43 protein-coding genes are annotated in these 51,024 nt (G+C 43.7%); 16 read left to right on the top strand and 27 right to left on the bottom strand.

Annotated features, from left to right (window positions below; all coding sequences use genetic code 11):
• Nucleotides 1–70: 70 nt before the first annotated feature.
• Both QZW82_RS25385 and QZW82_RS25380 read right to left on the bottom strand, forming a co-directional pair.
• Nucleotides 71–631: a hypothetical protein gene (locus QZW82_RS25385; protein WP_293154643.1), complete on the bottom strand. Its 561-nt coding sequence runs from the start codon at nucleotides 629–631 to the stop codon at nucleotides 71–73.
• Nucleotides 632–699: 68 nt separating this feature from the next.
• Nucleotides 700–1,326 (bottom strand): hypothetical protein, encoded by a 627-nt coding sequence (locus QZW82_RS25380; protein ID WP_293154640.1) that lies wholly within the window; start codon nucleotides 1,324–1,326, stop codon nucleotides 700–702.
• 170 nt (nucleotides 1,327–1,496) lie between these two features.
• Here QZW82_RS25380 and QZW82_RS25375 point away from each other — a divergent pair, with 170 nt between their 5' ends.
• A complete protein-coding gene (locus QZW82_RS25375) occupies nucleotides 1,497–1,979 on the top strand; it encodes a hypothetical protein (RefSeq protein ID WP_293154637.1) in 483 nt (160 codons plus the stop codon).
• A 46-nt stretch (nucleotides 1,980–2,025) separates the two neighbouring features.
• Here QZW82_RS25375 and QZW82_RS25370 read toward each other — a convergent pair whose 3' ends face one another.
• The 9 genes from QZW82_RS25370 to QZW82_RS25330 are packed head-to-tail and all read right to left on the bottom strand — an operon-like array spanning nucleotide 2,026 to nucleotide 12,383.
• A complete protein-coding gene (locus QZW82_RS25370) occupies nucleotides 2,026–2,613 on the bottom strand; it encodes a Uma2 family endonuclease (protein WP_293154634.1) in 588 nt (195 codons plus the stop codon).
• 31 nt (nucleotides 2,614–2,644) lie between these two features.
• Entirely contained in the window at nucleotides 2,645–2,785 is a 141-nt protein-coding gene (locus QZW82_RS25365; protein WP_293154631.1) for a hypothetical protein, read from the bottom strand.
• The gene (locus QZW82_RS25360; protein WP_293154628.1) at nucleotides 2,782–5,163 is read right to left on the bottom strand and encodes a TIGR03986 family CRISPR-associated RAMP protein; all 2,382 of its coding nucleotides are present in this window, start codon (nucleotides 5,161–5,163) and stop codon (nucleotides 2,782–2,784) included. The genes QZW82_RS25365 and QZW82_RS25360 overlap by 4 nt, the downstream gene beginning before the upstream one ends.
• On the bottom strand, nucleotides 5,160–5,747 hold the full coding sequence (gene csx19 / locus QZW82_RS25355; protein ID WP_293154625.1) for a CRISPR-associated protein Csx19: 588 nt from the start codon (nucleotides 5,745–5,747) through the stop codon (nucleotides 5,160–5,162). Before csx19 ends, QZW82_RS25360 begins: the two co-directional genes overlap by 4 nt.
• 2 nt (nucleotides 5,748–5,749) lie before the next feature.
• Nucleotides 5,750–7,222: an RAMP superfamily CRISPR-associated protein gene (locus tag QZW82_RS25350; RefSeq protein ID WP_293154622.1), complete on the bottom strand. Its 1,473-nt coding sequence runs from the start codon at nucleotides 7,220–7,222 to the stop codon at nucleotides 5,750–5,752.
• Nucleotides 7,222–8,781, bottom strand: a complete 1,560-nt coding sequence (locus tag QZW82_RS25345) for a CRISPR-associated protein Csx10 (RefSeq protein ID WP_293154619.1) — start codon at nucleotides 8,779–8,781, stop codon at nucleotides 7,222–7,224. Before QZW82_RS25345 ends, QZW82_RS25350 begins: the two co-directional genes overlap by 1 nt.
• Nucleotides 8,778–9,446, bottom strand: a complete 669-nt coding sequence (locus QZW82_RS25340; RefSeq protein ID WP_293154616.1) for an RAMP superfamily CRISPR-associated protein — start codon at nucleotides 9,444–9,446, stop codon at nucleotides 8,778–8,780. Before QZW82_RS25340 ends, QZW82_RS25345 begins: the two co-directional genes overlap by 4 nt.
• Complete coding sequence (locus tag QZW82_RS25335) at nucleotides 9,409–11,085, bottom strand: hypothetical protein (protein WP_293154613.1); 1,677 nt, start codon at nucleotides 11,083–11,085, stop codon at nucleotides 9,409–9,411. The genes QZW82_RS25340 and QZW82_RS25335 overlap by 38 nt, the downstream gene beginning before the upstream one ends.
• Nucleotides 11,082–12,383 (bottom strand): DUF1887 domain-containing protein, encoded by a 1,302-nt coding sequence (locus QZW82_RS25330; RefSeq protein WP_293154610.1) that lies wholly within the window; start codon nucleotides 12,381–12,383, stop codon nucleotides 11,082–11,084. The genes QZW82_RS25335 and QZW82_RS25330 overlap by 4 nt, the downstream gene beginning before the upstream one ends.
• Nucleotides 12,384–12,466: 83 nt before the next feature.
• Here QZW82_RS25330 and QZW82_RS25325 point away from each other — a divergent pair, with 83 nt between their 5' ends.
• The 3 genes from QZW82_RS25325 (at nucleotide 12,467) to QZW82_RS25315 (ending at nucleotide 15,413) form a co-directional block, all read left to right on the top strand.
• Nucleotides 12,467–13,873, top strand: a complete 1,407-nt coding sequence (locus QZW82_RS25325) for a TIGR03985 family CRISPR-associated protein (RefSeq protein ID WP_293154607.1) — start codon at nucleotides 12,467–12,469, stop codon at nucleotides 13,871–13,873.
• Between the two features lie 476 nt (nucleotides 13,874–14,349).
• The gene (locus QZW82_RS25320) at nucleotides 14,350–14,676 is read left to right on the top strand and encodes an MgPME-cyclase complex family protein (RefSeq protein ID WP_293154604.1); all 327 of its coding nucleotides are present in this window, start codon (nucleotides 14,350–14,352) and stop codon (nucleotides 14,674–14,676) included.
• Nucleotides 14,673–15,413 (top strand): hypothetical protein, encoded by a 741-nt coding sequence (locus tag QZW82_RS25315; protein ID WP_293154601.1) that lies wholly within the window; start codon nucleotides 14,673–14,675, stop codon nucleotides 15,411–15,413. Before QZW82_RS25320 ends, QZW82_RS25315 begins: the two co-directional genes overlap by 4 nt.
• A 428-nt stretch (nucleotides 15,414–15,841) precedes the next feature.
• Here QZW82_RS25315 and QZW82_RS25310 read toward each other — a convergent pair whose 3' ends face one another.
• From QZW82_RS25310 to QZW82_RS25300, 3 genes are all read right to left on the bottom strand, one after another.
• Nucleotides 15,842–18,103 carry a tetratricopeptide repeat protein gene (locus QZW82_RS25310; protein WP_293154599.1) on the bottom strand — a complete coding sequence of 754 codons (2,262 nt, stop codon included), beginning with the start codon at nucleotides 18,101–18,103 and terminating at the stop codon, nucleotides 15,842–15,844.
• A 316-nt stretch (nucleotides 18,104–18,419) separates the two neighbouring features.
• Nucleotides 18,420–19,382 carry an Rpn family recombination-promoting nuclease/putative transposase gene (locus tag QZW82_RS25305; RefSeq protein WP_293154596.1) on the bottom strand — a complete coding sequence of 321 codons (963 nt, stop codon included), beginning with the start codon at nucleotides 19,380–19,382 and terminating at the stop codon, nucleotides 18,420–18,422.
• Between the two features lie 171 nt (nucleotides 19,383–19,553).
• Nucleotides 19,554–20,489 carry an NAD-dependent epimerase/dehydratase family protein gene (locus QZW82_RS25300; RefSeq protein WP_293154593.1) on the bottom strand — a complete coding sequence of 312 codons (936 nt, stop codon included), beginning with the start codon at nucleotides 20,487–20,489 and terminating at the stop codon, nucleotides 19,554–19,556.
• Nucleotides 20,490–20,718: 229 nt separating this feature from the next.
• On the opposite strand from QZW82_RS25300, the gene dnaG reads away from it, so the two are divergent.
• The gene (gene dnaG, locus QZW82_RS25295) at nucleotides 20,719–22,719 is read left to right on the top strand and encodes a DNA primase (RefSeq protein ID WP_293154590.1); all 2,001 of its coding nucleotides are present in this window, start codon (nucleotides 20,719–20,721) and stop codon (nucleotides 22,717–22,719) included.
• Between the two features lie 440 nt (nucleotides 22,720–23,159).
• Here the strand turns inward: dnaG and QZW82_RS25290 are convergent, their stop codons facing one another.
• Nucleotides 23,160–23,681, bottom strand: coding sequence for a pentapeptide repeat-containing protein (locus QZW82_RS25290; RefSeq protein ID WP_293154587.1), 522 nt, complete (start codon nucleotides 23,679–23,681; stop codon nucleotides 23,160–23,162).
• A 12-nt stretch (nucleotides 23,682–23,693) separates the two neighbouring features.
• Here QZW82_RS25290 and QZW82_RS25285 point away from each other — a divergent pair, with 12 nt between their 5' ends.
• Nucleotides 23,694–24,260, top strand: a complete 567-nt coding sequence (locus QZW82_RS25285) for a YraN family protein (RefSeq protein ID WP_293154584.1) — start codon at nucleotides 23,694–23,696, stop codon at nucleotides 24,258–24,260.
• Nucleotides 24,261–24,456: 196 nt separating this feature from the next.
• Here the strand turns inward: QZW82_RS25285 and QZW82_RS25280 are convergent, their stop codons facing one another.
• Nucleotides 24,457–24,846, bottom strand: a complete 390-nt coding sequence (locus QZW82_RS25280; RefSeq protein ID WP_293154581.1) for a hypothetical protein — start codon at nucleotides 24,844–24,846, stop codon at nucleotides 24,457–24,459.
• Between the two features lie 145 nt (nucleotides 24,847–24,991).
• On the opposite strand from QZW82_RS25280, the gene queA reads away from it, so the two are divergent.
• Nucleotides 24,992–26,122, top strand: coding sequence for a tRNA preQ1(34) S-adenosylmethionine ribosyltransferase-isomerase QueA (gene queA, locus QZW82_RS25275; RefSeq protein ID WP_293154649.1), 1,131 nt, complete (start codon nucleotides 24,992–24,994; stop codon nucleotides 26,120–26,122).
• A gap of 152 nt (nucleotides 26,123–26,274) precedes the next feature.
• Here queA and rpmF read toward each other — a convergent pair whose 3' ends face one another.
• The 3 genes from rpmF to QZW82_RS25260 all read right to left on the bottom strand — a co-directional run bounded on the left by rpmF (nucleotide 26,275) and on the right by QZW82_RS25260 (nucleotide 27,440).
• Nucleotides 26,275–26,448 carry a 50S ribosomal protein L32 gene (rpmF, locus tag QZW82_RS25270; protein WP_293132726.1) on the bottom strand — a complete coding sequence of 58 codons (174 nt, stop codon included), beginning with the start codon at nucleotides 26,446–26,448 and terminating at the stop codon, nucleotides 26,275–26,277.
• Nucleotides 26,449–26,685: 237 nt separating this feature from the next.
• A complete protein-coding gene (locus tag QZW82_RS25265) occupies nucleotides 26,686–27,162 on the bottom strand; it encodes a TM2 domain-containing protein (RefSeq protein ID WP_293154576.1) in 477 nt (158 codons plus the stop codon).
• A 113-nt stretch (nucleotides 27,163–27,275) separates the two neighbouring features.
• Nucleotides 27,276–27,440, bottom strand: coding sequence for a hypothetical protein (locus tag QZW82_RS25260; RefSeq protein ID WP_293154573.1), 165 nt, complete (start codon nucleotides 27,438–27,440; stop codon nucleotides 27,276–27,278).
• A 113-nt stretch (nucleotides 27,441–27,553) separates the two neighbouring features.
• Between QZW82_RS25260 and acsF the strand changes: the two genes are divergently transcribed.
• Nucleotides 27,554–28,627, top strand: a complete 1,074-nt coding sequence (acsF, locus tag QZW82_RS25255) for a magnesium-protoporphyrin IX monomethyl ester (oxidative) cyclase (protein ID WP_293154646.1) — start codon at nucleotides 27,554–27,556, stop codon at nucleotides 28,625–28,627.
• Nucleotides 28,628–28,795: 168 nt separating this feature from the next.
• Here acsF and QZW82_RS25250 read toward each other — a convergent pair whose 3' ends face one another.
• Genes QZW82_RS25250 through QZW82_RS25235 form a run of 4 tightly spaced genes read right to left on the bottom strand, consistent with a single transcriptional unit; the run spans nucleotide 28,796 to nucleotide 35,745 of the window.
• On the bottom strand, nucleotides 28,796–32,185 hold the full coding sequence (locus QZW82_RS25250; protein WP_293154570.1) for a tetratricopeptide repeat protein: 3,390 nt from the start codon (nucleotides 32,183–32,185) through the stop codon (nucleotides 28,796–28,798).
• The gene (locus QZW82_RS25245) at nucleotides 32,173–33,276 is read right to left on the bottom strand and encodes a hypothetical protein (protein WP_293154567.1); all 1,104 of its coding nucleotides are present in this window, start codon (nucleotides 33,274–33,276) and stop codon (nucleotides 32,173–32,175) included. The genes QZW82_RS25250 and QZW82_RS25245 overlap by 13 nt, the downstream gene beginning before the upstream one ends.
• Entirely contained in the window at nucleotides 33,266–34,174 is a 909-nt protein-coding gene (locus QZW82_RS25240; RefSeq protein WP_293154564.1) for a MoxR family ATPase, read from the bottom strand. The genes QZW82_RS25245 and QZW82_RS25240 overlap by 11 nt, the downstream gene beginning before the upstream one ends.
• Nucleotides 34,162–35,745, bottom strand: coding sequence for a caspase family protein (locus QZW82_RS25235; RefSeq protein WP_293154561.1), 1,584 nt, complete (start codon nucleotides 35,743–35,745; stop codon nucleotides 34,162–34,164). Before QZW82_RS25235 ends, QZW82_RS25240 begins: the two co-directional genes overlap by 13 nt.
• Before the next feature lie 152 nt (nucleotides 35,746–35,897).
• Here QZW82_RS25235 and QZW82_RS25230 point away from each other — a divergent pair, with 152 nt between their 5' ends.
• Nucleotides 35,898–36,362, top strand: coding sequence for a hypothetical protein (locus QZW82_RS25230; protein WP_293154558.1), 465 nt, complete (start codon nucleotides 35,898–35,900; stop codon nucleotides 36,360–36,362).
• A 9-nt stretch (nucleotides 36,363–36,371) separates the two neighbouring features.
• Complete coding sequence (locus tag QZW82_RS25225) at nucleotides 36,372–37,856, top strand: hypothetical protein (protein WP_293154555.1); 1,485 nt, start codon at nucleotides 36,372–36,374, stop codon at nucleotides 37,854–37,856.
• A gap of 78 nt (nucleotides 37,857–37,934) precedes the next feature.
• Here the strand turns inward: QZW82_RS25225 and QZW82_RS25220 are convergent, their stop codons facing one another.
• Entirely contained in the window at nucleotides 37,935–41,381 is a 3,447-nt protein-coding gene (locus QZW82_RS25220) for a CHAT domain-containing protein (RefSeq protein WP_293154552.1), read from the bottom strand.
• Nucleotides 41,382–41,714: 333 nt separating this feature from the next.
• On the opposite strand from QZW82_RS25220, the gene QZW82_RS25215 reads away from it, so the two are divergent.
• From QZW82_RS25215 to QZW82_RS25200, 4 genes are all read left to right on the top strand, one after another.
• Nucleotides 41,715–43,229 carry a phospholipid carrier-dependent glycosyltransferase gene (locus QZW82_RS25215; protein WP_293154549.1) on the top strand — a complete coding sequence of 505 codons (1,515 nt, stop codon included), beginning with the start codon at nucleotides 41,715–41,717 and terminating at the stop codon, nucleotides 43,227–43,229.
• Between the two features lie 204 nt (nucleotides 43,230–43,433).
• The gene (locus QZW82_RS25210) at nucleotides 43,434–44,063 is read left to right on the top strand and encodes a hypothetical protein (RefSeq protein ID WP_293154546.1); all 630 of its coding nucleotides are present in this window, start codon (nucleotides 43,434–43,436) and stop codon (nucleotides 44,061–44,063) included.
• Nucleotides 44,064–44,085: 22 nt separating this feature from the next.
• A complete protein-coding gene (locus QZW82_RS25205; RefSeq protein WP_293154543.1) occupies nucleotides 44,086–44,919 on the top strand; it encodes a Uma2 family endonuclease in 834 nt (277 codons plus the stop codon).
• Between the two features lie 265 nt (nucleotides 44,920–45,184).
• Nucleotides 45,185–46,375, top strand: coding sequence for a lipase family protein (locus tag QZW82_RS25200; RefSeq protein ID WP_293154540.1), 1,191 nt, complete (start codon nucleotides 45,185–45,187; stop codon nucleotides 46,373–46,375).
• Nucleotides 46,376–46,968: 593 nt separating this feature from the next.
• Here the strand turns inward: QZW82_RS25200 and trmB are convergent.
• The 3 genes from trmB to csaB all read right to left on the bottom strand — a co-directional run bounded on the left by trmB (nucleotide 46,969) and on the right by csaB (nucleotide 49,536).
• Complete coding sequence (trmB, locus tag QZW82_RS25195) at nucleotides 46,969–47,601, bottom strand: tRNA (guanosine(46)-N7)-methyltransferase TrmB (RefSeq protein WP_293154537.1); 633 nt, start codon at nucleotides 47,599–47,601, stop codon at nucleotides 46,969–46,971.
• A gap of 122 nt (nucleotides 47,602–47,723) precedes the next feature.
• Nucleotides 47,724–48,476 carry a Uma2 family endonuclease gene (locus QZW82_RS25190; protein WP_293154534.1) on the bottom strand — a complete coding sequence of 251 codons (753 nt, stop codon included), beginning with the start codon at nucleotides 48,474–48,476 and terminating at the stop codon, nucleotides 47,724–47,726.
• A gap of 13 nt (nucleotides 48,477–48,489) precedes the next feature.
• A complete protein-coding gene (csaB, locus tag QZW82_RS25185) occupies nucleotides 48,490–49,536 on the bottom strand; it encodes a polysaccharide pyruvyl transferase CsaB (protein WP_293154531.1) in 1,047 nt (348 codons plus the stop codon).
• A gap of 114 nt (nucleotides 49,537–49,650) precedes the next feature.
• Here csaB and QZW82_RS25180 point away from each other — a divergent pair, with 114 nt between their 5' ends.
• Both QZW82_RS25180 and QZW82_RS25175 read left to right on the top strand, forming a co-directional pair.
• The gene (locus QZW82_RS25180; RefSeq protein WP_293154528.1) at nucleotides 49,651–49,959 is read left to right on the top strand and encodes a DUF2499 domain-containing protein; all 309 of its coding nucleotides are present in this window, start codon (nucleotides 49,651–49,653) and stop codon (nucleotides 49,957–49,959) included.
• A gap of 264 nt (nucleotides 49,960–50,223) precedes the next feature.
• The gene (locus QZW82_RS25175) at nucleotides 50,224–50,529 is read left to right on the top strand and encodes a DUF3593 domain-containing protein (RefSeq protein ID WP_293154525.1); all 306 of its coding nucleotides are present in this window, start codon (nucleotides 50,224–50,226) and stop codon (nucleotides 50,527–50,529) included.
• Nucleotides 50,530–51,024 lie beyond the last annotated feature (495 nt).

Below are 51,024 nucleotides of genomic sequence, written 5' to 3'. Positions count from 1 at the left end.
CAGGGAAACCAGGGTTTTGTAGGGGTAGTGCCCCCGTGCCTACCCTCCTTATCGATGATTTGCAAGCATTTCAGGAATTGGGGCAACCTGGCGTGGGATTGCCCCTACAAAGAATGAAATAGCCCTGATTGGATTTGAGTTTGCCTAACTGCCAGCGATCGCCATTTGATACAATTCCAAATACTTCTTGTTCAGGATTTTCATTCAGTCGCTGTGCGGCAATCATTTCAGCCATACACTGCGCCCATCCTGCCTCAAAATTATCCTGTTTTGCTTCAATTAACAAAAAGTAAGGTTTGTCAAACACAACATTTCCCAACGAAGACTTTTTCGCTAATATATACTCAGGAAATCCTGAAAGCTTTTCGTCATAGGTTAAGGATTTGTGACTCCACAAGATGAATTTTTGGCGATATTGCTTCCAAACTTCCTTTAAAACAGGATAAATCAGATTTTCGCAAATGGCATATTCCGAACAGTCGGCTGCACCATCTTGCATGACGATTTCCAAGTCTTCTCGGAAGTGATCGGGGATGTTGAATTCAGTTTCAATAATAAAGTTAGATTGGGTGTAGGTAATCTGAAACTCTTTGACAACTGCACCGATGGTGTTGTAAGCACTGAATGGCATAATCACTTGCCGGATTGAGGTTGCGTATTTTATTGATCTGATTTTAGCATGGGAAAGGGCGATCGGCTTTAAGTGCGATCGCTCATTTCAGCATCCAGCAGCAATTCACACTGTTGAAACACGTAATTGATCGCAGCAAAAAGTTTATCTAATTCTTGAATCGTATAAAACGTTTGATTGCGAGTAAAAATGTTGGATTTGAGTTTGCCTAACTGCCAGCGATCGCCATTTGATACAATCCCAAAAACATCTTGCTCAGGATTTTCATTTAGTCGCTGTGCGGCAATCATTTCAGCTAAACACTGAGCCCATCCATTTTCAAAGTTATCTTGTTTCGCTTCAACTAACAGAAAGTAAGGTTGTTCAAAAACAACTTTTCCTAATGAAGAACGCTTAGCCAAAATATATTCAGGAAATCCCGAAAGATATTGATCGTAGGTAAGAGATTGATGACTCCACAAAACAAATCCGCTATAATAGCGCTTCCAAACTTCTTTGATAACTGGATAAATCAAATTTTCACAAACTGCAAATTCAGAATTGTCAACCACTCCCTCTCGCATTGTAAATTCTAAATCTTCTCGAAAATAGTCAGAGACATGAAACTCTGTTTCTACTATGAAATTAGATTCGGTGTAGGTAACTTGAAATTCTTTGAGAACTGAACTGACGGTTTTGTCAGCGCTGAAGGGCATAATAACCTCCCAAATTGAGGTGAGCTAATGTACTTAGACTATTTTAGCATGGGAAAGGGCGATCGCCTTTGATAAGATAGGGCTGTATTAAATTGTGCAACAATCTGCACGGTTTTGAGGAGTTGCAGTTAAGCTCGTTGGAATAAACACCAATAACTGAGGTGAAATTAATGATAAAAGTTCGAGCGATCGCCTTGGCAACAGTTTGCACTTTACCGCTTGCTTTATCTCTATCATTTGCAGCAAGGGCAGACAAACCAAACCAGCCGTGTCAAGCTAGTTTAAATACCAGCAAGGGCACTGACGACGAGGTAAACAACTGTCCGATAACCGTGGGGCCGTTTTCGATTCGGGGAACATTTTCTAACTCGAAATGGCAAGCTTCTTTTTGGGCGTGGGAACCGGCTTATTACATCCTTTACGTTAAAAACCAGCGAGATGGTAGTAAGATTAACCTAACAGGTTTTGATGTTAAGGGTACGACAAGCAGACCGCAATATCGTTTCACCGATCGCGATCGAGGTATTACGTATATTGTAACTTTTCAATATTCAGACCGGAACGCGATCCGATTGGAAATTTATAGAAATAATCAGGCGATCGCCAATGAATTGCTGGTACGGGAATCAGATAAAGTGCTCGGTGGGCCTTGAGGAAGATTTGAGCGATGTCTTCTGTTTCGGTTGTGGCTGAGGCGAATTAGCCAGCCTCTAACTCTTGTTCAAAGGTAACGCCTTCATACACAAGGTCGATCGCACATTCAAACTCAATACTTGCTAGGGCGATCGCCTCACCAGCTTCATACTGACAGTAAAACCACATTTTACCTTCTCCTCGACGATAAACTTCAACGGTTATTTCTTCTGAATCAACTAAGACATATTCTTGCAAACTCGGAATCTGGCGATAATATTTAAACTTTTTTGTGCGATCGTAACTTGCTGTACTTGGAGAAAGAACCTCAACAATAACTTTCGGGTGTTGAATAAAGTCGCGGGCTTTCAAGTCATCAGGATTGCAAGTGACAACTAGATCGGGATAGAAATAGCGACTGTTTTTACGAGCCTGAACTTTGGCATCTGACACATAAGCTTCGCAACCCTTTTGACGTAGATGGGGGTACAAAGCCCTGTAAAAGTTGAGGTAAATCTTGGCGTGAGGAAGAGAGCCTCCTGTCATAGCCAGAATTTCACCATCAATATATTCATGGCGAATTTCTTGATGTTGTTCCCATTCTAGGTATTCTTCAGCCGTCATTTTTTGATAGTCTTCACGATTAGCAATCATAATTTGCTCCTTGATGGAATCTATTCCTATTTTAACTGACTATTAATTTTTTGTGATAATGGCAGTTTTTTGCAAGTGTGTGGGATGTGCGATCGCCCTTGGTGGGGTGAGGAGGGGTAGCGGGAGGGCGATCGCTTTCAATATTTTCGACTTGGGATTTAATTAACTTCATTCAATCAACTTCACTGTTCTAATACTTTCTCCTCTAGTTTTAATAATACTGACTTTGACAATATCGTTAATAGCCAGGGAAATAGTACGCTTATAAATCTCCTCTTTTGCCAGACAATCTGAGCCTTCAATCTCATAGGTAATGGTTGTTTTAAGTTTCTGACCTTCTTGTACTTTAATATCAACGACCTTAGCTTCAATCTCTTGTCCCTCAGAAAATAGTTGTGTTTCTTGGCTAATTGAATCTTGATGAGAAGGAGGAGATGGGCGATCGCAATCTAATTCCATTCCCATTACATCTAGAGGATTTGGTAGCACTCGACGTTCAAAATATTCATTTATTTTTCCTTTCTTGGGTATTCCAATACATTGTTTTTTGCTCGGATCGCATTCAATCTCCATATACCGTCTTTGCTCAAGATAATTTTGGCAAGGGTTGGCTTTCCAACTCAGCATAGCCAAAAGCATTTGAATTCTGCAAATGTCCTCAAACTTACCTGTTTGCTGAAGTTTTTCCAGCATATAGTTTTCAAAGCATTGCTTATAGTTTGGATTGTCCTTTAAAGTTTTTGTGGTGGGTTCCCAGTCGTTACTGTTGTCACTGAATAACTTGGTGTAGCGTTTTTGGCGATCGCTCTCATACAGCTTATGTTCAATTTTAACAGATCCTAATCCCAAAGGCTTACCCATGCCAATTTTAAGCCGATAGCGATCGTCTTGAGCAATTTCAAGTATCCACATCAATGCACCCAGTTCAACTTTGCTCAGATTTTCAAAGTGAATATCGAACTTAAAAGTAACCCCTTTATTAACGGGGTGAATCAAAGTTGTTTGAGTATCAGGGACTTGTTTGGGGGAACCAATAACTTTTTTGGGCGGTAGAAGTTTGAAATTTCGGTCACTCCCTTTATGCCAATACAGCTTGTGTCCACGAATCACTGTTTCTATAACAGGTTGACTCGCATAATGCTTTAATTTTGACGGGTGGGCATCTGAATTATTTTCTTCAGGCTGAACTAGATAGTGTGGAAAGCAAGTCGGCTTTGGCCCAGATAAGATTTGAGGGGTTAGCGGGGCATTTTCATACCAGATGCTATTTTGAACGCAGTGGTATAAAGCATCAGTTACAAATACTCTACCTGCTCTTTGTTTCTCAAATTGTTGAGGTATCTTATCGTCTTTAGATTCTTTTTTTACCCAACCAAAAATTGCATCAGCTAGATCGATCGAATCTAATTTTCTCAAATCTTTAGGAATAAAATCTACAACAGTAGTTGCATGACCATTACCTTCTGGAGAGTAGGGAATACGAAAATTAGGACTTTGACCGAAAAAGCCTACTATATTTTTTCCCTTTTCAGGAGGGCAGTAAAACACGGGACGATTTTCTTCTAACACTCCCCAATCCTTATCAAAGGGAGATTGTTTCTGAAAATCAGTTAGAGCATTACGATAATGTTCAATTGCTTTAGCATCTAGTCTTATTTTAGGAGAGGTTGAATTTGCTTCCAATACTGAACACTCAAAAACTACACAGTGATTGCGACGCGGCGAAGGTTCATTTCCTTGTTTCATTTTTCCACTGGTAACAAGCACACCTCTTTTATTTTTTAGATGACCTTTTTTTGGATGAGTGTCTGGCAATTCAATATTATGAGCAAATAAGCGTTTAGCTCTATCTGTATTATCTATAGCTACCCTTTCATAGCTAACAGGAATATACTGAGGCTCATATAGAGCGTTATTAAATTGTTCTAAATTTGGTAAGCTGAGAGAGTTTTCCTGCACCCAAGCAAATGTTGAACCGTTGTCAGTATTAGCAGGTTGGATATACCAGCCTTCATTATCTTTTTTGAGATAACCAGCTTTAATTATTTTAGGTTCAACATACTTTTTATATTCCTCACCTAAAGAATCTTTCTTAGGATTTGCCGCTACTGCACGGAAAAATAGTCGATGCTCGTCAGATACTCTATCAATTTTACTAAAACTCACAATTTCAATCAAAGTACGCAACATTCCTCGTATGCTACTACCTGGTATTGTCGGTTGCTGAGTTTTTGGGTTGACGAAAAAACTAGCTCTTTTATTTTTTATTTCATCTGGTAATTCTTGAAAAGATTTTTCACCATATTCTGCAAAATCATCGGGATGCCAACCACAGCGAGTATACAAGGGCGACTCAGTTGTTAAAGTGCATTCAATCCTACCAGTGTGACACTCTGAGTGATAGCGATCGCCACTTGGTAAATCTTCTGCGTTGACAACTGTATCGGGAAGTTCGACAAAGTTGTAAGGTGCGATCGCTCTACGTGGAATATCTTTTCCTTCACCGTCTTTGATAAATTCTGGAACATCACCAATATGTTTTGGATTCATGACTTAATCTCCTGTTTAGTAGTTAGATCGACAAGACGGCTGCGATAGATTCGAGCTAAGCCCGTTTCTTCCTCATATTTGATGTAGTGATGTACGAGCAAACGTACTGGTTTGACTAAATGATCGCCATTTAACTCGATTTCAGTAAATGGTACAGCGTGCTTAAGTCCCTGAGAGCCATCCGAAAGTAGGGTAAAATTATCTCGCTTGATGCCATTTGTCCCCCAAAGAATCTGACTTTCTGGAATTTTATCTTCATTTGGATTCCCAATGAAACGCCATTTAAACTTTGTCTCGCTAATCCGCCAAAATAGAATTTCACCATTTAAGCCAAATATGCGACATTGTTGCAGTGTGAGTAACCGTAATTTAGGTAAATCAACAAAATCATGCTTCTTGTGAAATATCTTTTCAGCAGTTGTTAACTTTTGATTATCAAACCTGCCCCAAATTATCCCATCTTCAGCATGAGCTAATAGGTAAGGTGTTTGTGAGGATACAGATAATGCTTGAGATTCTAACCAACTGTATAACTCATCATCATCTTTAAAATTTATTATTTGCGCCTGTCTATCTTCACTCATATTCACACCTCCTTACCTAATTCTTTTAACAAAGCCTTGACAAATTGTTCTAAGTCATCTTTAACTAAAGTTTCTGACTTGCTTAAATCCAATCCATCTTCAATTTGCAAATTTCCATTACTTTGTGTAATTTTCCATTGTTTCGGATGTTGTGGACGATTCCAAATTAAGTCTGCTTTGATTCCTTTCAAACGTCCTCGTCCAATGCTGCTTTCACCTCCCACAGGTAAATCGCTTGTCCACAAATCTTTCAGCAAGAGTAACAACAATCCAATTTGATGATCTTGGGGATTCCGCAACTCTAGCTCGATACAGACACTTCCTCCAAATATAGGTTGTTCGTCAAATAATGCGCCATGATATGCACCTCCGGTAAAACGGTCGATCGCAATTCTGTTTTGTACTAATTCAGTTGCGTTTTCAATCACTTTCTCGTGAACAACTAAACTGCTTGATTTTGCTTCCTTCCCTTCAACAAAACCAAATAGCTCTTTCACAAGTGTGGAACTACCGCCCAATGTGTTAACAATGCGCTCGGCTCGATGGCGTAATACTCCAGCTAAACTCGTACCGGATAATACTGGTAATGAATCTGATTTATCTGGTAGATGAGATTTCAAGTGTACAACATCGGGAGCGCGTCCCGTTGAGTCTTGACCGGAACGGATGAGGAGTGAACCTACTAAGTTGAATGTGGCGTGGATGAGGAAGCGATCGCGCTCATCCTTCTCATTCTCTAATGATACTCCCAGAGCAGTAGCAATTGATGAATAAGTTTCGCGATCGGGTAATAAACCTGTGCGCCAATGTTCAAAATTTAACCATGCCATTCGATCATCATGATTTTCCAGGTGAAAGTTCCAAACCTGCCAGTTTTTGACATGACAGCGACCAAAACCGCGCCGCTTTTTCATACCAATACTGATGTCGCCCTGCTCTAAACCTCGTAAAGCCAATGCCAACAAATTAATTAATGCTTGCTGTTTACTTTGACTGAGATTTTTTTCTACAGACAACTCAAAGCCGAGCTGAAATTCTGTTTCTGCTGCTAACAGTTCTAAATCGTATTTTTGACCCTTCTTTGCAGTACCTGTTATCGATTCAATTGCCACACCATCTCTTAATTCTATAACAGGAATCTTGCTGCTAATAGCATCATTGATAATTAATGGACTTTTTTCGCCGTCAGGATCGCGACGAGTTCCACCGAATAGGGTAGTAGCCCGATCGCAATTTTGTTCGCCTGCACCATACCCGTGTTCGCACTCGCGCAAGTAGTTACGCAAAGCACCTGTAATCGATGCACCAGTTAAAAGGGCACAGTCACTAACACTATCTCGTAACAATGCTAAATCCGTGGGACTATCTGCATCACCGCTTCCCAAGCAAGTCGGCGTATCTAAAATTAAGATGCCGCGTACAATGATGCGTTTGGCGATCGGATGCTGATTGCGGTTTAGGCGTTCTTGATTCATTATTTTTTCTCCTTAGTTGCCTTCTTCGCTACCGCCATAATCAGCCGCAGCGTATACTTTTGGGCTAGCTTATCTTGTCTAGCGCGATCGTCATCAAACCTTCGATCTACATCAGCAATTTTTACTTCGATTCCATTAATCCAATCTCCCGGATTAGCTAACCACTCGTCTAGTTGTTGTCTGAATGATTTATTGCCGATTTTTGTGCGATCGAATTGATTGCGAGCATTAGATGGCAAGTTATTTAGAAGAGATAAAAGCAAGTTGCAGTCACCTGTTGGAAGTGCCTGTTGTGCGACAGACTGAAGTCGAGAAAGTTGACTATTGCTAATACCATCTTGCAAACTTAAATATCCAACTTGTTTCTGAAGTTCCTGTTCTAGTTTTTGCTCCAACAATCTTTGTGCCATCTGTTCAGCTAAAAGGCGGGATACTTCATCTTTCAAAGGTGGCAAACTAGATGTATTAGATGAACTTGGGAAAATAGCTAAAAAATGTTCTTTTTTCAGCCCATTTATAGCAATTCGACCAAAACCATCTTCTCTTCTCTCTCCAATTCCATAAGCTTCAAGTTGTTTAATTTGTGATTCATTAATCTCAATACCTTCAAAAACGATCGCAGTTCCTGCTGCTAATGCTGGCACTTGAGGTAAAGGCAATCCCCATTTACGGTTAAATCCACCAATTAAAGTGCTACCAGCAAAAATATTGCTAGTTTCAGGTAATGAGATTTTTAACACTTCCTCGACAGCTTGTTTAATTAACATTGGATCGGCTACAGGCTGACCGCATTCATTCCTTAAAAGTGTATCGCTCAAAAGTGTAATGCTTAAATTTTCATCATTTTCACGCTCTTCTGCTGGAATTCCAATTTCATCCCAATGATTAATAATTTTTAAGTCGATAATCTTGGTATGTCCGTATCCGGCACTTTGGGAACCTCCTAACCAGATGTTTGGTTCGGTGACTAATAACATCTGAAGTGTGATTGCGTCTCTATCTTCGCAGAGGATTACTGATTGAAACTTTTGTCCCGCATCTAGGGCGTCGTAGCGGAAGAGTTCACCTTGATTGTCTGTAGAACGTCCTTTTTGGCGATCGCGAAAATTATGAATATTAATCCGCCGCTTGTCTTTGTATAATTTGACAACTCCTCGTTCTTTCGTCCAAAAGTATTCACCCACAGATTTAGGAGTTTCTGGATTGTCTCCTCTATCAATACTGAAATCATATACAGTTATAGATGAATTATCCTTAAGTTCATCATCCTTATCCTTGAACCAACATAAAGGTAGGGGAAGAGTGCGTTTCTTTTCCTGACTCAAAAGGTAAGCATTTAAGTAGCGCGTACTGTTGGCATCGAAGAACAATCGCTTCACTTCTTCGTTGGTTAAATCAAGTTCTGACAAGTGATTCTGCCTCATGTAACGCCCAATAATTGCACCGCGAATCATGCTACCTGGAATGTAAGAGTATGATACATCGCTGTTGGGATCGCCTTGAAATGAAGTAGCGAGGATTGGTTGCTGAGTATGTAATGTTAAAGTAATTGCTTTCATGCAACTTTCTCCTTAATTTCTTGTCCAAAATAGTTGGCGTAGCGATGCGTAATGTCATCACCGTTTACATCATGCAACGTACATTGCACATGACCGCGACCTCGATTGCGTCCGCTACCCAAGCGCCGAAGTGCTAGGGAACCTACGGCTATAAGTGACAACATCTCATCACTTGGCATCTTCTCAAAAATCAAGTCAGAAGTGAAACAAAGGTCGCGCAAAACTACACGAAATGAACGCAAACTACCTTCATCGGGTGTACCGGAATGTGGGTCTATAGAAGTTTGACGACGGATAGTTGTTAGGGAATCAAGTACCTCTGTTTTTGTTAAAGTTTCATCCTTAATCTGGAAAGCAACTGCTTGACGTAAATCCTCTGGCAAACAAGCATCACCTACATGAACTGCGCCCGTTGTCCCTATGGTACTGCCCAATGTACCGAACAAATCGCAAGCAACTCTTTCCCAAGATGGGCGATGATTAGTCAACATTGCAATTAAGTTATCGCCTTCTTCACTCAGCAATCCCTTGAGAGTACGTCCCCGCAAGTACGGAAAACCAAAAGGATCGTGTTCCACTTCTTGGTCAATTAAACCTGCGACTCCATCTCCCCGTCCAAAAGTTGTATCACTCAGCAGTTTTATTTTCAGTCGGTAAATCGGCATTTGATTCTTCCCTCAATGAGATATAAAAATCCATGGCTTCAATGGCATCAAAATAACCACAAACTCCATTCAGCCAACCTTTCTCAGCTAAACTTTTATTTTGACCGCCAAATTCTGGAAAAAGAGGTAGTTGCTCATCCTTGATTCTGTAGTTTTTGAGAAACTTCTGCGTTCCTTCAATTCCTTGACGCAGTACATCTCTTAAGGCAATCACCTTATTTCGACGATTTTTCCAATCTTCATCTTCATTTAAGTGTTTGACTACTTTGCTGAAACCTTGCCAAGTACGCCAATCGCTATCGATTTCTTTTTTCAAACTAATAGGTCGCATTGACAAACTACCTGCTGGTACTTGAAATTCGCGATCGCGAATCTCAGAAATTGACCCAATTAAGCCACTGGCTGCCAAATGCCAATCCAAAGCTGAGAAATCTTCTTTACCATAGTCTTTCCTTTCATCTTTAACAAAGCTTTTAGCTTTTCGGCACAAATCTTCGCTTAGTTGATAAGCTCGTGCAAAGGGATAGTGAGTTTTAACAACACAAATTCCAGCACAAGCCTTGATAGGCAGACCATCGGCAATGGGCTGGTTTTCAAGTGCTTCAAGATAAATTGCAGCCAATTCTAGCCCTAAGCGTCCATCACAAACAAATGTGACATCATCACCACCATAAACTAGAGGACGAAATGGTAAGTAATTATCTCTTATTTCAAACTGTCCCTTTACCTTTCTCTTCCCATCTGTATCTACATCAATGGAATTAACCAGTACCTCTACCACTTTTTTGAGTGCATTGATGCCAGCCTGATTAACACTGTAGGAAAGTTTACGCATGGCGATGATGTAGTTGCGATTAGACAGCTTTTCGCCAAATTTTTGAAAGCGTTTTCCCATGCTATTGCCATCAGCATGAATCACAGCAACATAGCTGGAATCCCCTTCCGAACGACCCATGTAGTCAGTTTTAAAGGGAAATTCGTAAATTCCTGAAGTAGTGTTGAGTAATTTTTCTCGAAGTTGACGGTTTGCTAAAGGAACAGCGTCCAGTTTTTTCTGGATTTCTCTAGAAATAAGATAGGGTTCATCATCTTCAAATTTTGCACTTTCACCTACAGCAACTAACTGAGTCGATCGACAAGTTGCAGTCACGCCCAAACCCAGCAATGGTGCAGAGGGTATCCGGCTGCGCTTTTTGGAATCCAAGTCATTTTTCATCAAATTCTGAACGATATCATATAGAGATTGACTATCCCAATCAAATTCTTGATGAACAGCTACAAGATTAATTCCTGGTGCTTCTTCTAAGATTCGCTTGCTCAAAATTTGAGTAAATTGCACGGCATATTCCTTGTCTGAAAACAACAATACTGTATTGCCACCACCTGCATAAACTAATTCAGCAGCTAATTCATCATCTTCAATGTAAGGTTTTGCCTCTGGTTGATGTTTCTCAGGATCGAAAGCGTAAATTTTTTGCTTTATTTTTTCTTTCAATGTATCTAAAGCATTTCTCCCCCAGTTGTCCGTTGCTTGAGAGACTAGGTAGGATGCACCGATATTTTCGCGCAAGCGGTTACTCCCAAAAATGTACGGTTGAATTCCAGTGGTGTCTAGTACAGTGACAGTAAATTTTCTCATTTTGCACTTGCATCCTTATCGTTTTGCTGAATCCATGCTTCAATTTTGCTCGATAAATCCATTAAATAGTCCCGCCCAAATACAGCTATCTTTTTGTCATCTAGTACCGCTAGTTCAGCTTTGAGTCCATCAGGTTCGTTAGTACAGCAAATTAAAGCTACTCTTGCCTCATCTCCACCCATTTGCCGCGCCCGTAAGTAGGCTTCAAACAGCTTTACTTTACATAAGTCTCTTTTGCTAGTTGTTGAAACAGAAATTGCGAAAAGCTGATAACCTCGTGTAAACGCCACATCGAATTCAAATCCGTCTCTAGTTCCAGTAAGAGGAACTTTAAAATTAACTCCATAGTCCTTGATGGAATGTCGATCGGCAATATTTTTGACTTGTTGCAAAACATGATGCTCTAGCCAGAAACCATCGAGCCAATCACAAAAATGCTCTAATTTACTGAACATATTTTTATTTTGCACTTCTTTTAACGACAGCTTATTATCAGATATAATATTTTTTGAACGAAATGCTGTCAATATTTCTTGAGGTAATTTTTCCAGAGGTATTGCTAACTCTAGCAAAGCTGTTTGGCTCTTCCAATCACCGCAATCACCATTTTTTTTCTTCTTACGTGCCTCTTCACGGAAGATGCCATAGTACCAATCAAACCATTGCTTTGCTTTATGTTCATCCTTAAAGACTTCGGCGAGTGCTGCGGCTAAATCTGGTAAATGGGCTTCTTGTGTAGGATCTGCTTTCAACTCTAAACCGTGAATTTGAAAAAGTTCTGCAAGTTTGACTTGCAGCAATTCTGGTTTAACTTTAAGAGTAATGCGAGCGCCATTTTCTCGATCGATACACATCTCCAATCTACGGGGGTCAAGATAGCTAAACACAGTCTGGGGAAGCTCTTTGCTCAAAACTGCTCTGTAAGCGTGTACAGCCATCGCCTTCGTACCGCCCGTATAATTCAATCCAATTTTTCCATCCTTGATAGTTTCTAACTTAGAGCGAATTGCCTTTTGAATCTGATAGGCATCGGCTTCGCCATCGTTGAGCGGCACAAGTTGAGCTGTCTTTAAACCAATTGGTTCGCTACTCAATATTGTTTGCAGACGCTTGGCTGGCTTATCTGTAGCAGTCGTATACACAAGGTAGGGTGTACCTCCTGGATTTAACAAAAGTCTCGCCGCCACATAATTTGGCAAAGGGTTCTCGCCAATCAGCAAAAACAGGTGGTCAACTTTGTACTTGTCGAACTCAGATGTACTCATAAAGCCTGTCTCTCCGTCTTGCTCAACTTTCACGCCGATTATGGCATTCTATCGGAAGGGGGTGCTTCCGATCGCCCTTAGGCTATAAAAACACAACACCAATTCCTCAAACCACCGTGCACCCAACCTTTCCCAATCCCCCCAACCCCCAAATTTTACAACAGTTAGCCAACGGCTCGATCGACCAAATGCAAAATCTGACCCGCGCCATCAGGTTATGGGTTTTGTTAAGTTGGCTGTACAGCGACGAGGGATATAATGCCCTTGCAAATTCCTTTACCTATGCTGATTGGCGCGCCGCTTTCTTTGGCGAGAATTACAAAGATGAAAAGCAAGAAGATATTGCCAACTATCCAGATCCAAATTGTGCTTGCAACAAAACAACGCAACAGTGGTTGATCGAATGGAACGTGTCTGTAAATGAGTGGCGGCAATCTTTACAAAAACACATCGCAATTTGCGATCGCGATTTAGACGAACTCTTGGCAGAAAAGTTATTCGCTCAAGTTCGCAAATCTCTGCAAAATGATTTCGATTTGCTGGTGACTCGGGATTTGCTGAAACTAATCGCTGATGCTCCTGGCAGAAGCAAGAATTATCGCCTATTAGAAACAATCCCGTCAATATTTAATGAATCGGAGATCTCGAATTATGAGAGCAATTTGAATTCTAAAGCACAGATTTATCTAGATATGTTTAGTTTTCTCGATCCGAGTTTGCCTTTGTTGGCAGAACAAGTTGTAGCAGAAACAGATGAAGATAATCATCGGGTATTTTTGTACGTTGACTATCTAGTACCAGAATCCAGTCTCCTGGAAGATGCTGTCGATCAATTTCAAAGTGAATTGCAGGAAATTTGGGATTCCGGGCAAATTCATCCTTTAATAATTACTTATTACAGCGCTCACCAAAATAGCAATAAGGAGTGCGTTGTTTATCCTGTTTGCATTTACTTTATGGAACGAGCTAAATATTTGTGCGGCTATGGTAGCACTCCGAAAGGTGATATCAATTGGTACAAATATCGGCTCGATCGCATTATTTGTAAACGCATAGAACGGCTAGATTGGCAAGATACCCGCGTACCGCAATTGTTAAGGGAAAAATATCGGGAAAATAACCTGCCAACTCCCAAAACAGTTAATGATTTGTTAAAAGAAGCTTGGGGCTGCGATTTTTATAAAGAAACAGCGCTGATGGTATTGCGGTTCGATCGCACTTTTGCTCAATCCTACCTGCAAGGAATCGCCATCCACAATACTTTTACCGCCATAGACTGCGATCGCGCCGCCACATTAATCAAACAATATACTCCCAACCCAGACAATCGACAGATTCTTTTAGATATACTTCAGTCTCGTCCTAGCACCGATATTTACTACCAAGTCAAGTACCGACTTACAGACTACTATGTCGTCAGATGGTTGCGAGCCTTGGGTTCACAAGTTGAAGTTTTACTACCTTGGGATTTGCGGCAAGAAATGGTTATAGAAAGTCAAAATACTTGGAATTTGTATAAATAATACAATACCACAAGTTGAGCATAAGGGGCGATCGCCCTTGACGGAAGGGAGCTCCGTAGCGCGATCGCCGATCGCCCCAAGCGACACACCAAGCAATACACCAAGCAATACCGATCGCAATACTGTCCATATGCAAACCACTCCTCATCCGGTATGACAGCCCAAGATTGCCTTAATAATTTGTAATTTTTTAACGTGCAACTATATCTAATTTACTATTATCACCTGAATTTTCCACAAAAATCAACCCCCAGAAAAATAATCTCCAACTCCCCCAACTTCCCTCAAACCAATCATTTTTCAGACATAACTGGCGCTGCACCTACCCAAAATGACAACAAATAAGGTAAAGTAAACGGCACAATAGTCTAAGGTTCTCGAACTGCCACAACTCGGCAAATTCACCCTTAATCGACAAAACTCACAGATACAGGCGACATTCACCGCCAACTACCAACCCTTAACAACCGACAAAAATGCAAACCTACTACTACGTTTTAGCCAGCCAACGCTTTTTGCTAGAAGAAGAAGCCCTTGATGAAGTGTTTAAAGAAAGAACTCGCAACTACCACGAACAAGAAAAACAAATAGACTTTTGGTTGATCAAACAACCCGCTTTCCTAGAAACACCGGCAATGGCAGCAATTAAAGCAAAATGCCCTCAGCCAGCAGCAGCTATTGTTTCCACAGATCCAGTGTTCATTACCTGGTTGAAACTGCGATTAGAATATGTCCTGACTGGTGAATTTCAAGCACCGTCAGCAACTATTCCCGATGCCCTCGCATCGCTACAGACAGCATGAGTAATAAACAATCACAAAAATCTACAGCGAAGTTAGGAATATTTAGGGGAAAATTGTACAATTTTATTGTGTCTATCCCCCTATTTTCTGCTACTTCGATCGCAATTTTGACATTGACAATTTTAGCGAGTTCTGCTAAAGCTCAGTCAAGCTGCGAACCACCGAAGTCCGACGAATATCTACTGTTGATTGTCACCCGAACACCCGAACAGCAAGAAAAAGCAAAACGCTCTTTTCCCGGAAATAATGACAATACAGTTTGTCGGTACATTAACGATACTGTGACGCGGGTTGGTGGGTTTCGTAACTCGCAAATTGCGATCGATTGGGTTAAATACATCAAAGATGTTGTCGGATTGCAAGCTTACGTAGTTCGATCGCCCGCAGCAGCACTTCCCCAAAACCTGCCAGTCTACAACCCCCAGCCAGCAACAGGTTCAGAACCAATCGCCAATCCCCAGACTGGGAATAGTGGGTTCAATCCCCAAGCCCTCGGCCCCGGTTATGCCGTGTTAGTAGATTACTTCAATCAACCGGAATTAGCCGGCCAAGTCAAGCAAGCATTGGGTACCCAAGTAGGCTTAGCTTCCTACGGCCAACGTCCCTTTTTATTCGTTGCTTATACAACGGATCAAAACGCTGCTACTGCGGCGGTAAAAGCATTGAGCGATCGCGGTTTTTGGCCGATGTTGGTAGACAGCCGCCGTGTTACGGTAATTAGTCCTGCTGTTAGGTAAAACTATGTTTGTAGATAAGACGGCGAATAGAATTCGCGCCTATACAAACGATGTCCGCCTCTGCTGATTAAAGAAAATAACGTAATTCTACTCGCCCGGTTTCTTCAACCCGCGCAGGCGGGTTTTGTTTGTATAGACGCGAATGACCTTCGCCCGGTTTCTTCAACCCGCGTCGGCGGGTTTTGTTTGTATAGACGCGAATGACCTTCGCCCGGTAACGTAATTCTATTCGCCCGGTTTATTCAACCCGCGCAGGCGGGTTTTGTTTGTATAGACGCGAATGACCTTCGCCCAGTTTCTTCAACCCGCGCAGGCGGGTTTTGTTTGTGTAGACGCGAATTATATTCGCCCAGTTTCTTCAACCCGCGCAGGCGGGTTTTGTTTGTATAGACGCGAATGACCTTCGCCCGGTTTTGCTAATTAACAATTTATGGTTTTTGGGGCGGCTGTGGGCTGATTCCGGGCTGACTTTCGGCTCGCTTTTTTGCTTCCATTGCGGCTCCATAATCCGGCTTGTAGCGGATTGCTTTGTCATAGGAGGCGATCGCATCTCCGAATCTTTTTACCGCTACAAGGGCGTTACCGCGGCTGTACCAGGCTTCCGAATAGTCGGGTTTGACATAGACAGCTTCGTTGTAAGAGGCGATCGCATCTTCGTACCGCTTCAAATTGTACTGAGCATTACCTCTATTGTACCAGCCTTGAGATTCTTTTGGATTTAAATCCAAGGCTTTACTGTAACACTCAATAGCTGATTCGTACTTGCGTAACTCGTGGTAAGACCAACCTAAGTTATACCAGGCTTGATGATAATCCGGTTTTAATTTAACAGCTTTTTCGTAAGCTTCTACCGCTTCTTCATGGCGGCGCATCTTCAGCAAAGCGATACCTTTACTGTACCAAGCTTGATAAAAATTAGGCTGAAACCGCACGGCTTTTTCGTAAGCTTCAAAAGCTTCTTGGTTTTTATTCAATTCTAAGAAAACATTGCCTAAATTGTACCAAGCGTCAGAATTGTCGAATTTGATTTCAACGGCTTTTTGATAGGATTCTACAGCGCGATCGTACTGTTTCAAATTTTGGTGAGCTTGGCCCCGATTGTACCACGCACGGTACAAATTAGGCTGAAAATGCACGGCTTTTTCGTAGGATGCGATCGCCTCTTCGTACCGCTGCGAGTCTAATAAAGCATCGCCTCTACCTTCCCAGGCTGCGGGATAATCCGGCTGGATTTTCAAAGCATTGTCAAAAGATGCGATCGCCTCCTTGGACTGCTGCAACTTATCCAAAGCATAACCGCGTCCCGTCCAAGCTTCTAAATATTCCGGCTTTAATTCTATTGCCTTATCGTAAGCTGACTGTGATTCCTTGTATTTTTTCAACTCATATAAAGTTTTAGCTTTTTCCTGCCAAACTTCCGCATAATCCGGGCGGAGAGTTATGGCTCGCTCGTAAGCTGCGAGAGCTTCTTCAAATCGGCTTAAATTGTAGAGAGTAATTCCTCGATTGTGCAAGTCAGTTGCATTTGCCGAATTAAAAGTATTGACACCATAAATTGATGCTATAATGCTGATGCCAATAAAAGCGGCGATTGCCCCTATTTTAAAATATAGTTTTTGCTGCGGTTTAGGCAGCTTTTTTGCAGCAACAACCGGAGGTAATATTGGAACAGTACCGCTGAAAGATTTTTTCAATTCTTTAATAGCTTCCAGTGTTTCGCCGGCACTGGAATAACGCTGCCGAAAATCGTACTTTACCATCCGATCTAAAATCTTGGCAAATTCAGGACTCACCGATGCTTTGTCGTGCCAAATAATTTCCTCTGTATCGGGATTTTTCGGCATTTGGTGGGGATTGATGCCCGTGAGAAACTGAATTGCGATCGCACCTGCTGCATAAATATCGCTGCTGAGTTTCGGATTACCGTGAGATTGTTCGCTGGGCATATAACCGGGAGTACCAATGCTCACACTTAAGCTATTCTTGGGCTGAGGATTAGTAATTTGAGTAGTAATTTCCTTGACTGCGCCGAAGTCAATTAACACTAATTTACCATCTCGATCTCGGCGTAGGATATTGCGCGGATTGACATCGCGGTGAATCACATTTTGCTGGTGTACAAAATCTAAAATTTCCAGAAGTTCCTGCAAAATTCCAATCACTTCATCTTCTTTCATACCTCCAGCATTTCTAGAAGAACCCCCCCCAGCCCCCCCTTGGTAAGGGGGGGAGCCAACTCCAGCCACCCCTTGGTGAGGGGGGGAACCAACTCCAGCCCCCCCTTGGTGAGGGGGGGAGCCAACTCCAGCCACCCCTTGGTGAGGGGGGGAACCAACTCCAGCCCCCCCTTGGTAAGGGGGGGTTTGGGGGGGTATAATTTCTTGACTTAAATCGTGGCCTTCGATAAATTCTTGAACTAGATAAAACTCTTGATTTTCTTCAAAGTAAGCAAAAAGTTGTGGAATGCGATCGTGATTTCCCAACTTATATAATACTTGTGCTTCCGTATCAAACAAACGTCTTGCTATCTGTAAAGTTTCGGGATCCGTTGCTTGAGGTTTAAGCTGCTTGACGACGCACAGGTGATTACCTGGTAGCTGCTTATCTTCAGCTAAATAAGTTTGAGCAAATCCGCCGCCTCCCAAATGACGGATAATGCTGTAGCGCGTGCCGAGTGTGATTCCAAGCATGAAGTTTACCTGATATTTCCGAGTTTTTCTCCCCTTTCGGAATAAAACATGGGTTGGGGGAGAGGTTTTGTATCTGATTCAGTTTAACTAATTTGCGATCGGCTTTACAGCAGAAAGTCTATCAAAATACCAGTAGATTCTGCCGACAAGTGGTAAAATCGTCAGTGCATCATGTTGGTAGTGACAGTTGCAGTTTAAAAAATCATCTGTTCACCATTTGAATTGTATGTCAAAAAACAATCCAACTCTTGTGGGGTGGGCTTCTAGCCCGCCCCTAATAGGCAATGTTTATTTACACAACAACTTAGCAGTCAGTTTATTGAGAATTAGCCTGCAACCAAGCTGTTAAATCTTCCGCGCTTGAGAAATCTAACAGGGCTTCAGCTAAATTCTCTAATTTGTCGATCGACAATTCCCCGATTCGGGTTTGAGTATCCGGGTTTAGTTGACCTAAACGGCGATTCAGCAAACGCATAGTGAACTCTATTTGTCCTTGTTTCTTGCCTTCTTCCCTGCCTTCTTCCCTGCCTTCTTCCCTGCCTTCTTCCCTGCCTTCTTCCCTGCCTTCTTCCCTACCTAAAGCCACAGAACCCTGCTGATCTTGAATCAAAAACTCTTGACTCTGCAAGGTGTTAAATTCCTCTAGTGTTAAACCAACTTGATTGGCAATTTCAAAAGCTTTTTGAATTTCGGGGACTGTAGCCATTATTTGAGGTACTTCATTCAAGGTGCTAGTGGTTTTAATAAAGTAAACCCACTTATCCGCGATTGTTTCTAATTCCTCTAATCCTTTCTGGAATTTGGGCAACTCTACAAATACTAACTCCATCTGATTTTGGGGATAATCAGACAGGCGTCTTTTTTCTTTGAAAACAAAACGCGAAATCACGTCTTGAGAATCGTTAAACATTTCAAAATCTGTGATAGTCAAAGCAATCACAGGCCGCAATTGCCGATAAAATTCTCCCATTGTTAGTTGCAGTGCATAAGTTTTGGCAGCATTGTACAAAACCCGCTTGCTAAATGCCTGCACGTTCAAAACTTGCATTTCGATAATTACGAATGTGCCGTCGTTTAGTCTGGCTTTGACATCTAAATAGCTATTTTTAAGTTCGACTATCGGGGGGAGTAGAGAAGGATCGATAATTTCTAAGCTTTCAATAATGGCTTCCCCATCATTGAGCAGGGCATTCAAAAAACTAATCAGAATATCTGTGTTTTGATTCGAGCCAAATATTTTCTTGAAGGCAAAGTCTATTTTGGGATTGATGAATCTCATATTATTTTTTACCTCAGATATTTAGAGTGCAGGCTGTACGCTTTACTTTGATTTAACATGGTTGAGACGCATGGGCTAGAAACCCGGTTTCTATGATTTTTGGCAACAATAACGATAAATCCACGAAGAAACCGGGTTTCTGATGCGATCGCGAGTCAGTCCTATTTTAGTTTAAACGGATTTCAAAATCTCGTCATCGACGGAAAAATCTATCTCAGCTTTGTCCCTTCCCGAAATTAGATAATCATTCTGAAATGAATCTTTCAATCCCGAAACTAAGTCAAACTCCGGTTTCCAGTTAAGTTCGGTGACAGCTTTGTTAACTGAGGCGAAAAAGTGCTGCAATCTCATGGGGAAAGCTTTCTTTTTGCCGAAGTCAAATTGTTTCGGATCGTAGTGTACAATCTTAATAGCATCGGGTGATTTGCCTGCGGCTTGAATGCAGGCGCGGGCTAAACCGTCAAAGGTGACAAATCGATCGCCCGAAACGTTGTAAATTTGCCCGATCGCCCTTTCGTTACCCAAAACCGCCGCCATCGCACTCGCCAAATCCTGACAGTGCCCCAACTGCGTGAAGTGCATCCCGTTACCAGGAATCGGAATCGGGCGATCGCGCGCAATGCGATCGAAAAACCAAGCCTCTAAATCGTTATAATTTTGAGGGCCGTAGATGTAAGTCGGGCGGATCGAAGTCCAAGGCAAACCGGACTCTGCTAAATAATTTTCCGTGTCGCACTTACCCAAATGTCGGCTTTTGGGATCGGTAGCGTCTCCTTCGATATGAGGCATTTGGTCGGATTTCAAATAAACCCCCGCAGAACTCATATAAACAAAGTGCTGCACCCGCCCCTTAAATATCTCAGCTAAGGGCTTTGTATCGCTCAGTTCCCGACCGTTGTTGTCAAAAACCGCGTCAAACTCAACCGCCGATAACTGTTCTTGCAATTGTGCAACATTTGTGCGATCGCCCAAAATCTGTTTCACCCCCGCAACCGGCACAGGCTTGTTGCCGCGGTTAAACAACACCACTTCATGACCTTGTGCTGCTAAAATCTTAGTAAGATAAACTCCAATAAACCGAGTACCGCCCATCATTAAAATTCGCATTATTTCCGATGCTCCTTACAGTTAGTCTCAATATCTTACAATAAAGCGAGTATCTTGCTTTGCAAGCACTTGGCGATCGCATCAAGCTTAAAGAAACCGGGTTTTTAAACCGAATATCCGGGCGGAAACCTGTGTATTTTCGTAAAAAACCCGGTTTCTACGTACCGAAAAAGTCAAATTGTGCGATCGATCAAAATAAACATAATTTAAACTGATCTAACATAGTCCTATGCAAGTACCCCGGCTGCACCCAGAAACCATCGAAGAAGTCAAACAAAGAGCCGACATAGTAGACGTTATTTCTGGTAGAGTCATCTTAAAAAAACGCGGCAAAGAATTCGTCGGCTTGTGTCCGTTTCACGACGAAAAATCTCCCAGTTTCACCGTCAACCAAGCCAAACAAATGTACTATTGTTTCGGCTGCGGTGCAGGTGGAAACGCCTTTAAATTCCTCATGGAATTAGAAAAACGCTCCTTCAGCGAAGTAGTATTAGAACTAGCAAAAAATTACCAAGTCCCCATCAAAACAGTCGAACCAGAACACCGACAAGAATTGCAGCGCCAAATTTCTTTGCGGGAACAACTCTATGAAATCTCAGCACTAACCGCCAAATTCTACGAACACGCTTTACGGCAATCTCAAGGAGAAGAACCCTTAGCATATCTCAAATCAGAACGCAAGCTCAGCGAAGAAACTATCCAACAATTTCAACTAGGTTATGCACCCCAAGGTTGGGAAGCACTTTACAGTTATTTAGTAGAACAAAAAAACTATCCGGCGCAATTAGTAGAACAAGCCGGATTAATTGTACCGCGCAAATCAGGAGGAAGCGGCTATTACGATCGCTTCCGCAACCGCATCATGATTCCCATTCGCGATACCCAAGGTAGAGTCATCGGTTTCGGCGGGCGAGCTCTCGGCGACGAACAACCGAAATACCTCAATTCTCCCGAAACAGAACTATTCGACAAAGGCAAGACTTTATATGGCTTAGATACAGCCAAAACAGCTATTAGCAAAGCCGATCGCGCGATCGTCGTAGAGGGCTACTTTGACGCGATCGCACTTCAGGCAGCCGGCATCTCCAACGCCGTAGCATCACTCGGCACAGCCCTGAGTTTAAACCAAGTGCGGCAGTTATTGCGGTACACTGATTCTAAACAAATTATCCTCAACTTCGACGCCGACAAAGCAGGAACCAAAGCAGCAGAGCGTGCCATTGGAGAAATAGAACAACTCGCCTATCAAGGAGAAGTACAACTGCGGGTACTCAACATTCCCGACGGCAAAGATGCCGACGAATACCTCAAAACCTACTCCCCAGAACAATATCGAGAATTGCTAGACAATTGCCCTTTGTGGCTCGATTGGCAAATCCAAAAAATGCTCGTCAATCAAGATTTGAAGCAAGCGGATACTTCCCAGCAAATCACCAAAAAAATTATTAAATTATTAACCAATATTAGTGACGACAATCAGTTATCACATTATCTGCAAAAAAGCGCCGAAATCCTCAGCAAAGGAGATTTTCGACTCACAAAAATGATAGCAGAAAACTTGCTAAATCAAGTAGTCAGCGATTGGGGACAGCGGCTGAGTCAAGACGAAGCTTTGACAATGCCACTGTTGATTAGAAACAAACTAAAGCCGAATAAACAATATAAAAAACAGCGTGCAAGCAGCGACAGCAAAAGCTCAAAAACAGGCTTTTCAGTAGCAGCCCGCAGTTTGTTAGAAGAAGCAGAAGCGCAATTATTGCAGATTTATTTGCACTGTCCCGAATACCGTCAAGAAGTCAGAGAAGCCATAGAAGCTAGAGACGTACAGTTTAGTTTGTCCCATCACAGATTTTTGTGGCATCTGATTGTGAATGCAGAAATATTGCACAATATCTATTTACAAGCAGCGCCTTCTGAGTTAATATTAAAATTACAAGATAGCTTTATTGAATATCCGACCCAACTCAATCAAATCTCGCATTTATTTCATTTAAACGAGTTTTCGGAAAAAAATGTATATCGCGCGCCTTTAGTTATTCGATCGGCGATCGCCTGTATCGAGCAAATCATCAGCATCAAGCGTCGCCGGATTGCGATCGATATGTGGCAGAAAACCGATGCTGCTATAGAACATTACCAACAAATGTGCGCCGAACAAGAATGGATAGAGGAATTAGAGCGGCTGCGTCAAGTTAATTTTTACGATTTAACCTCCCTACCTTGGGCTTGAGTGGAAGGACTAAAGTCCTCACTACAAACCAGGTTCGTAGTGAGGACTTCAGTCCTTCCGGGTTCGTAGTATTCGTAGGGTGTGTCGCCATGCTCAATCCCTGCATTAAATCGACAATTCAGATAGCGACGCACCTGACACACGGGGTAGAGAAAAAAATAATTCTTGTCTTTCTTGTCTAACCAGGTTTTTTGTAAATGGTATCAGGTGCGTCGCTATGAGATTATTCATTGAATTCAGAAATTTTCGATGTATAGCGGTTCTCAGAAAGATTCGCGGACGTTGTTGGGAAGAGAGCCCTATACGTCTAAGCGGTTATACTGATGCCAGTCATACCTCATCTTTTTGAGAAAGGCTATATCCGCACCCTACAAATTACCTTCAGTCCGCGGAGGCGGACATCGTTTGTATAGACGCGGTTTCAACCGCCGTCTTATCTTTTAATAATCACAAAACAGAGTTTCGCGAGTCTCTCTACCAGTCACCGGATTAGTACCTTTTGCAACCTTACAAAGCTTTTCGATCATATCGTCTCGGAGCAGAGTCTCAGTAAAATCAGCACCGTCAATCACAGCTCCTTCCAGTCTGGTATTGTAAGCAAAAGCACCCTCAAGGATAGCATTAGTTAGATTTGTTTTCATCATCCGAGCCAAATCCAAAGTCGCACCCGTTAAATTAGCGCCTTCAAAATTTGCCTCTTCCATATTGGCACCAAACAAGCTCACGCCACGCAAATCTGCATTGGTAAAATTGCTGTTGCGAAGATTAGCTTTATTAAAACTGTCGTTAGTCAAAACTTTTCCACTAAAATCAGCACCAACTAGGATTTCTTTGTCGCGATCCAAGGCGAAAGCAGGTGCGGGATTGATGGCGATCGCCCCAACGGCAATTACTGCTAAAATAACAAAACTCAGCAAGAAAGTATAAATATTTTTGCGATGTTGGCGAATTCCAGAATTCATAAGTTAAAGCTAATGGGCAGCAATGACAGTTCAGAATTGAATTCTACCAGAAAGCGCTCCTCTTCGGTGGTTCCCGCCGCCTCCCACTCTCCCCAACCGGCAAACTCTCGGGATATCGGCACGTTGGGAGAAAACTTAGTCGCCGAGTGGTTGCAGCAGCAAGGTTGGGAAATCCTGCACCGCCAGTACCGCTGTCGCTGGGGAGAGATTGACATCATCGCCCTCGGAAGAGATGAATCAAGCGAAAACAACCCAGGAATTCGCGATCGCCAATTCCCAACATTAGCCTTTGTAGAGGTCAAAACTCGCCGTCGTGGAAATTGGGATGCTGGCGGAATCTTGGCTGTTAGTGCAGCAAAACAAGCCAAACTTTGGCAAACCGCCGAAATATTTTTAAGCACTCGTCCAGATTTAGCAAATAATTCTTGTCGGTTCGATGTCGCCTTAGTCAGGTGCGAGCCTTCATCGCAAAAGACCAAGCAAATATTACCACCAACGACAGCGAACTCTCAATCCGCCCTTGCCGGAAACTACCGGCTTACCCTGCAAGAATACATTCGATCGGCTTTTAGTGATTAGAAATGTCAAATTAAAAATTACAGGCTAAAATTAAAAAGTAATACCGCTTGGTAATTTTTAATTGTTAACTTGCCTTGACAGTAGCCCATTGGTTTCTTCATCTTTAACAGACGTGGAAAAAGCGTTAACTCCTCTGCCCCTCTTGCCTTCTCCCGATCGGACTGTGCGATCGCAGGCAATTGATCTGCTCCGCAGTCTAGGCCAGAGTTTCCGGGCAATATCCAAGACCCTTGACAAACTGCTGGCGAAACGCTTCAATTTCTTTGCGGTCTGGGCTTCCGTGACAAACCACGGCCACCTGGTAGCGGCGCATCACGCTCAGCGGCGACTGTCCCGTTTCCAAGCTCCACAGTGCCATTTGCAAGCGAATTTCAGGATCGTAAGGAATCCCGACTTCGTTCATAAAAGCCCGAAAATCCCCGTGCATTTCTGGAGTCAAATATTGGCTCATTTTCACCTTCACTACCCAGCCGTCAATTTGGTGAATAACAGTGATAAATTGCAAAGGAAGATGACTAGCCGTGCGTAGGTAATCCACGACTCTCAGAGTGAGGCTAGTATTGGCGATGTAGTAGAGGTATTCCATAACTATCCTTCGAGCAAAGCTGATGCTACACCTCTATAGTCGCGGGCTATACCCGCCACCACAAGGGGAAAAGCACCCGACTTGGGATGGGGGTTTTTACCCAATTTGTTACCGAGCTGACAGATTTTTGACAGGAATTCACCCGATGACAGAGATTGACTGGTCTTTGGACGCTTATGATTACGAACTTCCGCCCTCGTGCATTGCCCAAAATCCCGTAGTGCCGAGGGACAGTTCTCGGTTGTTGGTGGTAGATTCTCCGAGCAGCCACCAACACCGGATTTTCCACGATTTGCCGGATTTGCTCGAACCCGGAGACTTGCTGGTACTGAACAACACCCGTGTTCTGCCAGCGAGGCTCTACGGGCATAAACCCAACGGCCCGGCTGTGGAGATATTGTTGATGGAAGAACGCCAGCACAACTGCTGGCTGGCTTTGGTTAAACCCGGGAAACGCTTAAAGTTGGGAGCCAAAATTGAGTTTGAGCCCGCCTCCTGTGATGACTCTGCGGAAGGGCCTTGCTGTTGCCTTCCCCAGGCTGTGGGAGTCGATCGTCGATTGACTGCTACAGTAATTGCTAGAGACGAGCCAACAGGAGGACGGCTGTTAGAGTTTGACATCCCCACAGATTCGACTCTGACGAAGTTTTTGGATGAATACGGCCACGTACCCCTGCCTCCGTACATCGAAAATTCCCAAGCTGCGCCGGAACAGTACCAGACTGTTTATGCCGAAAAGCCTGGGGCGGTGGCAGCTCCGACAGCAGGCTTGCACTTCACCGAAGAATTGTTCAGCCGCTTGGAAGAGCGGGGAATCGAAAAAACTTTTGTCACCCTCCATGTGGGAGTCGGAACGTTTCGCCCGGTGGAGGTGACAGACGTGACGGCTCACAAAATGCACGGCGAATGGGTGGAAGTACCCGCCAGCACCGTCGAGAAAATCCGGGAAACTCAAGCCCGAGGCGGGCGGATCTTTGCCGTGGGTACGACAGCAGTGCGAGCTTTAGAGGGAGCGGCGGCGGCGAGCGAAGATTTTTCGTTGCAGCCTTTTTGCGGCCAGACAAATTTGTTTATTTATCCCGGTTACAAGTGGCGGGTTGTAGACGGGATGATTACCAATTTTCACTTGCCGCGCTCTACTTTGATGATGATGGTAAGCGCGATGATTGGAAGGCCTCGGCTGTTGGATTTGTACCGAGAGGCGATCGAGAATCAGTACCGATTTTATTCTTTTGGCGATGCCACGATTATTTTACCGATGGCAAGGAACGATTAACTCATATCTGGCACCATTCTCAAGGTTTCCTTTAGGGCGGCCAGAAGTGGCCACCCACAAGAAAATATATGTGTTGCCCAACAGCCGGCAAAGCCTGTTAACCGAGAATGGTGCAAAATATCAGAAATGCCAATTGTTAATTTTTAATCTATTTATTCTTCCTCCTCTTCTTCATTGCCGGGATACACGAAGCTGTTGGAACGCCCAGTCAGAACAGATTTGCCGAGAGACAAAGCTTTCTGAGCTGCCACTACAGCTTTGCGCTTCCATGTGGCTTTACGCATATTCTTTCTGGATTTGGAGGTTTTCTTCTTAGGGACTGCCATGACGCTAAATACTTTCTGGTTGTATAGACAAACAAACATTCTAGCCGATTTTGCCTCGCTGGCTCGACAAACCACAACAAGCAATATCCATTAGTAGGGTGCGTCAGCGACTAGCTTCTCGAACAACACGCTCAATCCCCAGACTGACGCACCCTACATTTATAGTACGTAGGGTGCGTCAGCCATTAGCCTCTGTAACCACACATCAAATCCCTCGGCTGAGCCACCCACTCCAGCTTAAAGTTCGTGAAAATAGTACATCACGACGCCAGTTACTGGGTCATTCTCGATGCTGACATAACCCGTTTTCAGCATTGCCGTGAAAGCCTCTTCCACTTCAGCAAAAGTAGCGCCGGTTGCCATCACCCCTTGAGTGACAGATAATCTTGCATTTTTTGTATAAGCTGCCTTCAGGAGTTTAATCCCTAACTGTTCCGGGGTTTGCTTCTGGTATGTCGAGGCGATCGCCCCGCTGGTGGAAGATAGCGGTATACCTTGGGGAGATACCCCGAGTTTGCCCCTGAGAGTGGCATTGTGCTCGTCCACCATCTTCGGCAACACCAGCAAGTCAAACAATTGCCCGAACCCAAATAACCCAAAGGTACACAGCCACAGCAAACCCGTGCCAATCTTGCCGTTGTAGAGGCGGTGGAGTCCGAATGGGCCGAAAAAACAAGCTGCCCATAAAAGGTAACTAACACCTAAATTGCTCATTTGATGCCCGTCCTGCCTGGTTATTTTAACTATTGCGCTCCCTCAATATATATTTTGTACTTCACTATTTTGTGGTTAAACAGCTTGACAGCGGAATTTATTTGTGCTTTATCTTATGAATTGACAAAAAGCAGCATTTTCTTCCCGAAAGCCTTTTGTGTCAAAGCCGATGAGTAATTTTGCGTAGCAATTCTTAACGCCAGCGACATATTTCCAGGGTCGAGAGCTTGGTAAACTGGAGGCTGTGGCAATTTCAGCAGCTTTGATCTGAGTGTCACAGAAAGCGCAAAAGTGCGCCGGACAGCGGTGGTCGGAGATACAAGGGCGATCGCCCGCAGTACCCGAAACATCAAACAAGCGAGCAATTATAAGCAAAACATCCAATAAACATATGGTAGATTCGCTCAAAAAACCCGCTTTTGCCGAGCAGCAAGAAGCAAAAACCCCAGCCAAAGAAACTATTCTCACACCGAGATTTTACACAACAGACTTTGACGAGATGGCCAAAATGGACATCTCGGTAAACGAAGCCGAACTCGAAGCAATTATCAAAGAGTTCCGCGTTGACTACAACAAAACTCACTTCGTGCGGGATGCCGAGTTCGATCAATCTTGGGAACACATCGACGGCGAAAAGCGCAAGTTGTTTATTGAATTCCTCGAACGCTCTTGCACCGCTGAGTTTTCTGGATTCTTGCTATACAAAGAACTGGCACGCAAACTCAAGGACAAAAATCCGGTACTAGCCGAAGGTTTCTTGCTAATGTCCCGCGATGAAGCGCGGCACGCCGGATTCCTCAACAAAGCGCTGTCGGACTTTGGTTTGTCCCTAGATTTAGGTTTCTTGACAAAGAGCCGCAGTTACACATTCTTCAAGCCGAAGTTTATTTTCTACGCCACTTACTTATCCGAAAAAATCGGTTACTGGCGCTACATCACGATTTATCAGCACTTGAAAGCCCATCCTGAAGACCAAATTTATCCAATTTTCCGATTCTTTGAAAATTGGTGTCAGGATGAAAACCGCCACGGAGATTTCTTCGATGCGGTGATGAGAGCTCAGCCTCAGATGTTGAATGATTGGCGCGCTAAGCTGTGGTGCCGTTTCTTCTTGCTGTCGGTATTCGCGACAATGTATCTCAATGATATCCAGCGCAGTGGTTTTTATCGATCGCTCGGACTCGATGCTCGCGAATACGACATTGAAGTGATCAAAAAAACCAACGAAACAGCAGGCCGCGTCTTCCCCGTGATGCTCGATGTAAGCAATCCCGAGTTTTACGAACGCCTGGATGTTTGCCTCAAAAACAATCAGAAATTAACCGCGATTGTTGAGTCTAAAACTCCGAAAGTTTTGCAATTGTTCCAAAAATTGCCTCTGTATGTATCCAACGGTTGGCAGTTGGTGAAACTGTACTTCATGAAGACAATCGAGTCGCCTTCTGTTGAGGGTGCAGTCCGTTAAGTTTTGATTTTTCATCCTCTGTGACGGCGGTTCTGCGGAAGCAGAGCCGCTTTTTTTTGTATAATGTTAGTCTCATTTTAAGGAGTTAATTTTGAGATGAAGGATGAGTAATATGCGATCGGGAAGGCACAACGTGATGATAACTTATCCAGTTTAGGATTTTTTTCTTCAGACAACCCTAATATATTTAGCACAAGGCCCGTTTGAATTTTGCTGGACTTCAACTTCAACGATCGAGCCCGGTTCCAGTTGAGCGATACAGTCCGAATCGATGAATCCTTCGCGGAAGTAGATATCTGGAGTTCCATCGCTAGGAGTTATATGACCCCAGTAGAAACCTTGCTGTGAATTGTATCGCTTGTGTTTGACTGTACCTTGTTTGAGGGGGATTGGAGACGAAAGTCGATCGTATACTTGTTGAAGTTCTCGACTTTTGGGAGCAACAGCAAGCGCGCGCTGGCTATACGCTAATGCTTCATTCCGTCTACCTAACTTTTCAAGTGCAAATGTTAAATGCGGCGTTACTTTTTCCAAGCCCGATCGATTTCTCGAATTTTCATCAATTTCAAAACCTTGGATGAGTTGGATAGCAGCTTGTTTGATTTCTCCCTGTCTGAGTAAAGCTTGACCCATTGCCGTATGAACTTGTGCTAGGTGGAGTTGGTCATCCAGTTCTTGTCCGAGTTTGATACTTTCTCGAAAATACATGAGGGCTAATTTAAATTTTTCAGGGTTTTGCTGTTTGCTCAAGACTTGACCTAAACTATTGAGGATTATAGCCGAGAGTCTCCGATCGTTTATTGTTTGAGATAAATCATAACTGTAGCGAAGAAATTTTTCTGCTTCGTGCCATTTGTGTTTTTGTTTTAGAATTCCAGCGATCCGATGCAATGCAATCGCTTCCTGTCGTCGATCGCTTAAAGCTTGGCTAATCTCAACAACTTGTTGGAAAGTAGCGACAGCTTTATCAAGTTTGTTCTGTTGTTGGAGAACTCTAGCTAAACCGTTAAGTCCGATGGCTGCCGAACGTCGATCGTTTAAAGCTTGGCTAATCTCAACAACTTGTTGGAAAGTAGCGACAGCTTCATCAAGTTTGTTCTGTTGCTGGAGAACTCTAGCTAAACCGTTAAGTCCGATGGCTGCCGAACGTTGATCGTTTAAAGCTTGGCTAATCTTAACGACTTGTTTGAAAGTAGTGGCAGCTTCATCGAGTTTGTTTTGTTGCTGGAAAATTCCGGCTAAACCGTTGAGTCCGATAGCCTCTTGTTGTCGATCGTTTAAATCTTGGTTAATCTCAATGACTTGCTGGAAAGTGGCGGCAGCATCATCGAGTTTGCCTTGTTGCTGGAAGACTCCGGCTAAACCGTTGAGTCCGATGGCTACCGAACGTCGATCGTTTAAAGCGTTGCCAATCTTAACGACTTGCTGGAAAGTGGCGGCAGCATCATCGAGTTTGCCTTGTTGCTGGAAGATTCCGGCTAAACCGTTGAGTCCGATGGCTACCGAAAGTTGGTCATCTAAAGCTTGGCTAATCGCAACGACTTGTTGGAAAGTAGCAGCAGCTTCATCGAGTTTGCCTTGTTGCTGGAAGATTTCGGCTAAACCGTTGAGTCCGATGGCTACCGAACGTCGATCGTTTAAAGCGTTGCCAATCTTAACGACTTGTTTAAAAGTAACGACAGCTTCATCGAATTTTCCTACGTGCTGTAACCAATTTATGGCTAAGATAATGCTTTCCAGTTCTGCTACAACAGATGTGGCGAAAAAAGGATTGGATTCACTCTCACCAACAAGCCTAATAAAAAACTGAGCGTGCCGTTCTACCGCATTCTCGTATAACCCACGCTCTATAGCTATATCATGAGCAAACAAGTGAATGAGAGGATGAAATACAAAACGATTTTCCCCCACTTCAGCATAATTGAGCAACGATAGTCGGCAGAGAGAATCAAGATACTCCTGTGCATCGTACTCATCATCAAAACCACTTGCCGCCATTGCTGCTTGACGAGAAAACCCATCTTTAGCACAGACACTCAAACAGGCGAAAAAATCCACTTCTTCTGACTGAAACTGCTTTAAGCTCAAAGAAAAACAAGCTCGGAGATCGGAATGACTGTCTCCTTTGGCCCTAAATCGCAACCGTTGTTTTTCTTTACTTAAAGATGCTACATAATCAGCAAGAGTTCGCTTGTTGTTTTGCTTCAAGGCTGCACCAATGATTTGTATAGCCAGGGGTAAACGACCTCCTAGATGAATCAGATTTCTTGCAGCTTCTTGCTCAGCAGCTACGCGCTCTTCTCCAATCAAGATTTTTAGCAAAGTCAATGATTCAAGATCTGGGAGTGAGTCTAGGTTAATTTGAGCCTCTTGAGGGATATCTAAAGAGTATAGAAGTCCCCGATCTCGTGCCGTGACAATGACCGCGCATCTCTCCCCTCCAGGAAGCAAAGATCGAATACTTGCCTCTTCCGCATTGTCGAAAATCAACAGCATCCGACGGTGAGCAAACACCTCCTGCATAATATTGCTGGCATCTCGTTCGTCTTCCGAGTCAATTTCTTCGTCGCACCGACGCGCAAATTCACGAGCAATGGCATCTATTTCCTTACCATCCACCCGCAAACCAATCACACCATCAGGAAAATCATCTTTATGGATCGTGGCAAAGTGACAGGCAAGGGCAGATTTCCCAACACCTCCAATCCCAGATAAACTTGCAATGCTGCATATTTTTTCCCCTTGACGGTTTAACAGCAATTCTTCAAGTTGCTTTAATACCTCCTCTCGACCTGTGAAAGTCGAAACACCTAACTGAGGCAACACAAAGGGAATTTTCCGATCGACTGGGGTATCTAACTTTACCCCAGCAACTTTTAACTCACTTTTTTGCCGACGTATTTTATTAAATTGATTTTTTGCTTCCTCCAAATTACCACGAACAAAGTTTGCCATCCCACGACTATAAATCAGTAAAGGCTCAAATCCCTCTTGTGTCAGTGGCTCCGCGAAGGTCTCCACCAACGAAGTTAGACGAAGTACCTCCCCTATATCCTCCATATCCTCTGGCTTTACGCCTACTTTTGCTCTTAAAGATTCTGCCAATTGACGTGCTGCTTCATCAGGTTTTGTATATGCTAAAGCTGTCCACTCCTGAGCCTCAGCTAAATCCCGAGTCTCCGGGTCATCTCCAGTCAGCCGTTGCGCCACATAATCGATCAAAAACTCTCCCAATTCGTCCAATCGCTTTTGCCCAAACTGTTCTTTTAGTTCCCTCAACAACAAATTGCGATCTGCTATATCGATTTCATACATCTCATAGCCCACCTGCCGACATAGGCGCGATAGCAGCACATGAGCTACTGCTGTCCAAGGCGCTTCGGGAAGAAAGTTTGCCCAAATTTGATAGAGCAAATCCGGGGTAAGTACCAGAGGAAATGCTGCATGAAGAGCTAAGTTTTGATGTGCCTGCCCAAACTGTTTTGCAAAACCTTCAATTCGCTTAACAGCAATTCGCATAGCACGGTCTTGGTTAATGTTAGGTGTCACAGCAGCCATGAGTACATCCTCTCCCAAGCGATATATCGACCTCGCAAAACACTAATTGCCGCATTCATCCCCTGACGACTCATCTCAAACATGGGCAGCAAACGCGCAATTTCCCCAGCCGTAGTATGCTGCCAACATTCATTCGGCATCGGATTCAGCCAAGCGCAATAACGGACTGACTGCTGCAACTGCTCGATCCATATTTTAGTGCTGTCAACCCGTTCCAGGTCAAAATTTCCCCGTGCTGCTCCCCCATCACTGACAATTAACACCGCCGCACGTTCTCCAATCTCCCCTAACACCTCATACATCGACTTGGCATCCAACAAAGCAGGATGACAGTATAGATACTCATCAGGATAGTTATGAAAGTAAAATACGCGGGTTTGTCTCAGTCGCCCACCGCGTTCTGCCGTCTCTGCCAACTGCCACGATAGGTCGTGAAACGGCACCATCGAGCCTTCTCGGTCAATTATCAGCACCAAATCAGTCCGGTTTGTACGTGGGGGAATCAGTACGGGTTCTAGCAAAATGCCCTCATGCGCCATCCTGGCTACCGTTGCTTCTACATCCAACTCTGTTGGTACTCCTTCTCGCACGGGACGACGCAGATAGCGCCAGCTTTGCTTCATCTGCCGCTTCGTCACTGGAAAATATTCAGTTAGCAGGCTATAGCGAGGACGTTTCAGTTCTCTATCCTGCCTGCTACTCCGCACAGCTTGGACAGCCTGTACGGGTTCCGGAGTCACATTTGGATGTGTTTCTAACTCTGGTAAGGGTTCGGATGTTGGGGTTTCATCTGATAAAGATAATGGTTTTTGCCTTTCAGAAGGCTCCTCAGATGGCTGACCCTCATTGTGTGACTCATCTGAGGAATACCTCCACATCGGTTCTAGTAGGCGTTGAATCAAGCGACTCTCTTCTTCAGACTTTGCCCATACCAAACAGCAAAGCTGCTCTACCTCCTGACGACTGTCGATACCAAAGCCAGCCTGCAAGCTACGCAACACCGCCAAATATTCATCAATACCCAATAGCAACCCATGCTGCTGTCGCAGGCTGTTAAAAATATCCAGCAGTGGTAGTGCTTCAAACTTCATACTTCAGATACCGCAGATGATCTTCCCATTTCTTCAACAAAACTTCCGGGAATGGTAGTTCGTTCTCAAGCTGCTTCAATACTTCATCTTGGGGAAATCGACGCAGCACCGCAAACCAATCGAGCAATTCGCTGGTACTGACTTTTTTCCCAGACTGACCCTTCTCCATTGCCTGTCGCAATTCGGTAAAACGTTTCACTGCTACCTCGATTAAATCGGGAGGCGATTCGGGAAAATGAGCCTTGACAATCTCGGTTAACTGTGAATACGGAAATTTAATGTAATAAAACAAGCAACGTCGCAGAAACGCATCGGGTAAATCCTTTTCGTCGTTGCTGGTAACGAACACAATCGGAGGATAATTTGCCTTGACTTCTTTTCCCGTTTCTTCGATCGTAAATTTCTGCTCGTCAAGCTCCCGCAATAAATCGTTCGGAAAATCAATATCTGCTTTATCAATTTCATCAATGAGGACGACCGTGCGCTCTTTATTCTTAAAAGCCCGTCCTAATGGGCCGTGTTTAATATAGTTATAGATATTCTTGACCTTGGATTTACTCTCTTCATCCTTCAGTTGGACATCGTGCAATCGTCTCACAGCGTCGTAGGTATAAAATCCATCCCTCGCTTTACTTGTAGACTTAATATACCAAGATTCATAAGGCAAGCCTAGTGCTTGAGCCACTGCCTCTGCCAAACGGGTTTTACCGCATCCCGGTTCACCTTTGAGCAACAAAGGACGTTTCTCCAGAAAGATGGTGAGGTTGACGGCATTAATCAGTTCTGGCGATGGTAAGTAAGGAGTGAGTCCGCCTGGTTGAGATCCCTCTAGTGAAATTGATTTTCCCTGATAGAACTGCTTGCCATCGGCAGCGAGTACACTTGCTAAATTAGCCATTTTGCCAATCCTCCTTCCCAACTATAACCGCAGTGACAGCAAAGTTCTTCATAGACAAATTCAGGGATACCGTTTTCCGAATTTTCAAATAAGATTTCAGAGTTAAAATCAACAGGAAAATTGAGATTTTCTATTGTTGTGACTCGATCGATTAGCTCGTTCAAGAGATCGACTGTGAACGGGCTAATTGGTGGTAAGCTTAAAGGGCTTTTTGAATAGCTCAACTCATCGATTTTTTGTGTTAGTAATAGATCCGATTTGCAAACACTACCATTATTGTCTACCAGAAACATTAACAAGTGTGTATTCCGTTGTTTCGAGGAGCAATGTTTTTCTACCCTGACGACAAGCGGTTCCCAAAATTCCTGAATCCATCCAGATAATACCCTAGACTGCATATCGTTTACCCGGTCAAAAATAAAAATCACATCTTGGGTGACAAGGCGATCGCAAACTCGCTCTATAATTCGATCGGACTCAGCATCTTGGGGCAAACTCAACCAGGAAGTAAGTTGTTTCCATAAATAAGGAATGCGACCCCCCACAGCCCTTTGCCCGACATCAACCTTGATGGGCGATATATTTTTCCATTTGGGATTGAGGCGAGATAAACGAGTGACCAAAAGCTGCTGTCCGCAATATTGCTCTCCGTGAATTAAGAAAGCCGCCGTTTTGTGCTTCTGTATAACCTCCCTGACAACAGTAACTTGAGCTTTAAAATCGGCATTTAAAATCTCGTGAAACAGCATCCTAAATTGTATATTTGTAATTTCCTTCTCTTTGGCTTCTAACTTAATTTTTCCTCTTTTTATTTGAATAGGTTGACCGCGATCACTATTACGAATTAGTGGTGTTTGGGGAAGTTTTGTCTGTTTGTAATACGCTGTTAAATGTCGTTCAACTTCAACTGCGAGTGTGCGTTCAGTGATCCATTCATCCTCTGTAGGTGTACAAACGCTAAGTCCTTCAATCAGCGCTCCCGATAGCACACCATGATTTTCATCCAATCGCTGATAAGCCACTTCTGAACTGTGAGAAGCCGCAATTAAAAAGCGCTTTCGATTTCGTCCTGAGAAATCGCTCTCCTTAAACTCTAGTAACTCCCCACTATAGCAGCTATCCAACCAAATAATTTGCTCTTTGACCTTGCAATCTTCCAATGAATCCCATACATCATTCAACAATACACCTTTTTTGTCTTCAAACTTAGAATCACTCGTTTCCAGCCAAATTTGTTGCTTTGTACCTAAAGAATTTTGCTTGGGAAAACTATGTCCCGCGAAAAATAATAGAACTGTATCTGGCTCCTCTTCATTCTGAAATAACCAGCGGATTTCACGCTTCAGATCGTCCGCATTAACCGATTTCTTTGGATCGACCTGAATCTTGCTATCGATCTCGCTAAAAGGCAAACGATGTACGATGAAATTATTATCCGCTTCCAAGAGCTTTGCGATCTCCTCTGCATCTGAAGCGGGAGTTGTAAGGTGCTTTACTTTACCTGTTTTAGCATCCTTCAAAAAAGGATACCGATTTATCCCAACAACGAGTGCTTTTCGTTTTCGCGTCATGAAGAGTTTAAATGTTAAGTTCTATATCCAACTGCTAATGCACCCAAACGCAACTGAAACCAAACTGATGGCAGCAATTTTGGCGAATTCTGGCTTAAATGCCTATTTTACTCTAACATAAAATTTAAATAACCATTTGCCTTGGAGGATTCATGGCCAAATCTCGTAGTATCGCTCTGCTAGCACTCCTTCTCGCATTGAAGCAGCTAGAAACACCACTCACCGCTGACGAACGAGCGAACTTGGAAACGATCGGCGAACAACTTGCTCTCGATCCAGACGACTGGGATTATATTCAAGAAGGCTTGATGGCTGTCATCCAGCAAAACCCTGAACTCGATCGACTTTTTCAGACTGCTAAAGTTCAATTAGAAGCGATCGACGGCAACATCCCGATCGAACTACTACCAACCCAACAGGAAAAAGAAACAGAATTACTCCCCCAATGCCGAGAAACTGTTACCTTCGGCTATACGGAAGGCGAACCGGACAAAACAAGTAATGAATTTGTCGATGTATCGATTAATGTATTGACCCAGAAAGATCCATCAACAACTACTAAAAATCTCAGCTTTCTTCAGCGAATTCTAGATTATTTCCAAAAGTCAAAATCCTGAAGGCTAAAGATGATGAGTGAAATTATTTATCCAACCTTAGATTTATTTTTGTACGACTTGCGCGATGAACTGGGCGATAGTGCTGGCGATCGCCCTAACGATCGAGTCAGTTTTTCCCTAAAACTTCCCGAACAACTTCGTGCCTGGATCGTACAGCGAGATGCTGATATAGAAGGAGAGTATGTTGAACTATCGGGTAGTCGAGGCACGCAGCAATTTGACAGTCGTTCCCTTAAATATGCGTTAAAAGGTTACTACTATCCAGTCCGTTTGGGGGAGAATTACGGACTGTTACTCGATTGTTCTGTCGAACATTCTTTCCGGTATCCCGATCGCAGTCAAACTGAAAAATTGCCCGTCAGTTGCTTTGCCGATCTTAAAGCAGAACTCGAACTGCGATTAGCCAACCAAAAGAGTTCGATCGGACAAGTCTGGATGCTATCAGGTCAAATTCCTAACTTTACCCCAGATAACGCTGAAATCATTGCCCGATCGTGCTGCCAAATTCCAGAACTAGAACTTAATTGGGATCGTGATTTTCGAGGCAAAAGTCTGTTTGCGGGAGGAATGATATTTGAGTTGTGGCGCTATCGTTTCAAAGGAGCGATCGCTTCCTCGACTTCCGATTCAATTTCCATCCGGAACATCCATCAAATTCAGGATAACAACACAGTTTTCATTGCCCTTTATCCCGACTCAGAAACTGCTAAAAAAGCCTCTCGATTTGACTTCGACTGGCTCCGTTTATTTGCCTATCGAAGTAAAATACTCTGGGCTTACGGTCAAAGCCAATATCTGAGACAGCAACTCAAAGATGATTTTGATTTAATTAAGCAATACTTGAAAGATTTCAATCGAAGTCAAACCCGAAGCTTAAACCTTAAAAAACTCCGTCAAACTCTGCTCGATGCTCAAAATACTTTTTCCAACTACTCGATCGATCTGAATTACCTCAATATTCAAAAACGTACCATAGAGGTTAACCTGCTCAACTACAAACGACGAATGGAGAGAATAAAACAGCGCTTGACAGAAGAATTTCAAGCAGAAAACGATCTGGAAGCTCTGAAGCAATTGGAATTTTTGAAGCGATTTAACGATGATGTTGAACACCGATACTTACTACAAATTCAGAATGATTGTGAAAGTTTAAGTTCGGGAGTAACTTTACTAGGAGAGTTAATTAACTCGATTCGGGGAGTCACTGAAATTGACCAGTCAGAACGCGATCGCAGCTTTCAAAATACCGTTGCGATTTTAGGCGTTGGACTGGCTGCCGGGTCGATGGTAGCCTCGATCGCCACACAGTTTCCTGGCGCATCTGACCCCAAGGAAGCTGTCAAATATCCTCTAGGTTGCACACTGTCGCACCTAGGGATTCCAGACCCTTGGTTGGTTCCTGCTATCTCAGCGACAGCTAGCGTGGGCATAGGAGTTTTAGCCGCAGTTATCACCGCATTGGTTATCAAATTGATCTGGTTTTTCAAGAAGTAGTAGAAGCGATCGCAATTCATATAGTTTTAGGGGCAATTCCCACAGTGTGTCAACATTATTGTGTAAGTCGTGTAACGTTTACCGCCATTCACCCTGAAGCGTAAACGCCGCCCAATAATAGGGAGACTGCCACTCTTTCTGCTGCAACATTTCTAATTGCGCCGCCCTTAAAGCTGCCGCTGGCGTCAACCCTTTTTTCAGCATTCCCTCATAGAAACTAGCCATTAACTTCGAGGTTCCTTCATCATCGACACTCCACAAACTCACAACTACTCGCTTCGCACCCGCATACATAAATCCTCTCGTCAATCCGACAATTCCCTCGCCTTGAATGTTCTGCCCCAATCCGGTTTGACAGGCACTTAAAACTACTAATTCTGCTGCTAGTTTGAGATTAAAAATATCTGTAAGCCGCAGGAATCCATTTAAGGGTTTGCCATTTGTGTCTACTAAGGACATGAGGATTCCTGATAATTCCGGGTGAGTGCTATTCGCGAAACCGTGGGTGGCAAAATGAATGATTTTATATTGGCTGAGATTGGGACTGGTTGCTGTGCTGCGATTGGCGGCAAAATCTAAGGATTGGGTGCTAGAATTTTCTGAAACTAACGATTGAATTATTTGAGCTTCTTGGCGAGTAAATTTTAAACGGCTCCACAGTCGGTTATTGTCGCTACTAGAGCGACTTAAGCCGAGATTTACTGATTCTATTGCTTCGCGATCTGTAGTAGTAGCTGGTGCTTTGAATCGTTCGTCTTGAGCGCTAAAAACTGGATCGGCAAACATTGCTAAAGTCCGAGTTGGGTTTGCTCGATCGCGATAATTTTGTCTTAATATTCCCAAGGTGGAAGCTGAAGGCAGCAGCACGATTTCATGATCTACAATTAAAGGCTTACGATCATTTTCACCGGATGTTTCGGGAAGAGAGAGGGCGGCAAAGGGAAGATAATTCAAAATGCCATCGCCAACTATCAGCAGGCGTTTTTGAGCCAGTTGTGCTGCGACAGGTTGTAAGATGATTTTACTGAGGGCGTTGCTAGCTTTGGTGACTCGATTGGGGATGTCTCGGTACAGCGGATTAGTCACAGCGTGACGGAAATTGCGGGCGGCTGCTTCTATTGCCGTGCGAGGAGGTAATTCATAGCTGGTGATGCTGGTTTTACTCACCGCCCAGAGATAACTATGCTTTTCTCCTAAGCTATATTGAAGTAAGATTGTTTTGTCGTCGAGGATTTGTTCTTGAATCTGTGAAAGGCTTAAAGGTTGGGGTTGGGTGAGGGCGGCGTAACGGGGGCTGGTGGTGCGAATTTTTGCTTGAATTTCTTGATATTGAGATAGCAGGTTTTGGCGCTGTGTTTCTACTGCTGCTACTTGCGCCGGAGTCGGATTTCGAGTGCTAAAATTGTTGATGTTGCGTGTTTCTAAGGCATCGAGTTGCTGTTGTAAATTGCGTTCTTGTTGCAATAATTCTGGGGCAACTCCTTGGCGAATATCGGCCTTTGCTTCTTGCAAAAGTTCCAGTAAAGTGCGGGCGCGAGAACGTTCGCTGGCTTCTAAGGCTTTGGTATCATAGCCAGATTTGGGATTGGTTTTGTGCAGTTCCATTAACAGTTGAATGTAGAACTGGTAATAGTTATTTACTGTGGCAAAGTATGAGGTGCGAAGTTCGTTGCTGCTAATTTTGGTGCGGAGGTTTTCGATGATTTTGATGGAGGATTCAATGTCAGTGAGGGCTGCAATTAGATTGCCAAAATTACCTTTAACATTAGCAATATTGTAGAGGGTGAGAGCTTCTCCGGGCCGATCGCCCACAGCGCGAAACAGAGGAAGAGATTGGTTGAAATACTCTTGTGCTTTCTGTTTTTCTCCCAATTCTGAGTAGACAACCCCTATATTGTTGAGTGTCAGAGCTTCTCCACGCCGATCGCGCACTTGCCGTCTTAGAAGTAGTGCTTGGTTATAATAATCGAGGGCTTTTTGCTTTTCTCCCGAATCGTTGTAGGCTAAGCCGATGTTGGTGAGAGCAGTGGCTTCCTTAGTGCGATCGCCCGTAGCGCGAAACAGGGTAAGGGCTTGGTTGAAATATTCTCTGGCTTTCTGTTTGTCTCCCAAATCATTGTAGGCTAAGCCGATGTTGTTGAGAGTGGTAGCTTCGGCAGTGCGATCGCCCGATGATGCGCGCGTGTTTGGGGATATATTCAGTATGTTGCTCAGGGGAATTGCTTGAAGAGAGCGATCGTTCAATGATATGTCACTGTTTGGGGGTATTTGCAACAGGTTGTTGAGGTTGGTAGCTTCGATCGGGCGATCGCCCAATTCTCGAATCACTGACAGAACTTGGTTATAGTAGTCTAGGGCTTGCTGTTTCTCTCCCAACGCATAGTACACAGCGCCGATGTTATTGAGAATGATGGCTTGTTTCGAGCGATCGCCTAAAATCCGATTCAAAGAAAGAGCTTGTTTGTAGTAATCTAGGGCTTGTTGTCTCTCTCCCAATCTATTAGCAATTAATCCCATTTGATTCAGGGCGTAAGCTTCAGCCTGTCGCTTTCCCAGCCTTTGATAAAGCGAACGTGCTGCATCAAACTTTTGCAATGCTTCCCGGTAAGATGTTGCTGTTTGGCGATCGAATAGTCGCGTAGCTTCCTGAATCAAGCGATCGACTTCTTCAGTTTGCTGATTTGTTTGCTGATTCAATCGCTGTCTATTTTTCTGAATTAATCGATCCGCTTCCCCCTCCGGGATTGGATTTCCACCGAGATCGAGAGTTGTTAGTTGACTCAATTGGGCTAAAGGTGTCGCATCCTGAATTTGATTTTTACTCAGATTGAGAGTTGTTAAATTCGTCAGTTTTGCTAAAGGATTTACATCTACAATTTGATTGGATTCGATGAAGAGTAACAGCAAATTGCTCAAAGTAGATAATGGCTTGACATCCTTTATTTGATTGTTGCCCAAATAAAGAAACTCTAACTTAGCCATTTTCGACAAGAGTGCCACGTCAGCAAGTTGATTAGATGCTAGGGAAAATGCTGTTAAATTGGTTAATCCCGCTAACGGTGTGACATCTACAATTTGATTGGCTTCGAGGAAAAGTTCTGTCAGATTAGTCAGTCCCGATAACGGTTTCACGTCTGAGATTTGATTGAAGTTGAGGATGAGAAATCTCAGATTAGTCAGTCCCGATAAGGGTTGCACATCTTTTATTTGATTTGAACTGAGGTTGAGCTTTCTGAGATTTGTTAATTTTGATAAGGGTTGGATATCGACTATTTGACTGCGAATCAGAGAAAGTTCTGTTAGATTAGCCAGGGTTTGTTGAGCGCGATCGCACTCTTGTGTTTTGGCTTTTGATAGCAACACCTCTACCGTATGTCTGGCTTGGGGGGTTAAATGCTCTTTGTTGTTGCACCAATCGCCAAAGCTTTCAAATGTCTTGGGATTTGGCGTGGTGGCTGATGCTAGCAGGATACTAGCACCGACAGCTAACCCCCAACGCCCCCAAACCCAAACAGCGAGATTCATAAACCCTTGCTCAAAAAAAGACCTGTTTAACTGCTATTATAGTCGATCGCACCTTGTTATCTGCTATTTTCCTTGCTGCGTGCTAATTACGAGGCAACATCGGCAAATCTAGGACTGATATCATGTCCGATCGATCGCTATTAGAGGCCGGGGCGGGTTTACAAAATCTCTCATTTTTGTTAAATATTTAAGCGAACCCGCCCCTACAGGAATTAGGATCAATTGACCGGACACGATATGACGCATAATTATAGTTTTTAAGCTATTCTCAACTCAGTATTTTTAAATTAGCGATCGCCCCCAAATCTAGCATCTACTATTTTCGGTTATTTTATGCAACTCAACAAAAAACAATTCAACAGATCCACTCTTGTTTTTGGTCTAGGAATGCTCGGTGTGTTCCTCGTCTCCTTAACTCTCCGCTTTTGGGAACTAGAGCGATTTAACGCTTTCGTATTTGACGAAGTTTACTACGCTAAATTTGCCAACGATTATCTGACCAAAACGCCTTTTTTCAACGCTCACCCGCCGCTGAGCCAGTACATAATTGCGATCGGAATTGCGATCGGCAAACACTTGCCTTTTGGAAAAACCGCCTTCAACCCTCTGGCCGGCTCAGTTCTCTCTCCTTGGGATTACCGCTGGCTGAATGCTCTGACAGGTTCCTTTATTCCCCTAGTTGTCGGAGCTTTAGCTTATCAGCTAGTGCGGCGCCGCACCTTTGCTTTTCTGGCTGCTTTCTTTATCGCCTGTGACGGTTTGTTTTTAGTTGAATCTCGCTACGCGCTCAACAACATTTATCTAGTTTTATTTGGAATCTTAGGTCAATTATTTATTTTAAAATCCGTAGAAGCAGAAGGCAAAAAGCGCTGGCTTTGGCTGGTACTGTCCGGGATAGGTTTCGGCGCATCTGCTGCTATTAAATGGAACGGATTGTGGTTTCTGTTCGGTACTTATCTAATTTTGATCTGCGCGTGGGCGGTGCGTTTAATCCAAGGAAACCGAGGAAATGAAGAACAGAGTGCCGAGGTAAATTCGGCTCTCTTGCCCCCGGAAAGTCCCGTACAAAAACTGACTCAACTCAAATTTTTAGAAGTAATTTTGAGTCTAGCTGTGATTCCTATTTTAGTTTACAGCATCTCCTGGATTCCTCACCTGCATCTCAATCCAACTCCCAACTTTTGGCAGATGCAAACGGAAATTTTGACTTATCACCAGCGGATTAAAAGCGGGCCTAACGTGCATCCTTATTGTTCGGCGTGGTACAGTTGGCCTTTGATGCTGCGCCCGATCGTCTACTTCTACAAAAGTATTAGCAGCAATGCACCATCAGATCCTGTTTTGCCACCTTTGCCGATCGGTGTAAATCCGGTAATTTTTGACGTGCACGCGATGGGAAATCCTTTGCTTTGGTGGCTGTCAACTTTATCTTTACTGCTAGTAATAGGAGTTTTGGTTCACCGGGTTTTAGTGTGGATGGAAACGCGCCGGGTGGCTTCGGTTGAGGCGCTCGAACAGCAGCGGCCGATTTTGTTTCCGCCGACTGCCGAAATGTGGCTGGCGTTATATTTAATAGTTAATTGGGCTGCTAATTTGCTGCCTTGGGTGAAGGTGACTCGCTGCGTATTTTTGTACCATTATATGGGTTGTTCTGTGTTTGCAGCTTTAGCACTTGCTTGGTGGACTGACAGGTGGCTGCACAGCCCACAAACTCGCCTCCGAGGGATGGGGGTAACAATAATTTTTCTGGTTTTGGGTGCTTTTATTTTCTGGATGCCTCTCTATTTGGGATTGCCTTTGTCGCAAATGGAATGGAAAATTAGGATGTGGCTCCCTTCTTGGGTTTAGCTTAGAATACAATACGCTTGAAATAATAAATTCCAACAGGGAAAACTATCAAAAATAGATAGTGCGATTGCTTCGTTCCTCGCAATGACAATCTTAAATGAAGCGTATTGGGTTATAATATATCTCTCCATAAAAGCCTTTATAGGGCAGGCAAGATGCCTGCCCTACAAGAGTTTTTATATATTTTTATAAAGACGAAATCTTATGTCTGAAAACTCCCCAAAAACCTCAGAGGAATTGGAAGCGATCGCCCGAGCGCCCAATCTTGTCGAAATCAACAAAGAAATCCGCGATTTGATTATAGATTATGCTATTGGATCTGCAATTTTGGGACTGAACCCGCTGCCGGGAAGTATGACGGTGACGCTGCTGGTGGCGAGCGTGTTGCTGTTAAAAATGATGCGGGATATTGGGACAAAATGGGGCTATCCAAAAGGTCAAGATGCGCTGGCGATCGGAGGCAATTTGTTCGGGGGTTTGGGTTCTTTTTGGGTGGCGTTTATGGCTTGGATATCAATGTATGGTTTGGGTGTGTTTGTGCCGTTTGTGGGCGGTTTTGCGATGGCTTCGTCGCTGTTTGCACTGACTTGGAGGGTGGGACAGGCGACGCACCTTTATTATGCTAGCGGCCGCCAAATGGATGCAGCGGAACTCAAGGAAGTTTTCGATAGTTCTCAACCGGAAGGGGCGGCTTTGTTTGAGGCAAATATTGGGGCGATCGCCTCTCCAGCTCAAGTAACAGAAAATTCGATTAAATCCCTGACTGATGACTTGATAAATGGTAAAATAACTCAAGAGGAGTTTCAGGAAAAAATTAAAGACATTCTTCATTAATACCTGTAACTAAAATAAAACCATGAAATTCTCCCTAGATGTAGAAAACAACCCCGGAGGTTGGCCGGATCACACTCAGCTACCAGAATCCGACGGCACTTTTGTGAAAAACTTTCAAGAACATCCCCAAAGCATTCTATTAACGGATTCCATTACTCCGATCCTCCAAAGCATTCATCCAGATGCTGATTACTGTATCGGTCAAGATAGTGGCATTTACTGGCGATTGACAGACCCCCTAGAAAAGGGTTCAGAAGCACCAGACTGGTTTTACGTGCCAAATGTCCCGCCAACACTTGACGGTCAATTGCGCCGTTCTTATGTGATGTGGCAAGAGTTTGTCGCACCGTTAATTGTGTTAGAGTTTGTATCGGGAAATGGTTCCCAAGAACGGGACAGAACGCCTTTGTTGCGCTCTGGGCAACAGGAAACTAAGCCGGGAAAATTCTGGGTTTATGAAAATGCGATCCGTCCGGCTTTTTACGGGATTTATGAAGTGAGTAAGGCGAGTGTTGAAGTTTATCACTTGATAGAAAATAGGTATCAATTAATGACTGCGAACGATCGCGGTCATTATCCTATTCCAGCCTTAGGAGTGGAATTAGGAATTTGGCAAGGAAGGTATCAAAATGTTGATTTACCTTGGCTGCGCTGGTGGGATAGTGAAGGGAATTTGCTGTTAACTGGCTTTGAAAGAGTTGAGGAAGAACAACAAATAGCTGAACAAGAACGGCAAAGGGCTGAACAAGAACGGCAAATAGCTGAACAAGAACGGCAAAGGGCCGATCGCGCTCAAGCAGAATTAGAGCAATTGCGCGCTCAGTTGCGATCGGCTGGAATTGAACCGCAATTGTGAGGGAAACCTTTGTTGACAGTGGGAAAGTAGCAATTAAGGACGAGGTGAGAAACTGGGTTTTTTATTAAAATCATTAGATTGCAGCCAGCAGATTAGGTAAAAAACCCGTTTTTTGATATAGTCTTTCGAGCGAAAGATGAGGTATGACTATAAATGAATTTTTTCATGCGACTTCGGTTACTATATTATACACATAAGAGGGCTAAAGCCCAACAACGTACCTGACTTTTTTGAGAACCGCTATATTGATATTTAGAGTTAGTATATGACCAAGTATATTCCAGCAAAAATTACCCGCAGACAACTGTTGCTCGGAGCATTGGCGGCCGCGTCAGCAGCTACCGCAATACCGGAATATTTGCGCCGGAAAGCAAATAGCGATCGCCAAAAAAAAGTTTTAGCTTTACTCAACGACAGAGAAGCCGATAGGATTTTCCTAAAAACCTTAGAAGCCGATGCGAAAAAAATTAATGAATCGCGGCGAATTCAAGCATCTGTCAAACTATCTCCGCCACCAATTCCCTACAACCGCGAGATTTCTAAACTGCTGATTTTGTGCAGCAAATTGGCAACGCAGCAGTACCTCAAAGGCAAAGTAGAGCCTCACTATGACGGTAATATTAAATCATTGCCAGCTTATACGTCTAAGTTGAAAGACTATACTCTAGTTGCGGCGATTAAAGGAGAAGAAGCCAATATCTCCGAAGAAGTCGAGGTAGAAATTCCGCAGCAGGCTGCTTCCCCAAATAGGGAAACCGATCCGATCGGCAAAAATGTAGATACTGCGGAAAAAGTTATAAAAAATACAGCGAAGGAGGTTGTTAAAATTAATCGCAAAATCCCGGTTTATTTTGGTTTTGTCCTCAGTTCAAAAAAACACAATATTATTGTCTTTCGCGGCACGCAAAGAACTATCGAATGGGTACTCAATATCAATGCTGTCTACGCTACAAAAGAAAGTAAGGTTTTCAGTAAGTCCTACGGTAAAATTCATCCCGGTTTTTCAACCATCTACAGCAATATTGCCACTCAAACGCTGGACATTGCCAAAAAGCTGAATCCGTCGGTTCCTTGCTATGTATCGGGCCACAGTTTGGGTGCTGCGATCGCGACTTTGGCTGCGATCGACATTGCGGTGAATGTTCCTCGGTTGAAACAGCAGGTGCAGTTGTATACTTATGGCAGTCCGAGGGTGGGCGATCCGGTGTTTGCGAGGGATCACAATCGAGTTGTACCGAACAGCTATCGTGTGGTAAATTTGGCGGATGCTATTACGCTGGTGCCTTTTACGGTGTTCTTTAAGACTGAATACGTGCACGTCGGTGAGGAGTGGGCTTTTTTAGGGCAAAATGGGGATGTGATGCCGAATCATGTGGTGGATAGTTACAGAAGTGCGATCGACAAACAAGTCGAAACCAACAAACCCCGAACCTCCCCAAATTCCGGGTTAAAATAGTGTGGAGTAAAACCATCAATTCCCGGCGAATAAAATTCGCGGCTATACAAACAATGTCCGCCTCCGCGGACTCAAGAAAAGAGATAAATGCCAATTTAAGTTCGGGCGAGTAGCAAATAATCCGGGCGAATAGAATTCGCGGCTATACAAACAATGTCCGCCTCCGCGGACTCAAGAAAAGACATAAATGCCAATTTAAGTTTGGGCGAGTAGCAAATAATCCGGGCGAATAGAATTCGCGCCTATACAAACAATGTCCGCCTCCGCGGACTCAAGAAAAGACATAAATGCCAATTCAAGCAAATAGTATAAAATGTAATTTTAATAAATTTGATATTATATCAAACACCAAATTACCTTTTATTGATACTCTTATCTTCAGTCCGCGGAGGCGGACATTGTTTGTGTAGCCCCGAATTATATTCGGCGGGCTTTATTTGTGAAACATCGCCATTAATTTGGTGGGCTTTATTTGTGAAACATCACGATTAATTATTGTGAAACATCGCAATTAATTCGGCGGGCTTTATTTGTGAAAGATCACAATTAATTCGGCGGGCTTTATTTGTGAAACACTTTATGTTTGATACCCTTTATTTGTGAAACACTGCCCGATAAACTGGTTCCCCCCGTTTGAGAGTAGCAATTTCTCTTTCAGTGGCTACGGGCATGGGATTTTCTGCTAACCATTCACCGTTATTTGTGCGTTTAAAGCTAGGATCAGATGAAAAGCGATCGCACATTTCGACTTCTACTTCCTCAATATCCGATTGAATAAACACTTCACCGCCAACAGCCAGATAAGTCGCCAACTCGCCGACTAATTCCTGCTGTACCACCCGCCGCTTGTGGTGTTTTTTCTTGAACCACGGATCGGGAAATTGAATGCTCACTCGCTGCAAAGTACCAGCGGGCAAAGTTTCTAAAATTGGTTTCAGGGAACTATTCGCATTGCAAAACAAATAGTGCAGATTTGTCAAGCCTTTTTCGTCGCGCCAAAGATTTGCCTCATCCACCAGAGGTTCCCGAATTTCTAATCCGAGAAAATTCCAATCAGTTTGTACTTGCGCCATTTGCCACAAAAACCTTCCTCTGGCGCAGCCGATATCTAAATGCAGTGGCAAATTTAAGTCGCTATATATTTTCGTCCAATCTGGGGCACTGGCGGATGTTCGATATCTCATCGATAGGGGATTTACGTGTTCTCGAACTCTTACTCTTGCCAATTTTTCTGTCTCCTGAATATAATTTTTAACCGCTGATATCGGCAGATTAACGCGGATTAACGCACATAAATTTAGAAATAAAAAATCGCAGCGTTAGGATTTTTGATTGCTAAATTATTGTATCAAATTTCGGGTTCTATGCCTGCTGCTCTTAATTGTGCTGCTAATCTTTCCGATCGTTCTCGTTCTTGTTGGGCTTGCTGTTGGGCTATCGCCCTTTCCTGCCTTTCTCTTTCAACTATTTCTGCACCCCACAATAACATCTCTCCGCTTTCATCCCACCACCGCAACCAATATCCTGTTCTTTCAGTTTTTGTGCCATACCAAACACCCAGAAATAATCCGACTCCCGGAATCCAATAACGTCCGCTTGCATCGGGCTGATATGATTGATATTGTCCTGATGAATTCAACTGATTAACTTCTAGTCTTCCTGTGGCAGGTTCAAAAATTGCATAGATTGGTACTTGCAATATTTGCTCGTAAAAATACCATTTGCCGGGGGGATAAGTCGATACTGTAGAATATTCTTCGTTGACTGTAGCTGATAAGAACTCCATGACAATCGCCGGAATTTCGCCTTCTAGGTTGGGAGTGTAACTGCGGCGGATTTCTTGACTAGGAAGCGGCTGTACGTTACGGGCATAAAACCAATCTGGCGATTTGATAACTAGCTTGTCGTCTACTGTAGCGCAAACTCCCATATTGGGAGCAATTAAGATTCCTGCTACTATTAACCCCGCAAGTTCTAAGATTTCTCGCAGGGCGGCAGCTAGCAGGGGTTGGTCGATGTTTTCCACAGGTTCCTCGTCTAAAATGAAATCGTCTGGCAATTTTTCCCAGGTAATGTTTAAGTCTGCGGTACTGACAGTCATGGTATTTTACCTCTTATGGAGATTGCAGGAGGGCGGTTTGTAATACTTCCTTATGAAAGAGCGATCGCCCTACAATAAATTTTATCCTGTCTGGCGATAGTGCGGCGCCGTTGGCATAGTGATCCATCCAGGTTTTGCTGATTAAATACGGATCTTCGGGCAATTCTGATAATAAGTATCCCGGCATTTCTAACTCATCCATCAATTGGCTGACTTTGGGATCGTAGCTGAGGGCAAAACAGCGACATTCTTCCGATGCAGCCATAATTAAACTGTGGTAGCGCATCCCGATCGCCATTTCGACTCCCCGGAACACTCCTTTCAATTTTCTCGGATCGTCTAAACTGAGGATGCGGCTCCTTTTCGGCAGCGCTTCGTGCAAATGTTTGGCAATTTCTAAGTCGTGAGAAGCTTGGAAAGGCAGCAGCAAAATTAAGGTGCGAGTGGCTTTTTGAAAGTCAACTAAAGCTTGAGTTAGGATTGACAAACGGGCGGGTGTTAGTGTAGAGTGCGATCGCAAACAAACTGCAACTCTCGGCGACGGCAAATCCCACAAACCGGAGACAGGGGAATTTTCCAAAGCCCACACTGGATCCGGCGCTAATGTAAATGGAATTTGCCAATCTGCAAGTATGGTAGCTGAGCCTTTATCGCGCACGCTAACGCCTGTACATCCACCAAAACACCGCTGAGATAACTTGCGAGTAATCTCGCGATTTAAAGGGCCAATTCCCTGGGCCCAAGCAACAGTTTTTAAGCCCATCTGCTGCGCTAATCCCATCAAGCCACCATAGTAAAAAGGGCTGACAAGGCTGGTACTGTCTTGGATTAAACTACCGCCACCCCAGATGAGGGCGTCGGCGCTGCGGAGTGTATCGAGGACACCAAACGCATTCATGCGATCGCGCGCAGCTACTCCGTACCGCTGATTTGTCTCGACAGGATTGCCAGAAAGGACGATCGGCGTCACGCCATCTGGTAACATTTGCAGTAGCGAAGCCAACAGCGCCTCGTCGCCGCCGTTGCCTTTTCCGTAATAGCCGCACAAAATTGCTCGCATTTCTACTCTTTGTTTGGAATCGAATATAACTATTACAATACATAAATTGTTGTTATCTAGAGATTCTTTTTTAAACGACAAAATACATCTTGCACCTTTCTTTACATACAAAAAATGCACGCTTTGTCAATTCCCACCTGGATTATTCATATTTCTAGCGTCATCGAGTGGATTGCCGCCATCTGGTTGATTTGGACTTACGGCGAAGTCACTCAAAATCCGGCTTGGCGGGCTCTTTCCTTCGGGATGTTGCCCGCTCTCGTCAGCGCCATGTGTGCCTGTACGTGGCACTTTTTCGACAACTCTCTCGCCCTAGAATGGATGGTTACTCTACAAGCGGCGATGACTCTCGCCGGCAATTTTACATTATGTGCGGCGGCTTGGTGGATTTGGCGATCGGCTCAGCAGTCAGTTGACAGTTGACAGTTGATACCAATTTTTTATGAGGCTGCATATAATTCGGATCCCCCCTAACCCCCCTTAATAAGGGGGGGATAAGATTCTTCTCAAAGTCCCCCTTCTTAAGGGGGATTTAGGGGGATCCAGATATATGCAACTTCACATTAAATTGGTATGACAGTTGTCATTGGTTATTTGTTATTTGTTATTTGTTATTTACTACCAATTAGCAATGCCCAATGCCCAATTCCCTATTCCCTATTCCCTATTCCCCATTCCCGATTAAAAATGCTTTCCAAAGAAACTCTATTTGCCTTGTCTCTGTTTCCCTACTTAGGATTTCTCTGGTTTTTGACTAAATCGGGAAAAACACCGCGTTTAGCACTGATGGGATTTTACGGCACTTTAGTTTTTGTTGCCGTCACGATTCCGGCGGGAATTTATGCAAAAGTTGCCTACAATGAATCCCTAGCAAACATCGATTGGCTGCACGGGGCGGCGGAATCATTCTTGACATTTTCCAATATCTTATTAGTTTTAGGATTTCGGGAAGCGGTGATTAAAGCTAAAGAATCATCGCCAGAAGAGAGTTAAGAGTTTGACGAGTTTCGGACAGTGAGAAACCGAATTTTTGCGCCACAATTGCGCTATAGATCAGATATTGAAGCATTCGCAATAACCTGTAGGGGCGGGTTCGCCAACAATCTTAAAAGTAGCAAATAGGTTAAATAAACCCGCCCCCACCCCACCAATAACTATCAAAAACCAAGTTGTTTTGGTGGTGATGCGTAAGTTCGATCTCCACAATTGTTGTGTCCTGCCGAGTCAGTTAATTGTTACTAATTATCGCCGGAGTAGCTCGCCCTTGCATTCTCCATCTCACTCTCTTCCTGCGATTGAAACCTCTCATAATTTTTGTCTCCCTCCTCATCTTCACTGATAATTTGGTTGAGACGAGCCTTGAACCCACATTCCGCATCCCAACTGGCACATAGGCGAATTGAGGGCGTAAAAGTGAATTATCCGAGACCAAGCGTGAGTAAAAACACCCAAAAATCTGTGCAACTATCGCATCACCAGTTAGGCATC

The sequence above is a fragment of the Microcoleus sp. bin48.metabat.b7b8b9.023 genome (genome assembly GCF_013299185.1).
GTDB lineage: Bacteria > Cyanobacteriota > Cyanobacteriia > Cyanobacteriales > Microcoleaceae > Microcoleus.
This window is presented reverse-complemented; position numbering and strand designations above follow the sequence as displayed.

Excerpts from the sequence above, each read along its gene's own strand:
- QZW82_RS25385 (WP_293154643.1), bottom strand. The coding sequence starts at position 631 with ATGCCATTCAGTGCTTACAACACCATCGGTGCAGTTGTCAAAGAGTTT.
- QZW82_RS25380 (WP_293154640.1), bottom strand. The coding sequence starts at position 1,326 with ATGCCCTTCAGCGCTGACAAAACCGTCAGTTCAGTTCTCAAAGAATTT.
- QZW82_RS25375 (WP_293154637.1), top strand. The coding sequence starts at position 1,497 with ATGATAAAAGTTCGAGCGATCGCCTTGGCAACAGTTTGCACTTTACCG.
- QZW82_RS25370 (WP_293154634.1), bottom strand. The coding sequence starts at position 2,613 with ATGATTGCTAATCGTGAAGACTATCAAAAAATGACGGCTGAAGAATAC.
- QZW82_RS25365 (WP_293154631.1), bottom strand. The coding sequence starts at position 2,785 with ATGAAGTTAATTAAATCCCAAGTCGAAAATATTGAAAGCGATCGCCCT.
- QZW82_RS25360 (WP_293154628.1), bottom strand. The coding sequence starts at position 5,163 with ATGAATCCAAAACATATTGGTGATGTTCCAGAATTTATCAAAGACGGT.
- csx19 (WP_293154625.1), bottom strand. The coding sequence starts at position 5,747 with ATGAGTGAAGATAGACAGGCGCAAATAATAAATTTTAAAGATGATGAT.
- QZW82_RS25350 (WP_293154622.1), bottom strand. The coding sequence starts at position 7,222 with ATGAATCAAGAACGCCTAAACCGCAATCAGCATCCGATCGCCAAACGC.
- QZW82_RS25345 (WP_293154619.1), bottom strand. The coding sequence starts at position 8,781 with ATGAAAGCAATTACTTTAACATTACATACTCAGCAACCAATCCTCGCT.
- QZW82_RS25340 (WP_293154616.1), bottom strand. The coding sequence starts at position 9,446 with ATGCCGATTTACCGACTGAAAATAAAACTGCTGAGTGATACAACTTTT.
- QZW82_RS25335 (WP_293154613.1), bottom strand. The coding sequence starts at position 11,085 with ATGAGAAAATTTACTGTCACTGTACTAGACACCACTGGAATTCAACCG.
- QZW82_RS25320 (WP_293154604.1), top strand. The coding sequence starts at position 14,350 with ATGCAAACCTACTACTACGTTTTAGCCAGCCAACGCTTTTTGCTAGAA.
- QZW82_RS25315 (WP_293154601.1), top strand. The coding sequence starts at position 14,673 with ATGAGTAATAAACAATCACAAAAATCTACAGCGAAGTTAGGAATATTT.
- QZW82_RS25310 (WP_293154599.1), bottom strand. The coding sequence starts at position 18,103 with ATGCTTGGAATCACACTCGGCACGCGCTACAGCATTATCCGTCATTTG.
- QZW82_RS25305 (WP_293154596.1), bottom strand. The coding sequence starts at position 19,382 with ATGAGATTCATCAATCCCAAAATAGACTTTGCCTTCAAGAAAATATTT.
- QZW82_RS25300 (WP_293154593.1), bottom strand. The coding sequence starts at position 20,489 with ATGCGAATTTTAATGATGGGCGGTACTCGGTTTATTGGAGTTTATCTT.
- dnaG (WP_293154590.1), top strand. The coding sequence starts at position 20,719 with ATGCAAGTACCCCGGCTGCACCCAGAAACCATCGAAGAAGTCAAACAA.
- QZW82_RS25290 (WP_293154587.1), bottom strand. The coding sequence starts at position 23,681 with ATGAATTCTGGAATTCGCCAACATCGCAAAAATATTTATACTTTCTTG.
- QZW82_RS25285 (WP_293154584.1), top strand. The coding sequence starts at position 23,694 with ATGGGCAGCAATGACAGTTCAGAATTGAATTCTACCAGAAAGCGCTCC.
- QZW82_RS25280 (WP_293154581.1), bottom strand. The coding sequence starts at position 24,846 with ATGGAATACCTCTACTACATCGCCAATACTAGCCTCACTCTGAGAGTC.
- queA (WP_293154649.1), top strand. The coding sequence starts at position 24,992 with ATGACAGAGATTGACTGGTCTTTGGACGCTTATGATTACGAACTTCCG.
- rpmF (WP_293132726.1), bottom strand. The coding sequence starts at position 26,448 with ATGGCAGTCCCTAAGAAGAAAACCTCCAAATCCAGAAAGAATATGCGT.
- QZW82_RS25265 (WP_293154576.1), bottom strand. The coding sequence starts at position 27,162 with ATGAGCAATTTAGGTGTTAGTTACCTTTTATGGGCAGCTTGTTTTTTC.
- acsF (WP_293154646.1), top strand. The coding sequence starts at position 27,554 with ATGGTAGATTCGCTCAAAAAACCCGCTTTTGCCGAGCAGCAAGAAGCA.
- QZW82_RS25250 (WP_293154570.1), bottom strand. The coding sequence starts at position 32,185 with ATGGCTGCTGTGACACCTAACATTAACCAAGACCGTGCTATGCGAATT.
- QZW82_RS25245 (WP_293154567.1), bottom strand. The coding sequence starts at position 33,276 with ATGAAGTTTGAAGCACTACCACTGCTGGATATTTTTAACAGCCTGCGA.
- QZW82_RS25240 (WP_293154564.1), bottom strand. The coding sequence starts at position 34,174 with ATGGCTAATTTAGCAAGTGTACTCGCTGCCGATGGCAAGCAGTTCTAT.
- QZW82_RS25235 (WP_293154561.1), bottom strand. The coding sequence starts at position 35,745 with ATGACGCGAAAACGAAAAGCACTCGTTGTTGGGATAAATCGGTATCCT.
- QZW82_RS25230 (WP_293154558.1), top strand. The coding sequence starts at position 35,898 with ATGGCCAAATCTCGTAGTATCGCTCTGCTAGCACTCCTTCTCGCATTG.
- QZW82_RS25225 (WP_293154555.1), top strand. The coding sequence starts at position 36,372 with ATGATGAGTGAAATTATTTATCCAACCTTAGATTTATTTTTGTACGAC.
- QZW82_RS25220 (WP_293154552.1), bottom strand. The coding sequence starts at position 41,381 with ATGAATCTCGCTGTTTGGGTTTGGGGGCGTTGGGGGTTAGCTGTCGGT.
- QZW82_RS25215 (WP_293154549.1), top strand. The coding sequence starts at position 41,715 with ATGCAACTCAACAAAAAACAATTCAACAGATCCACTCTTGTTTTTGGT.
- QZW82_RS25210 (WP_293154546.1), top strand. The coding sequence starts at position 43,434 with ATGTCTGAAAACTCCCCAAAAACCTCAGAGGAATTGGAAGCGATCGCC.
- QZW82_RS25205 (WP_293154543.1), top strand. The coding sequence starts at position 44,086 with ATGAAATTCTCCCTAGATGTAGAAAACAACCCCGGAGGTTGGCCGGAT.
- QZW82_RS25200 (WP_293154540.1), top strand. The coding sequence starts at position 45,185 with ATGACCAAGTATATTCCAGCAAAAATTACCCGCAGACAACTGTTGCTC.
- QZW82_RS25190 (WP_293154534.1), bottom strand. The coding sequence starts at position 48,476 with ATGACTGTCAGTACCGCAGACTTAAACATTACCTGGGAAAAATTGCCA.
- csaB (WP_293154531.1), bottom strand. The coding sequence starts at position 49,536 with ATGCGAGCAATTTTGTGCGGCTATTACGGAAAAGGCAACGGCGGCGAC.
- QZW82_RS25180 (WP_293154528.1), top strand. The coding sequence starts at position 49,651 with ATGCACGCTTTGTCAATTCCCACCTGGATTATTCATATTTCTAGCGTC.
- QZW82_RS25175 (WP_293154525.1), top strand. The coding sequence starts at position 50,224 with ATGCTTTCCAAAGAAACTCTATTTGCCTTGTCTCTGTTTCCCTACTTA.